Source organism: Rothia koreensis (assembly GCF_004136575.1).
Lineage (GTDB): Bacteria > Actinomycetota > Actinomycetes > Actinomycetales > Micrococcaceae > Rothia > Rothia koreensis.
This window is the reverse complement of the sequence record NZ_NOIQ01000013.1, coordinates 1-57,671: the sequence shown is the minus strand read 5'-3', so window position 1 is coordinate 57,671 and position 57,671 is coordinate 1. Positions and strand designations below refer to the sequence as shown.

44 protein-coding genes (1 of these 44 running past the window's edge) are annotated in these 57,671 nt (G+C 64.7%); 28 read left to right on the top strand and 16 right to left on the bottom strand.

What is annotated here, in order from left to right; all coding sequences use genetic code 11:
- Positions 1–1,313 carry the 3' portion of a long-chain-fatty-acid--CoA ligase gene (locus EWU68_RS09380; protein ID WP_193554043.1) on the top strand. The gene continues 319 nt to the left of window position 1, outside the view, so the window shows 1,313 of its 1,632 coding nt (coding positions 320–1,632); the start codon falls outside the window, past its left edge; the stop codon is at positions 1,311–1,313.
- 859 nt (positions 1,314–2,172) lie between these two features.
- On the opposite strand, the gene EWU68_RS13050 is transcribed toward EWU68_RS09380, so the two are convergent.
- Positions 2,173–2,445 (bottom strand): hypothetical protein, encoded by a 273-nt coding sequence (locus EWU68_RS13050; RefSeq protein ID WP_156265597.1) that lies wholly within the window; start codon positions 2,443–2,445, stop codon positions 2,173–2,175.
- A gap of 272 nt (positions 2,446–2,717) precedes the next feature.
- Between EWU68_RS13050 and EWU68_RS09370 the strand changes: the two genes are divergently transcribed.
- Entirely contained in the window at positions 2,718–3,740 is a 1,023-nt protein-coding gene (locus EWU68_RS09370; protein WP_129315872.1) for a TerC family protein, read from the top strand.
- 229 nt (positions 3,741–3,969) lie between these two features.
- Positions 3,970–5,166 carry a TerC family protein gene (locus EWU68_RS09365; protein WP_129315871.1) on the top strand — a complete coding sequence of 399 codons (1,197 nt, stop codon included), beginning with the start codon at positions 3,970–3,972 and terminating at the stop codon, positions 5,164–5,166.
- Between the two features lie 625 nt (positions 5,167–5,791).
- On the opposite strand, the gene EWU68_RS09360 is transcribed toward EWU68_RS09365, so the two are convergent.
- The 6 genes from EWU68_RS09360 to EWU68_RS09335 form a co-directional block, all read right to left on the bottom strand.
- Positions 5,792–8,044 carry a dipeptide ABC transporter ATP-binding protein gene (locus tag EWU68_RS09360; protein WP_129315870.1) on the bottom strand — a complete coding sequence of 751 codons (2,253 nt, stop codon included), beginning with the start codon at positions 8,042–8,044 and terminating at the stop codon, positions 5,792–5,794.
- Complete coding sequence (locus EWU68_RS09355; RefSeq protein ID WP_129315869.1) at positions 8,041–8,949, bottom strand: ABC transporter permease; 909 nt, start codon at positions 8,947–8,949, stop codon at positions 8,041–8,043. The genes EWU68_RS09360 and EWU68_RS09355 overlap by 4 nt, the downstream gene beginning before the upstream one ends.
- Positions 8,946–9,968 (bottom strand): ABC transporter permease, encoded by a 1,023-nt coding sequence (locus EWU68_RS09350; protein WP_129315868.1) that lies wholly within the window; start codon positions 9,966–9,968, stop codon positions 8,946–8,948. The genes EWU68_RS09355 and EWU68_RS09350 overlap by 4 nt, the downstream gene beginning before the upstream one ends.
- Positions 9,965–11,560, bottom strand: coding sequence for an ABC transporter substrate-binding protein (locus tag EWU68_RS09345; RefSeq protein ID WP_238692410.1), 1,596 nt, complete (start codon positions 11,558–11,560; stop codon positions 9,965–9,967). The genes EWU68_RS09350 and EWU68_RS09345 overlap by 4 nt, the downstream gene beginning before the upstream one ends.
- Positions 11,561–11,628: 68 nt before the next feature.
- Positions 11,629–12,864, bottom strand: a complete 1,236-nt coding sequence (locus EWU68_RS09340; protein ID WP_162421520.1) for an aminotransferase-like domain-containing protein — start codon at positions 12,862–12,864, stop codon at positions 11,629–11,631.
- A 2-nt stretch (positions 12,865–12,866) separates the two neighbouring features.
- On the bottom strand, positions 12,867–14,372 hold the full coding sequence (locus tag EWU68_RS09335; protein ID WP_129315865.1) for an FAD-binding oxidoreductase: 1,506 nt from the start codon (positions 14,370–14,372) through the stop codon (positions 12,867–12,869).
- A 1,394-nt stretch (positions 14,373–15,766) separates the two neighbouring features.
- Between EWU68_RS09335 and EWU68_RS09330 the strand changes: the two genes are divergently transcribed.
- From EWU68_RS09330 to EWU68_RS09305, 6 genes are all read left to right on the top strand, one after another.
- Positions 15,767–16,975, top strand: coding sequence for a M20 family metallopeptidase (locus tag EWU68_RS09330; protein WP_238692409.1), 1,209 nt, complete (start codon positions 15,767–15,769; stop codon positions 16,973–16,975).
- Complete coding sequence (locus EWU68_RS09325) at positions 16,972–17,289, top strand: hypothetical protein (protein WP_129315864.1); 318 nt, start codon at positions 16,972–16,974, stop codon at positions 17,287–17,289. Before EWU68_RS09330 ends, EWU68_RS09325 begins: the two co-directional genes overlap by 4 nt.
- Positions 17,286–18,746, top strand: a complete 1,461-nt coding sequence (locus EWU68_RS09320; protein ID WP_129315863.1) for a sodium:solute symporter family protein — start codon at positions 17,286–17,288, stop codon at positions 18,744–18,746. The genes EWU68_RS09325 and EWU68_RS09320 overlap by 4 nt, the downstream gene beginning before the upstream one ends.
- Before the next feature lie 675 nt (positions 18,747–19,421).
- Positions 19,422–19,736, top strand: coding sequence for a hypothetical protein (locus EWU68_RS09315; RefSeq protein ID WP_129315862.1), 315 nt, complete (start codon positions 19,422–19,424; stop codon positions 19,734–19,736).
- 44 nt (positions 19,737–19,780) lie between these two features.
- The gene (locus EWU68_RS09310; protein ID WP_238692408.1) at positions 19,781–20,719 is read left to right on the top strand and encodes a fumarylacetoacetate hydrolase family protein; all 939 of its coding nucleotides are present in this window, start codon (positions 19,781–19,783) and stop codon (positions 20,717–20,719) included.
- 97 nt (positions 20,720–20,816) lie between these two features.
- Entirely contained in the window at positions 20,817–24,269 is a 3,453-nt protein-coding gene (locus EWU68_RS09305) for a DNA polymerase III subunit alpha (RefSeq protein ID WP_129315860.1), read from the top strand.
- A gap of 42 nt (positions 24,270–24,311) precedes the next feature.
- Here EWU68_RS09305 and EWU68_RS09300 read toward each other — a convergent pair whose 3' ends face one another.
- Complete coding sequence (locus tag EWU68_RS09300) at positions 24,312–24,668, bottom strand: GNAT family N-acetyltransferase (protein ID WP_129315859.1); 357 nt, start codon at positions 24,666–24,668, stop codon at positions 24,312–24,314.
- A 40-nt stretch (positions 24,669–24,708) separates the two neighbouring features.
- Positions 24,709–25,791: a pirin family protein gene (locus EWU68_RS09295; RefSeq protein ID WP_202976709.1), complete on the bottom strand. Its 1,083-nt coding sequence runs from the start codon at positions 25,789–25,791 to the stop codon at positions 24,709–24,711.
- A 273-nt stretch (positions 25,792–26,064) separates the two neighbouring features.
- On the opposite strand from EWU68_RS09295, the gene thrS reads away from it, so the two are divergent.
- From thrS to bioD, 4 genes are all read left to right on the top strand, one after another.
- Positions 26,065–28,107 (top strand): threonine--tRNA ligase, encoded by a 2,043-nt coding sequence (gene thrS, locus EWU68_RS09290; RefSeq protein WP_156265572.1) that lies wholly within the window; start codon positions 26,065–26,067, stop codon positions 28,105–28,107.
- Positions 28,108–28,372: 265 nt separating this feature from the next.
- On the top strand, positions 28,373–29,716 hold the full coding sequence (gene bioA, locus EWU68_RS09285) for an adenosylmethionine--8-amino-7-oxononanoate transaminase (protein WP_238692407.1): 1,344 nt from the start codon (positions 28,373–28,375) through the stop codon (positions 29,714–29,716).
- Entirely contained in the window at positions 29,713–32,010 is a 2,298-nt protein-coding gene (locus EWU68_RS09280; RefSeq protein ID WP_129315856.1) for an aminotransferase class I/II-fold pyridoxal phosphate-dependent enzyme, read from the top strand. The genes bioA and EWU68_RS09280 overlap by 4 nt, the downstream gene beginning before the upstream one ends.
- On the top strand, positions 32,007–32,777 hold the full coding sequence (gene bioD / locus EWU68_RS13045; protein WP_162421508.1) for an ATP-dependent dethiobiotin synthetase BioD: 771 nt from the start codon (positions 32,007–32,009) through the stop codon (positions 32,775–32,777). The genes EWU68_RS09280 and bioD overlap by 4 nt, the downstream gene beginning before the upstream one ends.
- A 3-nt stretch (positions 32,778–32,780) precedes the next feature.
- Here the strand turns inward: bioD and EWU68_RS09270 are convergent, their stop codons facing one another.
- Positions 32,781–33,284 (bottom strand): FBP domain-containing protein, encoded by a 504-nt coding sequence (locus EWU68_RS09270; protein ID WP_129315855.1) that lies wholly within the window; start codon positions 33,282–33,284, stop codon positions 32,781–32,783.
- A 105-nt stretch (positions 33,285–33,389) separates the two neighbouring features.
- Here EWU68_RS09270 and EWU68_RS09265 point away from each other — a divergent pair, with 105 nt between their 5' ends.
- A complete protein-coding gene (locus EWU68_RS09265) occupies positions 33,390–33,965 on the top strand; it encodes an HIT family protein (protein ID WP_129315854.1) in 576 nt (191 codons plus the stop codon).
- 3 nt (positions 33,966–33,968) lie between these two features.
- Here EWU68_RS09265 and EWU68_RS09260 read toward each other — a convergent pair whose 3' ends face one another.
- Positions 33,969–34,592, bottom strand: coding sequence for an LOG family protein (locus tag EWU68_RS09260; RefSeq protein WP_238692406.1), 624 nt, complete (start codon positions 34,590–34,592; stop codon positions 33,969–33,971).
- Positions 34,593–34,696: 104 nt separating this feature from the next.
- Positions 34,697–35,689 (bottom strand): hypothetical protein, encoded by a 993-nt coding sequence (locus tag EWU68_RS09255; protein ID WP_129315853.1) that lies wholly within the window; start codon positions 35,687–35,689, stop codon positions 34,697–34,699.
- Between the two features lie 50 nt (positions 35,690–35,739).
- Between EWU68_RS09255 and EWU68_RS09250 the strand changes: the two genes are divergently transcribed.
- The 10 genes from EWU68_RS09250 to EWU68_RS09205 all read left to right on the top strand — a co-directional run bounded on the left by EWU68_RS09250 (position 35,740) and on the right by EWU68_RS09205 (position 47,919).
- The gene (locus EWU68_RS09250; RefSeq protein WP_129315852.1) at positions 35,740–37,035 is read left to right on the top strand and encodes a Mur ligase family protein; all 1,296 of its coding nucleotides are present in this window, start codon (positions 35,740–35,742) and stop codon (positions 37,033–37,035) included.
- Complete coding sequence (locus tag EWU68_RS09245) at positions 37,032–37,754, top strand: type 1 glutamine amidotransferase (protein ID WP_129315851.1); 723 nt, start codon at positions 37,032–37,034, stop codon at positions 37,752–37,754. The genes EWU68_RS09250 and EWU68_RS09245 overlap by 4 nt, the downstream gene beginning before the upstream one ends.
- 218 nt (positions 37,755–37,972) lie before the next feature.
- Positions 37,973–38,734 (top strand): YebC/PmpR family DNA-binding transcriptional regulator, encoded by a 762-nt coding sequence (locus EWU68_RS09240; RefSeq protein ID WP_129315850.1) that lies wholly within the window; start codon positions 37,973–37,975, stop codon positions 38,732–38,734.
- A gap of 26 nt (positions 38,735–38,760) precedes the next feature.
- A complete protein-coding gene (gene ruvC / locus EWU68_RS09235) occupies positions 38,761–39,423 on the top strand; it encodes a crossover junction endodeoxyribonuclease RuvC (RefSeq protein ID WP_129315849.1) in 663 nt (220 codons plus the stop codon).
- Between the two features lie 113 nt (positions 39,424–39,536).
- Positions 39,537–40,184: a Holliday junction branch migration protein RuvA gene (gene ruvA / locus EWU68_RS09230; protein WP_129315848.1), complete on the top strand. Its 648-nt coding sequence runs from the start codon at positions 39,537–39,539 to the stop codon at positions 40,182–40,184.
- An 18-nt stretch (positions 40,185–40,202) separates the two neighbouring features.
- Complete coding sequence (gene ruvB / locus EWU68_RS09225) at positions 40,203–41,261, top strand: Holliday junction branch migration DNA helicase RuvB (protein ID WP_129315847.1); 1,059 nt, start codon at positions 40,203–40,205, stop codon at positions 41,259–41,261.
- A gap of 113 nt (positions 41,262–41,374) precedes the next feature.
- Positions 41,375–41,965 carry a preprotein translocase subunit YajC gene (yajC, locus tag EWU68_RS09220; protein WP_129315846.1) on the top strand — a complete coding sequence of 197 codons (591 nt, stop codon included), beginning with the start codon at positions 41,375–41,377 and terminating at the stop codon, positions 41,963–41,965.
- Between the two features lie 69 nt (positions 41,966–42,034).
- A complete protein-coding gene (secD, locus tag EWU68_RS09215) occupies positions 42,035–43,795 on the top strand; it encodes a protein translocase subunit SecD (protein WP_129315845.1) in 1,761 nt (586 codons plus the stop codon).
- Positions 43,788–44,972: a protein translocase subunit SecF gene (gene secF, locus EWU68_RS09210; RefSeq protein ID WP_129315844.1), complete on the top strand. Its 1,185-nt coding sequence runs from the start codon at positions 43,788–43,790 to the stop codon at positions 44,970–44,972. The genes secD and secF overlap by 8 nt, the downstream gene beginning before the upstream one ends.
- Before the next feature lie 559 nt (positions 44,973–45,531).
- Complete coding sequence (locus tag EWU68_RS09205; RefSeq protein ID WP_129315843.1) at positions 45,532–47,919, top strand: RelA/SpoT family protein; 2,388 nt, start codon at positions 45,532–45,534, stop codon at positions 47,917–47,919.
- Here EWU68_RS09205 and EWU68_RS09200 read toward each other — a convergent pair.
- Both EWU68_RS09200 and EWU68_RS09195 read right to left on the bottom strand, forming a co-directional pair.
- Positions 47,910–48,584 (bottom strand): hypothetical protein, encoded by a 675-nt coding sequence (locus tag EWU68_RS09200; protein WP_129315842.1) that lies wholly within the window; start codon positions 48,582–48,584, stop codon positions 47,910–47,912. The genes EWU68_RS09205 and EWU68_RS09200 overlap by 10 nt on opposite strands.
- A gap of 156 nt (positions 48,585–48,740) precedes the next feature.
- On the bottom strand, positions 48,741–50,075 hold the full coding sequence (locus EWU68_RS09195; RefSeq protein ID WP_238692405.1) for a DUF349 domain-containing protein: 1,335 nt from the start codon (positions 50,073–50,075) through the stop codon (positions 48,741–48,743).
- 265 nt (positions 50,076–50,340) lie between these two features.
- Between EWU68_RS09195 and hisS the strand changes: the two genes are divergently transcribed.
- Together hisS and aspS are read left to right on the top strand one after the other, a co-directional pair.
- Positions 50,341–51,687, top strand: a complete 1,347-nt coding sequence (gene hisS / locus EWU68_RS09190) for a histidine--tRNA ligase (protein ID WP_129315841.1) — start codon at positions 50,341–50,343, stop codon at positions 51,685–51,687.
- 110 nt (positions 51,688–51,797) lie between these two features.
- The gene (gene aspS / locus EWU68_RS09185) at positions 51,798–53,609 is read left to right on the top strand and encodes an aspartate--tRNA ligase (protein ID WP_129315840.1); all 1,812 of its coding nucleotides are present in this window, start codon (positions 51,798–51,800) and stop codon (positions 53,607–53,609) included.
- 198 nt (positions 53,610–53,807) lie between these two features.
- On the opposite strand, the gene EWU68_RS09180 is transcribed toward aspS, so the two are convergent.
- Entirely contained in the window at positions 53,808–54,362 is a 555-nt protein-coding gene (locus EWU68_RS09180) for a hypothetical protein (protein ID WP_129315839.1), read from the bottom strand.
- 172 nt (positions 54,363–54,534) lie between these two features.
- Here EWU68_RS09180 and EWU68_RS09175 point away from each other — a divergent pair, with 172 nt between their 5' ends.
- Positions 54,535–55,251 carry an ABC transporter ATP-binding protein gene (locus tag EWU68_RS09175; protein ID WP_129315838.1) on the top strand — a complete coding sequence of 239 codons (717 nt, stop codon included), beginning with the start codon at positions 54,535–54,537 and terminating at the stop codon, positions 55,249–55,251.
- Positions 55,248–56,555 (top strand): permease, encoded by a 1,308-nt coding sequence (locus EWU68_RS09170; RefSeq protein WP_129315837.1) that lies wholly within the window; start codon positions 55,248–55,250, stop codon positions 56,553–56,555. The genes EWU68_RS09175 and EWU68_RS09170 overlap by 4 nt, the downstream gene beginning before the upstream one ends.
- Before the next feature lie 5 nt (positions 56,556–56,560).
- On the opposite strand, the gene EWU68_RS09165 is transcribed toward EWU68_RS09170, so the two are convergent.
- Complete coding sequence (locus tag EWU68_RS09165; RefSeq protein ID WP_129315836.1) at positions 56,561–56,878, bottom strand: hypothetical protein; 318 nt, start codon at positions 56,876–56,878, stop codon at positions 56,561–56,563.
- Between the last annotated feature and the right edge of the window lie 793 nt (positions 56,879–57,671).

Below are 57,671 nucleotides of genomic sequence, written 5' to 3'. Positions count from 1 at the left end.
ACTTGGCCTATGTGGTCGAACACTCGGGTGCGCAATGGGTTGTGGTCGACGAATCGCTGCTTCCGCTGGCCGAGGGCATCCAGGACGCGGAGAACATCAAGGGCTGGATCATCGCTTCCGACACCCCCGGAGGCCGGACCGAGACGTCGCTGCCCAACCCCGTGTACCTCGAGGACCTCATGATCGACGAGTCAGACAGCTACGACTGGGAGGAGATCGAGGAATCGTCCGCGGCCTACGCGGGATACACGACCGGGACCACGGGCCGCCCCAAGGGGATCTTCTATTCCCACCGATCCGTGTGCGTTCATTCATGGGCGCTGCACACGGCCCTGTCCTTCACCCACCGGGACTGCCTGATGCCGGTGACACCCATGTTCCACGCCATGACCTGGGGATTCCTCCACGCGGCGGTCCTGGCGGGATCGAAAGTCGTGATGCCGGGGCAGTACGCGGCCTCCGACGTCGGCCCGCTCGCGGAAGCACTCGTGGATGAAGGCGTCACCGTTTCGAACGGATCTCCGGCGATCTGGACTCCGATTCTCGAATACTTCCGGGCGCGCGCCGAACCCGTGGATCTGTCCGGACTGCGCGTCGTCGTGGCCGGGTCGGAACCCGCGCTCGCGCTCATGAAGGGGTTCAAGGAGGCCGCGGGCGCGGACATCGTCCACGGGTACGGCGCCTCGGAGACGTCGCCGATCGTCGCGATCAACTGGTTGCGCAAGCGATCTCTGGATGACATGGCCGAGGCCGACTGGTGGGACCTGAAGCGGTCCCAGGGGCTGCCGAGCGCGGGCACGGACATCAAGATCATGTCCCTGGACGGGATCGAGCAACCCCACGACGGCGTGTCCGCGGGCGAGGTCTACTACAAGGGCCCCTACATCACGCAGGAGTACTTCGACCGCCCCGAGGCGGCCGACGCGTTCGAGGACGGCTGGTGGCGATCCGGCGACGTCGGAGTCATCGACCCCAACGGTTACCTCAAGCTGACGGACAGGTTGAAGGACGTGATCAAGTCGGGAGGCGAATGGATCTCCTCGATCGACATGGAGAACGCGATCCTGGACAACCCGGCCGTGGCCGAGGCGGCCGTGATCGGCGTGCCCGACGAGAAGTGGGACGAACGACCGGTCGCCTACGTGGTTGCGCGCGAAGGAAACACGGTGGACGCCGACACCGTGCGCACCACGCTCTCGACACGATTCGCCAAATGGCAGCTGCCCGACAGGGTCGTGGTGGTCGACGAGCTTCCTCGGACCTCGGTCGGCAAACTCAACAAGAAGAAGCTCCGGTCGGATGACGCCGTGTGAGGGGGCGTGTGCGGGGGTGTCGCGTGCTGGGGGCGCGGCCGTTTCCGGGCCCGGAGGCGGCGAGACCCGTCGTCGTGCGGTGAGCAATGCTCGTTGGGTGGGGGATACCTGATGCGGGGGCGGAAAACCTCGTTATGTGGCGGTTGTGACCCCACCTAACAGGGGTGATCGCCTCCCAATCGGGTAACCGCCACCTAACGCGGGGTGTTGGCGGTGTCGGGAGGGCCTCCGGCGGGTGGTAGCCGCCTCTCAATCGGGTAACTGCCACCTAACGCGGGGTGTTGGCGGCGAGCAGTGCCTGTGGGGTGGGGGATACCTGATTCGGTGGCGGAAAACCTCGTTATGTGGCGGTTGTGACCCCACCTAACAGGGGTGATCGCCTCCCAATTGGGTAACCGCCGCCTAACGCGGGGTGTTGGCGGTGTCGGGAGGGCCTCCGGCGGGTGGTAGCCGCCTCTCTATCGGGTAACTGCCACCTAACGCAGGGTGTTGGCGGTGAGCAATGCTCGTTGGGTGGGGGATACCTGATGCGGTGGCGGAAAACCTCGTTATGTGGCGGTTGCGACCCCACCTAACAGGGGCAATCGCCCCCCAATCGGGTAACCGCCACGTAACGCGGGGTGTTGGCGGCGTCGGAGGTGGCGACAGCGGTGGGCAACCGCCTCTCTATCGGGTAACCGCCACCCAACGTGGGATCCGTGGCCTGTGGGTCAGGCCTCCGGCGGGTGGTAGCCGCCTCTCAATCGGGCAACCGCCACCCGCCACCCGACTGCACCCGCTAACTGGGCCACCTCCGCCCAATGCAGAGGAGGCGAGACGCAGGAGAGCCGAGCCTCGCCGTCGGCCCCTTCCACGCGGACTACTTGGAGAGCTGGGGGCGGTCGGAGTCGTGCGAGCCCTCGATGGCCTCGAGCTGACCGGCTTCCTCTTTCTCGGCGCGGGTCGGCTTGGCCGCCGCGTAGATTCCGGCAATCACGAAGAACACGGCCCAGACGAGGAAGAACCCGATGGTCCAGTCGGCGAAGTGGCCGACGGTCCCGTCGCTGGGGATGGCCCAGACGAAGAATGCCGCTCCCGCGACGAAAATTGCTCCGATGATGTAACGGCGGGCGCGCAACCAGGGGGTGGGCATGATGTCGGACCTTCTCTCAAATTCTGTGGATGACCTCGCCATATAGCTTATCTAATTGATTCCTGTCGTGCGTGGACTGGGCGAGCTTCGGGTCCGGAATCGGCTCAGGGATGCCTGTACAATTGCTCACTGAGCAAGGGAGTACCCCTCCGATCCGTGAACGTCATCACGTCAGGCACCGAAGCCTGGCCGGGCACGGAACCGCCGCACCAGCCGAATGATTGCGACCGTGGGAGAGACTTGTGCCGTTTCCCGCGCCCTGAGGAGGCACCGTGGAAGTTTCGTCCCTGCAATGGATCGTGACCATCGTCGTCATTCTTGCGCTGCTCGCCTACGACTTCGTATTTCACGTCCGCAAGCCCCACGAGCCGACCATCAAGGAAGCCGCGCTGTGGACCTCGTTCTACGTGACGATTGCGCTGCTCTTCGGGCTCTTCGTCTTCTTCTGGGACGGGGCTGACTTCGCCGTTCAGTACTATGCGGGCTTCGTGACGGAACAAGCACTGTCCGTGGACAACCTGTTCGTCTTCCTGATCATCATGGCTTCCTTCAAGGTGCCGCGGGCAGATCAGCAGAAGGTGCTGCTGTTCGGCATCGTCGTCGCCCTGATCGCACGCACGCTGTTCATCTTCATCGGAGCCGCCGCGATCAACCGATGGGCGGCACTGTTCTACGTCTTCGGCCTGTTCTTGATCTACACCGCCGGCAACCTGGTCAAGGACGAGGTCAAGGACAGTGGGGACAACGACGACGAAGCCAACAACGTCATGGTCAGACTCGCCAAGCGGTTCCTCAAGACCACGGACGAGTACGACGGCGACAAGCTGTTCACGATGGAGAACGGCAAGAAGGTCATGACGCCGATGCTGCTGGTCATGGTCGCCATCGGCCTGACCGACATCATGTTCGCCCTCGACTCGATCCCGGCGATCTTCGGACTGACGCAGGAAACCTACATCGTGTTCACGGCCACGGCATTCTCGCTGATGGGACTGCGTCAGCTGTACTTCCTGATCGATGGTCTGCTGGACCGGCTCATTTACCTGTCGTGGGGGCTGGCCGTGATTCTCGGCTTCATCGGCATCAAGCTGATGCTCCATGCGTTGCACGAGAACAACCTCCCGTTCATCAACCACGGCGAACCCGTCCACGTCCTGGAGGTCTCCACGGGCGTTTCGCTGGCCGTCATCGTCGGCGTCCTCGCGATCACGGTGCTCGCCTCGCTGTACAGCCCCAAGGGCAGGGCGTTGCGACGAGGGAGCCAGGAGAAGAAGGAAACCCAGACGGGAGAGTGACTCCCGACCCCAAGGGGATGCGGGGAGGACGCCGGGAGGTATGGACGGAGCCCCGTATCTCCCGTAACCTTGGGACTCGAAGCAAGGGAGTATCCCTCGAATACCGTGCACGTCAATACGTCGGGTGCAGACGCCCGGCCGGGCACGGTCCACGACCAGGAATGGCGCCGTCGGCCCTTTCCCGTGGGGGAGAGACTTGTGCCATTCGTGACATGCACAAGGAGTTCCTGTGGAGATTCCCCTCATCCAATGGGTCGTGACCCTCGCCCTCATCCTGGGCCTGCTCGCCTACGACTTCTTCTTTCACGTGCGCAAAGCGCACGAGCCCACGATCAAGGAAGCCGCGGTGTGGTCGGCGGTCTACGTCGGCCTGGCGCTGCTTTTTGGCCTGGTGATCCTCGTCTTCGACGGTGGCCAGTTCGCCGCCGAATACTACGGCGGGTACATCACCGAGAAAGCCCTCTCGGTCGACAACCTCTTCGTATTCCTGATCATCATGGCTTCCTTCCAGGTCCCGAGGGCCGACCAGCAGAAGGTGCTCCTGTTCGGGATCATCTTCGCCCTGATCGCACGCACCGTGTTCATCTTCGTCGGTGCGGCCGCGATCAACGCCTGGGCTTGGGTCTTCTACCTCTTCGGCCTCGTGCTGCTGCTGACCGCCGGGAACCTGATCAAGGGCGAGGTCGGGGGCGGCGAGAAGGACGAGGCGAACAACGTCGTCGTCCGAATCGCGAAGCGCTTCATGCACACGAGCGAGAATTACGACGGCGACCGGCTGTTCACGACGGAGAACGGCAAGAAGGTCATGACGCCGATGCTGCTGGTCATGGTCGCCATCGGCGGAACGGATATCCTGTTCGCCCTCGATTCGATCCCGGCGATCTTCGGTCTGACGCAGGAAACCTACATCGTGTTCACGGCCACGGCGTTCTCACTGATGGGACTGCGTCAGCTGTACTTCCTGATCGATGGTCTGCTGGACCGGCTCATTTACCTCTCGTGGGGCCTCTCGGTGATCCTGGCCTTCATCGGGGTCAAACTGATTCTTCACGCCCTGCACGAGAACAATCTCCCGTTCATCAATGACGGCCAGCCCGTCCACGTGATCGAAGTCGGGATCGGAATGTCGCTCGGCGTGATTATCGGGATCCTGGTCGTCACGGTCCTCGCGTCGCTGCTCAGCCCCAAGGGGCGCGCGTTGCGGGTCATTGGCGGAACCGAGAAAGCTGCCAACGAGTACCTCGATCTGCCTGAGGATGCCCCCGAGGAGAAAAGAACCGAGCTGCACGACCGACTCACCGACTACCAGCAGAAGCTGGCGGCCCTTCCGGAATCCCGGAAGGACCAGCTCATCGAATCCGAGTCACGCTTCCGCGACGTCCTCAACCGGGCCCACGGCAAGCACCAGGAACACCTGGGGTCCTGAGCGTGGTGCGCCCGGCCGCGGCGCCGGGCTGCGGCGCGGGGCGGTGGCGCTGCCCGGCTGCTGCGCTGCGCGGCCCGGGTCGCGCCGGGTCGCGCCGGGCCGTGAGGTGGCAGATTTGTGCGCTTTTCGCGAGGAAAACCGCACAATATTGCCACCTCGCGCCGGGGTGAGGGGCGTTGTTGGGTCGGCGGGTGCTGTTGGGTGGTGGTTACCCGATTGAGGGGCGTTGTCCTTCATCAGGTGGGGCTTTAGCCCCCTCCTAGCGAAGGTAAACGGCTCGTAATCGGGTAACTGCCACCCAACGTCGTCCGGATCTTCCCCTCCGGTGGCCGAGAAGCAGCACCGAAACGGGTAACCACCACCCAACGTCGTCTGGACCTTGCCCTCCCGGGGCCGGGAACCAGTGCCGAATCGGCCAACCGCCACCTTATGAGGCGGCAGGTCGAATGGAACGCCTGCCCTGGGCACCCCCGGCACCTGGCTGGCAGAGGATGACCTGCTGGCCCTCGATGCGCACGACGAGCGGGTGGCCGCCTACCCGGTTCATGATTCGTGTTGCTCCGTGCCTGCAGCCCAAAGGCCCAGGAGACAGCCCCGGGCCCAATGAGCTACGCCAAAAAGTTGATCACAATTCCTTGTAGAAGCAGACACTGATGCCATCGTCCGGATCGTAGGGTTCGTAGACGTCGGTGCGAATCCATCCCTCTCGCTGATACAAGCTGATCGCCTCTGGTTGACGGTTCCCCGTCTGCAGGTAGATCTTTGTGGCTCCTCGATCACGTGCGGCCTGCTCGACCCGGGCGAGCGTCTGCCGAGCCAGACCGAGTCCCCGGTGCGAAGGGTCCACGAAGAGACGCTTGACCTCCCATCGATCAGGCAAACGGTGAAGTGTCCCGGTCGCTGCGGGCACATCATCGACCAGGGCGAGCACCACTTCGGCGACGTCCTTTCTCTGAGGAACCATCGCTGGTGGGCTTCCGGCCTCACGCAGGGCAGCATAGCGAGGGTCGATTTCTTCCCTCATCGACCGTTGCAGGTCGCTGACGCGTTCATCATCCCAATCCGTGTGGACCCACGTGATCCGTTCGGCGTCGCGCTCTTTGCTCGGGGCCTTCGGCGTGGGGGCTTCCGCTTCGTGTCGCCTCGCCGGGATCGAGGAGATGAGGCGGCGCGTGTAGTCGTCTCCGGGGGACGTGAAAACATTCGTCACGCGGCCTGACTCTACTACTTGGCCACGACGCAGCACCGTCATGGTGTCCGCAAACTGACGCACCACACCAAGATCATGGGAGATGAAAAGGTACGTCAGGCCCAAATCCCGCTGCAATTTCGCCAAGACTTCCAGGATGCTTGCCTGCACGGTGACATCCAGCGCGCTCGTTGGCTCGTCAAGCACCAAAACCTCTGGACGCAGGACCAGCGCACGCGCGATCGCGACACGCTGTCGTTGCCCACCGGAGAGCTCCGAAGCGCGCCGCGAGGCCAGCTCCGCAGAAAGATGGACGGCTTCAAGGGCCCATCGGACCTGTTGCCGGCGTGTGGAAGGGTCACCTGCCCGGTACAAATCCAGTGGTTCGCGCACGATACGTCCGACCGTGAAGCGAGGGTTCAAGGAAGTGTAGGGGTTCTGGTAGACGATTTGCAGGTTCCGGCGCAGTGCGCGCAGTTCGCGGGAATCATTGACCTGGACTGGTCGGTCGTCAATCAGAATGCTCCCGGCATCGGGGACCTCCAGACCCAGGAGAATCCGCGCGGCCGTCGATTTGCCGGATCCCGATTCACCGACCAGCGCGTGGGTGCGGCCTCGTTGGACGCTGAAAGAGACATCCTCAAGCGCGCGCACGGAGCGGTTTTGGGTATGGAACGAGCGCGAAACGCCGCGTAGTTCCACACGCACCGGTGGTTCAACCGGTGCAGCCCCACGGTGGGGGAGGGCGCCTTGAGCCTTCCCCGATTCGTCGTCGGCACCGTCCAAAAGTTTCTTGTCGCGAGCCTCTCGGATCTCGTCGAATCGATGGGGATGCAACCCCGGCGCGTCGGCCTGCAGCTTCCTGGTATAGGTGGTGGCCGGTGTGGCGAAAACCCGTGCCGTTGGCCCACTCTCCTGGATACGCCCGTCACGGAGGACCACGACGTCGTCGGCTTGTTCGGCCGCCACCGCCAGATCGTGGGTGATCAGCAGAATCCCGAGACCCAGCTCTTGTCGCAATGATGCGAGCAGGTCAAGAATCTGTTGCTGGACCGTCGCATCCAAGGCGCTGGTGGGTTCATCAGCGACGATCAGATCAGGACCGGGGATGATCGCCAAGGCTATGAGTACACGCTGCAGCTGCCCGCCGGAGAGCTGGTGGGGGAACGATTCGAAGACTCGCTCCGGATCCGGCAGCCCGACGCGTTCCAGCGCTTCCAGGACCAACCGGCGCCGAAGAGCACCAGTCCGCGCGGTCGTGACCAGAGCGGCCGCCTCGAGAGCTTGCGATCCGATGGTTCTGACCGGGTTCAAGGAATTGCTTGGGTCCTGAGGAACGAAACCAAGGACTCTGCCGCGCAAGCGCAAGAACGCCTGGTCGCTCAGCGCGGTGGTGTCCTCGCCTCCGATATCGATTTGCCCGGTCGCACTGGCTTTCCGCCCGGCAAGCAGTCGCAACACGGCGCGGGCAATCGTTGATTTTCCGGAGCCTGACTCGCCGATGAGGGCTAGGGTGCCTCCGGTGGGTACGGAGAATGAGACATCACGCACCACGGTCTTGTCACCGTATGCAACTGTCAGATTGCGGACATCGAGCAAGGGTTTTTCCTGGTCCGTGGCCTCAGCATCATGGAACGGTGGTGCTGAAGGGGCAGGGGCGGGGGCAATGGCAACAGGTGCGCGACTCATTGGTTCCTTCCTTGGTCAAGCCAGCGGCTGATACGACTGACGGCGAGCACGACGATCGCGATCACCAAACCTGGTGCTATCACCAGCCAGGGCGCGTGCAGGAGGTGTTCTCGGCCGTCGGCGACCAGGAGGCCCCAATCAGAGGCCGGTGGTGGGTCCCCATAGCCGAGGAAAGCCAAGCCTGCGATGGTCAGGATGGCCAGGCCGAATTGCAGCACCGCCAGGGAAAGCACAGGCCGCACGGCGTTGGGCAGGATATGCCGGAACAGGATGTAGATGCCGGAGCCTCCGTTGACGCGGGCGGCCTCGATGAACACGCTGGTCCGTACTTGCAACACTGAGGAGCGCATGAGGCGCGCGAAGACCGCGACGGCGGAGAGGCCGGTAGCGATCGCGGCATTGCGCGTGTCATATCCCAGAGCCGTGACGACGATGACCGCCAGGAGGAAGCTGGGGATCGCCAGCAGAACGTCCACGACACGGCCCAGAACCGCGTCGATCCATCCCCCGAGATATCCACCGACCAAGCCCATCAGCCCGCCGACGACGACGCCGATCGTTACCGCGATCAAGGCGCTGGTCATCGAAGACGCTGAACCGTGGATGATTCGCGCGAGCAAATCCCGTCCGAGGTGGTCTGTGCCCAGCCAGTAGTTCAGGCCAGGAGAAGTGAACTTGCGGTTCGGCACTCCGGCAGCGGGATTGCGAGAGGTGAACAGGTCTGGGAAGAGTGACCACGCCAGTACGATGGCGAGAACCGTGAAGGCGATGCCCACGCTGAGCGGGATACGACCGCGGAGTCTGAGGCCCGAACCGGTCGATATGTCTTGTCCGGCATGGTTGGGTCCGTCGGACTGCTGGTGTCCGCCTGCCGATTCGTCGGTGGTGAGGATTGCCGCGGTCATGCCGCTTTCTCCTTGCTCCGCAAACGCGGGTCGAGCAGCGGGTAGATCAGGTCGATGGCCAGGTTGACGAGCACGAACACGACGGCCGAGAACACTACGGTCGCCTGCAGTACCGGTATGTCCTGGGCGCTGACAGCCTTCTGAACCACGGTGCCGATGCCGTTGCGCCCAAAGATGGTCTCGGTGATCAGAGAGCCTCCCAGCAGCTCACCGACGGCGAGCCCACAGACGGTGACGGTTGGTAGTAGTGAGGGGCGTATCAAGTGCCGCAGAATCACAGCACCTGGCCTGAGGCCGCGGGAAACCGCGACCTCCGTATAGTCCTGGGCTGCTGTTTCGTCCAGGGCGGTGATGAATACCTGGGCGATCTGCGCCGAGACCGGTATGGCCAGGGTGAGCGCCGCGAAAAGGGTGGATCCGAGGCCGTTTGGATCGATCACATTGAACAGTCGCAGTTGTACCGCGAAGACTTGGATGAGAATCAGGCCGATGAGAAAGTTCGGGGTGGAGAGAAAAACTGTAGGCAAGAACCGTACGGAAGTGTTCGCGGCTCCGGTGGGAAGACGTTGGGAGAGATACCCCAGGGCTAGGGAGATCAGGAGCGCCAGGACCAAGGCAGTCCCGGCAAGGACCAGCGTCGACGGAAGCGCGGTGCCGATCAGATCCCCCACCGGCAGACTCATCGACAACGAGATTCCCAGATCACCGCGTAAGAAATTCCCCAGCGCCAGGGCCAGCTGAACCAATATCGGCTGGTCGAGCCCGTAGAAGGAACGAATCTGGGCTTTTTCTTCGTCGTTGTACCCGTTTTGCGGGTTGTCCAGCTGTGAGGAAACTGGGTCTCCGGGGATCGCCGCGAGAACGAGGAACACCAGTACGTAGGCCAGGAGCACTACCAGCACGGACTCAGCGACCCGGCGCAATGCATAGGTGCTGTACCGACGTGCGGGTGACCTGTTGCCGGATCGGACAGGGGTCAGCCGTTCTTTTGACTCGGCGGTGCTCAGCGTTGCACTCATGACTTCTCCTTCGTGGCGGCGTAGTAGGAAGGGACCGCAACGGCGTTGAAGGTGATGCCGCCAAGCCCAGGGGCCTGGACGTAAATGCGCTGGACGTTCTGTTCCAGGGGGATGAAGTACGCTTCTTCCAAGACATGGCGTGAGAGTTCGTCGATCACTGTGGCACGTTGCTCGCGGTTTCCGGCGCCCGCTATCCGGTCCCGCAGTGTGACCAGCTTCTGGTCGGAACTTCCGACACCGAACCAGTCCTCGCCGTCGTCGGTGATCACCTCTGCCACGGTGCCGACGTCGACGAAACTGCGGGTGACTTCCTTGAACGCCTGTTTGGGGTTGTTGTCCACGTGCCCTGCGTAACTGGCGATGTCCACTTTCTGCGTTGCCACCCGAATGCCGAGACGACCGAGCTGCTGGGAGATGAGCTCCGCTTCGGGAATCGAGCCAGTGAGATAGGGCGTTGGATAGATCGTGAACCCCAGCTCACGACCTCCCCGGGTGCGGAAGCCTTCGGCATTGAATTCGGACCAGCCGGCCGCGTCGAGCAACGATGCGGCGTGATCGGGGTCGAAGGCAAAGAGCTCAGAAAGGTCCGTGGTTTCGGGGACGCCGGACTGCAACCAGCTGGTCGCGGGCTCCCATGCGGAGGTGAACACGGTGCGCAGGATTTCTTCCCGGTCAATGCCGCGTTGGATTGCCTGGCGTACGCGTGGGTCATCGAAAGGCTCGATGTCAGCGCGAACCCTGAAGCCATGTACGAATCCGAGGTAGCGGGGCACCTCGATTTCGAACCCGGCTTCGGTGAAGGAGTCGAGGACTTGGGGAGAGACGTTGTAGGAGATATCAGTTTGATGGGCGCGTGCCGCGGAGGCCCGGAGGGTGTCGTCGGGTAGGACTTTGAAAGTGATACCGGACGGGGCTGCCGCCCCGGTACGGCCCGCGGACTGAGGCGCCCAGTCGTAGTCCTCACGGCGTACCAATCGGACGTGGTCGTTCTGGGCCCACGACTCCAGGACAAAGGGCCCGGAGCCGATCTGGTTTGCCAGATCCGACTGCTCGGAGACGGAGGCCGCGATGCTCCCGGGGGACAGGAGCAGGCATCCGTGGTAGCCAAGTGTGGGAAGGAAGGACAACGCGGGGGCGGCGAAACGGACTCGGACAGTACGATCATCGAGGGCCTCGGCACCGTCGTAGGTTGACCCCGGGAACAGGCCGACCCTCGCAATGCCCTCGTCCGGGCGCCCCCGGGCCCAACTATCGAGGTTGGCGATCACCGCATCGGCATCGAGTGGGCTTCCGTCGGAGAACGTGACTCCCTCGCGCAGGTGCAAGACGAATTCAGTGTTGTCGTCATTCTGCTCCCACGATTGCGCAATCCACGGCGAAACCTGTCCTTGAGGATCGGTGTAGACCAGTTTGTCCGTCAGCTGCTGCCAGACATTCGCTTCGTAGCTGGAAATTGCGCTCTTTGAGGGGACCCACCCACCGTCGAGGTTGTTGATGAGGAACGTCAGCCCCTCCCCGTCTGAATCCGCGTTGGCCACCGCGCGGGCGGAGTCGAAGGCCCAACCAGCGAGGGAAAGTCCGGCGAGAGTCAAGGCTCCTGCCCCTGTAGCCTTCAACACCGTGCGACGAGATGGAGCGGCCCTCGTCTGATCCGCGGCGTTCATCGTCGTGCCTTCGGGTCGGCCAGGGCGTTGGCGAGACGCTCAGCACCCACACGCAGTCGGGAGGTCTCGAGGTGGCTGATGCCGATACGCAGGCTGGAGCGATCATCGTGGGGACGGTCACGGAAGAAATAGCGGCCCAGTACGGCATCGGTACCGTAGGTTCTTCGCGCGAGTTGCTGGGCAGTTTCAAGATCAATCTGTTGGTCCCGCAGACGAGCCCACAAGAAAATGCCGCCAGTGCGATGATCAATCTCGATGCCACCGGGAACCGTGTCGTCGAGGATACCGGCGACGAGGTCAAACCGCTCGGCATAGGCAGATCGGGCCGTGGATGCGATGGCGTCGAATCCAGACGCATCCGTCGCGGAACCGACCGCATCGAAGTCACCCGCACCCACGACGCGCTCGACGACGGCCTGCGTGAGTACTGATGAATGCTGGTCCTGGTTGGCACGCAGACGCGCCACGGGACCGACTAACCATTCCGGGAGGACCAGCCACCCGAGTCGCAGGCCCGGGCCAAGCACCTTGGAAAATGTGCGCACGTGAGCCACTCGATCCGAATCGAGAGGGTAATCTGCCGGCGCCGCCCCACCGAAGCCGAGGCCGTGGTAGGCATTGTCGGAGACGACCACGAAACCGTAGTGCTCGGCCAACTGGAGCAGGTGCTGGCGTTGCTCGGGTGGCGTCACAAAACCGGTGGGATTGTGAAAGTCCGGCACCGTGTAGAGCAACTTGGGGCGGACGCCGGTGGCGAGACGAGCACGAAGCGCCTCAATGTCGAATCCGTCTGGACCCAGGCGCAGCGGAATGATCTCGGGTTCCTTGTGCTGAAGGTTGCGGAAGACCAGCGGATACGTCGGGTCCTCGGCGATCAATGCATCACCGGGGTCCAGGAGTGCCTCGAAGAGCAGGGAAAGTCCATGGAAGGCACCATTGGTGATCAGCACGCGATCCTCGCAGACGCCCTCCCTTGCGGCAGCCCATGCACGCAGTGCGGAGCGGCCGGTGGGGACCGAATACTGGAGGGCGTCTGCCAGGGCTTGCGGGTCCGCGGTGAGTTCGGCGCTGGCGCGGCGGATTTGCTCAAGGGGCAGAAGGTCGGGACTCGGTGCTCCGCCCAGAAGCGGGATTGAGCCGCTGGCCTGCGTGGACGTCTTGCCGAAACCGCGCGATCGGTCCTCGCGGGCGCCTGCGGCGGAGAGCAGCGTCGTTGGGGTCTCAATGGTCATGGTCATAGGGCCTTCCCGGGATTGAGCAGATGCTGAGGGTCGAAGACGTCCTTGAGGCGACGTTGAACGTCACGAGAGGTTCCGGAGAGTTCAAGATCCAGCCACCCGCGTTTGGCAGTACCGATCCCGTGCTCACCGCTGATGGTGCCGCCCAGGTCGATCGCGGAACGAACCACGTCGTCTGCGGCGCGATGGATGGATTCAGGGAGCGGGCCGTGGTTGTCCTCTGAGCGGGGGAGGGAGAGCGAGGGGTGCAGATTCCCGTCCCCGGCGTGCGCAACGGCTGAGGTGCGGACACCGTAATGTGCCCCAATTCGGTGAAGTTCAGCGAAGATCTCACCGAGCTGGGACTTGGGGACGGCGACGTCCTCACCGAGTCGGAACTGGCCTGCCCCTGAGCCGCGCCCGGATCGGCGTAGTTCCCACAGGCGCTTGGCCTCTGCGTCGTCGTCGATGACGTTCACCGCGGCGTCGGCACGGTTGAGCGCCGCCGTGAGGTCGCGTGTCTGTTCGTCGATCCCGTACCCGTCGAGCTCGATGAGAAGCAGTGCACTGGGGCCATCGGACAGGCCGGAAGCGGTGTTCTCGTCGATGTCTTCGAGGGATCCTGAATCCAGCAACTCAGTAGCAGCAGGGCGTACGGAGCTCAGAGATATGGCGTTGACTCCTGAAGCGGCTGCCGCCGTGGTCGCGAAGCGGGCGGTGACGGTGCGACTGGCTACCGGCAACGGTCGGATGCGTACTGTCGCTGCGACGACCACAGCAAGTGTTCCTTCGGAGCCGATAAGCAATTGGGTGAGGTCAAGGCCGGTGACTCCCTTGATCGAGCGGTGGCCCGTCCGAAGCAAGGACCCGTCTGCCAGGACCACCTCGAGGCCAAGTACCGACTCCCTGGTCACTCCGTACTTGGCACACCGCAGACCACCCGCGTTGGTCGAGACATTGCCGCCGATGCTGGAGAAAGAAGCACTTGCAGGATCGGGGGCGTAGAAAAAGCCGTGGGGGCGCAGCGCCTCGGAGAGGTCTCCGGTGACGACGCCGGCTTCGACGACCGCAACCTCGTCGAGTGGATCAATCTCTCGGATGCGAGTCAGTCGCTCAAGGCCAAGCACGATCGAATCTTCCACAGGAGTTGCCCCGCCGGAAAGCCCGGATCCAGCACCTCGCGGAACCACGGGGGTGCCGGTGCGGTGTGCAAGACGCAACGTGGCCTGGACTCCTTCAACGTCTCGAGGGAGCGCGACGACGAATCGGGTCCTCGGGTCGCTCGGGACCGCGCGGTCGCCGGCGTAGTCCGCCACCAGCGCTTCTGCCTGAGCGTATTCGTCGTGGTCCGCGGTCAGCGCATCGACTGCCGGGGAAGCCAGCACCGAGTCCTCACCGAGTTTCTGCCGCAGCTGGGCAACAACAAATGTGAGGTCAGCTGGGGCCGGATCCTCAGCAGTTTCACAGTGTCCGTCCACTTTTTTGATCGAGGGCAGACTCCATAATTCGTTTAACTCACTCATTGATTTCCTCACGGCACAACAAAACTAGCTGATGGGAGACATTATCGACCCGTCCAAGACGAAGGAAGGGGCGCGTCAGAATGCGACACAAATCTGAATAAATGTCCCGTTAAGATTTCTGACGCGACACTCGCAGTGGCCGGAATCGATCATTACGCTGTCTGTTGACTGCGAAGGCAAGGAGTATAAGAGGGCGGGTTCTCTGGCGCCGCGCATCTCGAACAGGGCGGGGGTGGTCGTCTGGACGCCGGGCAATACCTGGCAAGGAGGGCAAGGCCAGAAAAAGGAGGGCGAGGCCAGAAATGCGCCATGATTCCATAGTGTCGATTTAAGGCACCCACCCTCCGGAGTCTCAGATCGATGACGCGAGCTTGACTTCTAATGTCTGTTAAATACCGGGACTACACCCCATGAATCATGGGCGAAATCCGGTTATTTACATCACATTCTTTAATAGCCGAAGAAGTTTTGTGTCACCCGTATCTGCCCGCGCGGCGCGGGCCTGGTAGCCGACCTTTGGCCTGAGCTTCATTCTCGTGGTGGTTGGATGTGGTGCTCCGGGACCTCCAAGTGAGCGATGACGTCGCAGCCCCTGTCTCCGGCGGCACTCTGCGGCCGGCCTACCACGACGACTCGAAATGCGCGGTCGGCCAATAGGTTGGCCGGCATGTCGAGCTGAACGTGGGCCAGTAGGGCATCGGCTTCTTCACCTGCCGGGATCCCGGGAGCGGTGGACTGGCGCGTTTGGTGGGTGGGTCGGTCGGCGCTGTTGGGTTTGGTGGGTCGGTCGGCCCCGTTGGGCCGCTGGGCCGGTCGGCCCCCGTTGGGTGGTGGTTACCCGATTGAGGGGCGTTGTCCTTCATCAGGTGGGGCTTTAGCCCCCTCCTAGCGAAGGTAAACGGCTCGTAATCGGGTAACTGCCACCCAACGTGGTCCGGATCTTGCCCTCTGGTGGCCGGGAAGCAGCGCCGAAACGGGTAATCACCACCCAACGTCGTCCGGATCTTGCCCTCTGATGGCCGGGAAGCAGCGCCGAAACGGGTAATCACCACCCAACGTCGTCCGGATCTTGTCCTCTGGTGGCCGGGAAGCAGCACCGAAACGGGTAACTGCCACCCAACTGGCCGTGTTGCCGTGTGGCCAGGCGGATCCGACCGTCGGCCAGGCGGCCGATCGAGCCTGTCGGCCCTGACACCGCCCCAACCCAAAAATGACGTCGCACCCGGGGTCCTCTCCTCGCGCTGACCCCGCGGTGGGCCGCTCCTCCTCGCCCCGGTGCCGATACAGTTCCTCCCTCGACGCACTGCATCGGCACATGCTGAGACGCGTTTTCGGCAGCTCGCCCCGTGAGCTTAGGGTTACTATGTTCTAAATCACGAGGCGGAGGAGGCGCAGTGGCAGCGCAGAAGACGGACGCAATCGGTGAACTCAAGGCAACGGCCGAGGCGGCTGCACGTCGGGCGGCGGAAGAGGTCTTGGCCCTGAGCCACAGCATCCACGCCGAACCGGAAACCGCTTTCGAGGAGATCGAGACCTCCAGGAAAGCGACCGACGTCCTGAGAAGACACGGGTTCGAGGTCGAGACCGGCGTGGCCGATATGCAGACGGCCTTCGTCGCCTCCTACGGATCGGGCGATCTGGTGATCGGTGTCTGCGCCGAGCTCGATGCGCTCCCCGGAGTCGGGCACGCCTGCGGTCACAACATCATCGCCGCCTCGGGAGTGCTTGCGGGGCTGGCCCTTGCCTCGGTCGCCGATCGAGCAGGCATCACGGCCAAGGTCTTCGGAACCCCTGCCGAAGAATTCGGTGGCGGAAAGATCTTCATGCTGCGCGCTGGGGTGTTCGACGGCGTCCATGCCGCGATGATGGTCCACCCCGGCGACCAAGAGCACGACTCCCATTTCACCCGTTCGGTGGTCGACCTGGAGGTTCGCTACACGGGGCGCCCCGCGCACTCAGCCATGGCGCCTTTCGAAGGGATCAACGCGGGCGACGCGGCAACGATCGCTCAAGTCTCCATCGGCCTCCTGCGTCAGCACTTGCGGCCGGGGGAACTCGTGCACGGCATTGTCACCGAGGCCGGGCACGCGCCGAATGTGGTGCCCCATAGCTCGTCACTGCTCTACGACGCCCGCGCCGATACCATCGCCGACCTCGAGGGCCCGGGCGGAGTCAAGGAAAGACTCATCCGCTGCTTCGAGGCGGGCGCCGTGGCGACGGGGTGCGACGTCGAGATCAAGGACGACTGGCCAGCTTTCTCGGAATTCCGCAACGACGAGCCCATGGTCGCTGCCTATCGACGCAACGCCGAGGCGCTGGGCAGAACCTTCTCCGACGTGCCTGCCGAACAACGTCAACGGCAGGCGGGATCGACCGACATGGCGAACGTATCCTTGGAAATTCCCGCGATCCATCCAAGCATCTTCGTGGACGGGCAGGGGTCGACCCCGCACCAGCCCGAGTTCGCCCAGTACTGCGTGGGGCCGGACGCCGATCGCGCTGTAACGGATGGGGGCATCGCCCTCTGCTGGACGGCGATCGATATGGCCACCGACGCCGACCAGCGGGAACGCCTGATGGCATCGAGAAAGGCGGAATCATGAGCACCGCCGCGCCGAGCACACCGCACGGTCGGAGAAAAGCATCCACGGCACGCAGGACCCTGTGGTGGGTCGTGTGCCTGGCTCCTCTCGTCTGCGCCTTCGTTCTCCAGTGGCTTCCGATCTTCAACGGGCCACACCTTTTCCTGGGCATTCCGACGATCATGTGGTGGACCTGTGTCCCGGGAAGCCTGATGGTCAGCCTCGTCCTGGCCATCGTCGAATTCACCCGCACCGACGCCGACCACGAGGAACGCCTCGACCGCGAGGCGATTGCCCTCGGCGAGGAACGGAAGAATCAGGGGAATGCGTCATGAGCGTCATTGCATGGGTCGCCTTGGGCGGCATCGTCGTCATCGGTCTGCTCGGGTTCCTCGGCAGGCGCAAACCGGACCTGGACCTGGCCGAATGGACCGTGGGTGGTCACAAATTCGGCGTCGCGACCACGTGGCTCCTCCAGGCCGGGGAGGTCTTCACGACTTTCACGTTCCTCGGAACCGCGGGGTTGGTCGTTTCCGGTGGGGCGGCGTCGTTCTACTCGATGCCCTACGTTCCCCTCGGCTACCTGGCTCTCTACTTCCTGGCGCCCAGGATCTGGCGGATGGCGCGCGCTCGCGGCCATCTGACGCAAGCGGATTTCCTGGAGGACGCGTATTCGTCTCGCGCGGTGGGGATCCTGGTTGCGCTGGCCGGCGTCGTCTTCCTGCTGCCCTATCTGCAGCTCCAGATCACGGGGCTGGGGCTGATCGTGCAGGTGGTCACGGGAAACCACTCGATGGGGGCGTGGTCGATGGTGATCGCGTTCGTCCTCGTGGTCGCCTTCGTGCTCTGGGCGGGGCTTCGGGGAGTCGCGACGACGGCTTACTTCAAGGATGTGCTGATGATCGTGATGCTGTTCGTCATCTGCATCTCGGTGCCCATTCACTACACGGGCGGATTCACCAGCGCCTTCGAGGTGATTCGGGAGAAGATGCCCGAGATGCTCTCGGTCCGTGGCACATCGGAGTACGGGATCCCGTGGTACCTGTCCAACATGGCGATCAGCGCCATCGGGGTCGCCTTCGCGACGATGCCCCACAACTGGCCGCCGATCATGTCCGCCCGCAACTCCACGGTTCTTCGACGCAACTACCTGTGGTTGCCGTTCTACAACACCTTGATCGTGATGCCGCTGGTCGTGGGCTATGTGGCTCTGGTGGTGTTGGGGAGCGGCGCCGACCCGGACAGTGCTCTCCTGGACCTCGCCTCCGGTGTTCTGCCCGACTGGCTCATGGGGGTTGCCGCGGTGGCCGGTATCGCGACGGCGATGGTGCCTTCGGCGTCGTTGCTCATCGCCATCAGTACCCTGGTCTCCCGAAATCTGGCGCGTGCCCGATCCGAGAAGGCCCAGTTCACGGTCACTCAGGTCACCGTGGTGGTGGCGACCGGGCTGGCACTGTTCCTGTCGATCGCCATGCCGGACCTGCTGGCGAACCTCCTGCTGCTGACCTTCTCCGGCCTGGACCAGCTGGCCCCGGCGATCGCCGCGGCCCTGTTGTTCCGCAGGCAGGTCGGTGCGTCGTCGATTCTCGCCGGGGCCCTCGTCGGAATGGCGATCGTGATCGGGTACACCTTCTGGTGGACGCTCCCGTGGGCGATCAGCGAAGGGATCATCGGACTGGCCGCGAACGTCGTGGTGGTCGTGATCGTGGAGATCGTTCGTCGGTCGATGTCCGGTCGACCTGCGGCGGAGTGGCCTGTCGCGGAGGGTTCCATGGCGGGCTCGGGCCGGTAGCGCGGGGCCGGTCGCGCTACCGGTCGTGCTACCGGTCGAGCTACCGGTCGAGGTGGCAGTTTCGTGCGGCTTCTTCGGCGAGGTGGCAATCTCGTGCGGTTTTTTCCGTGAGGTGGCAACTTTGTGCGAAAAATGGGCCCAATTTCGCACGTGAGTGCCACCTCGTCGCGGGTTCTGCTCGAGGTTGCCACTTCGCGGCGGGGTCTGCACGAAACTGCCACTTCGAGCCGGGCGGCCTGCACGGAACTGCCGCCTCGAGCCGGGGGCCTGCAGAAAACTGCCGCCTCGGGGTGGGTCCTGCACAAATTCGCCACTTCGTGGGTTTTCTTCGGCGAGGTGGCAACTTTGTGCGAAAAATGGGCCCAATTTCGCACGTGAGTGCCACCTCGTCACGGCTTCTGCACGAGGTTGCCACTTCGCGGCGGGGTCTGCACGGAACTGCCACTTCGAGCCGGGGGGCCTGCACGAAACTGCCACCTCGCCCCACCCCCGCAGCCACCTCGCGATGGGGGAGCGCACGGAACTGCCACCTCGAGCGACGTCGTCGTCGGGGCCTGCCTCGACGGGCCCGGCGTCCTTCCACTCCGCGAGCTGGCCCTCCCCAAAATCCGCTTAAGTTGTCAGTCGCCCTTCCTACGATTCGAATATATATTCGAAGAAGAGCTAGGAGGCGCTATGCCCAATACTCAGGTGATGACGACGATGGCCGGGCAACCCCTGCGCGTGGAGGTGGACGGTCACCACTACAGGGTCGCGGCTGACCCGGTCCGCTGGTACGAGCGGCGTGCCTGGTGGACCGAGGTCGACCGTGCCCCGAAGGATCAGTGCCCGTACCTGGTGGACCGGGAGGTGTGGCAGGTTCAGGTGACGGTTGATCTTCCGGCGGGGGCCAGGCGACGTCGGGGCGCTGTGCGGGATCGGGAACTGCGGACGCTTCATCTGGAGCGAGACCGCGCAACAGGGGGATGGGACGTGGTGGAGAACCTGTAGCCTGAAACGAAGTTTCCGTCACGTGAGGTGGTTGAGCAATGAAAATGGGGCGCGCATACGTCGAGAGCCTGTTCGAGCAGCAGACCGGTCTGTACACCTGGGTCGAAGTCTCGGGCAATCGCTATTATCTGCCGGAGGTCGGGCCGGCGAGCGTGGTGGACAGCAGCCTCTTCCGGGAGGGGGACGACGCCGCGAGGGCGAAGTTCTACTCGAATCTCGGAACCAGCAATTTGCCGCACGTGCGCTCCTCGACGGACGTCCTGCCGTTGGAGCCCGGAAAGATCCTCTGTGTGGGGCTGAATTACCACGATCACGCGGAAGAGGTCGGTGCCGAGCTTCCCCAGTACCCCACGATCTTCACCAAGTACTCGAACTCGCTCGTGGGGCCGGACGATCCCATCGCCATGCCGGCGGAATCGACCAAGATCGACTATGAGGCCGAGCTCTGCGTGGTGATCGGCAAGCCCGTGCGGCGCGCCAACGAGGAAGAAGCCCTGGAGGCCATCGCCGGATACACCGTGTTCAACGACATCTCGGTCCGCGACTGGCAAGGGCGCACGAGCGAGTGGTTCCAGGGAAAGAACTGGGACCACAGCACGCCCCTCGGTCCGCACATCGTCGCCAAGGACCAGGTGGACCCCGTGAAGGGGCTCGCCATCGAATGCCTCGTGGACGGCGAGGTCATGCAGTCCGGGACCACGGCCAACATGATCTTCACCCCGGCCCAGATCGTCTCCTACCTCAGCACTTTCATGACCCTGGAACCCGGCGACGTGATCGCCTGCGGAACGCCCGCCGGCGTGGGAATGTCCAAGAAGCCCCGCCGCTTCTGGCTCAAGGCCGGCCACAAGGTCACCGTCCGCATCGAGGGCATCGGAGAGATCACCAACGAGTGCGTCCCCGAAGCGGAAACCGTGGAGCACTTCGAGGGCAAGTCCTGGTGGGGTCCCGGGGTCGCGTCCGCGGCACGGGACGCCCACTAGGCAAACTCTTCGCGCGCATCCACCCGGCTGGGCCTCGCCCGGTTGCCTCTCGCCCGCCCGCGTTGACTTATTATTCGAATATATGTTCGATTAAGGCGTGAAGTTTCCGCACCTGGTCACCTACAGCGCCTACAGTGCGCACTACGGCGTCTCCGCACCCTCCGAGCTCGCCGACGTCGCCGTGGCGCACGGGGCAACCCACCTCGGGGTGACCGACCGGGACGGCTTCTACGGCGCCGTCAAACACGTCCGGGCCTGCATGGAACGCTCCATCGCCCCCGTTCTCGGTGTGGATCTCGCGCTCGCGGACCCCTCCGACCGGAAAATCATCGGGCGGGTCGTCCTGCTCGCCGACGGCCATGACGCCGGCGCCGGATACGGGGACCTCTGCCAGCTCATCACCCGGGCGCACCGGAGCAGAGAACGCGCCGAGCCCGCACGACTGGGGGACAGGCCCCGCATCACGGCCGCCGATCTCGGCCGAGCCGTCGCGATGGGCGAAGGCCACTTCACGGTCCTGCTCGGCCCGGAATCCGACTACGGAAGACTGGCGGCGGCCCACAAATACCGCTCGGCCCGGGCCAGCCTGAAGGCATGGCGCAAACTCGTGGGGGAGAACCGTCTGCGGGTCAACCTCGTCAACCACCTGACCAAGCCGGGAGAGCGCCGGAGCATAGCCCACGCCGCACGCATGCTCGGCATCGCGGCAGATTGCGGGGTGGGCGCCGTCGTCAGCAACGCCGTCCGTTACGCCGCGGAGGACCAGGCCGTGACCGCGGACATCCTCGACGCCGCTCGCGGCCTCACCGCACTCGGGGAAGGCCCCCACCAGGTCAATGGGCAAGGATGGCTCAAATCCCCTCAGGACATGGGATCCATCGCAACAGAGATCGCACGGGCCGCGGACGCCGGCGTCACGGCGTCGGAACTCATCACCCTCACCGCGGAGCTCGCCCACAGGTGCTCCATCGACCCCGCCACGGACATGGGGTACGGGACACCCACCGTGCCCGAGGCACACTTGACCGGAGTCACGCGCGCCCCAGCGGCCGAACTCAGAGCCCGCTGCGAAGCCGCCCTCGAACGCGTATACGGCACGGAGGCAGACCGGACGGTTCACGGACCCGGCCTGGCCCGCCGCGACTGGGAGACACCTCGAGAGCGTCTCGACCGGGAACTGAACACCATCGAGAACCTCGGGTTCTGCGCCTACTTCCTGACCGTGGGTCACGTCTCCGGGCTCATCGAATCCCTGGGAATCCGCCACGCGGCACGCGGGTCCGGGGTGTCCTCCCTGGTCAACTACCTCTTGAACATCTCGGTGGTCGACCCCCTCGAATACGGGCTGGTCTTCGAGCGGTTCCTCTCGGACCAGCGATCCACCCTCCCGGACATCGACATCGACGTCGAATCTGCGCGACGCCACGAAATCTACCGGCTCGTCTTCGACCACTACGGCGACCACCGGGTCAGCCTCATGTCCATGCACAACGGCTACCGCGCCCGCGGAGCGGTCAGGGACGCCGCCCGGGCCATCGGCCTCACCCCGGAGCAGACGGACCGTATCGCCAAGACCATCTGGCGCGTCCCCGCCGGAGAGCTGCGCGAACTCCTCGAGATCAAACCCGAACTCGCCGAACTGCGTCGGGAAGCCCAGGAAGACCCCAAGGTCAACCTGCTCATCGACCTCACCGAAAGGCTCGACCGCCTACCGCGTCACCTGTCGATGCACCCGTGCGGCGTGATCCTCTCCAACGCCTCGCTGCTGCGGCGCACCCCGGTGCAGCCTTCCGGCATGGGGCTGCCCATGAGCCAGTTCGACAAGCACGACATGGATCCCATGGGCCTGCTCAAACTCGACATCCTCGGGGTCCGCATGCAGTCCTCGATGGCATACACGCTCCAGGAAATCGAACGCACCGAAGGCCACAAACCCGACCTCGAGAGCATCGACACCCGCGACAAGAAAACCTTCGACCTCATCCAGTCCACCCAGACCCTCGGATGCTTCCAGATCGAGTCCCCGGGACAGCGCGAACTCATCGGAAAAATGCAACCCTCCAGCGTGGGGGACCTCATCATCGATATTTCGCTCTTCCGGCCGGGCCCCATGCAATCCGACATGGTCCGGCCGTACCTCGAATCCCGCCACGGCTTCGCAACCCCCAACTACATTGCAGAAGACCTCGTGCCCTACCTGGAGGAAACCTCCGGGGTCATGGTCTTCCACGAGCAGATCCTCAACGTCTTCAGCACCATGACAGGATGCGGCCTCGCGTCCTCGGACGAATTCCGCAGGAAACTAGGGGGCCCGGGCCAAGACGACGTCGAAGAATACTTTCGCCGCCACGCCACGCACAAAGGGTACTCACGAGAGATCATCGACAAGACCTGGACGGCGCTCGCGGCCTTCGGATCCTTCGGTTTCTGCAAGGCGCACGGCGCCGCCTTCGCGATCCCGACCTACCAGTCGGCCTGGCTCAAGACCCACTACCCGGCGCACTTCATGACGGGACTGCTCGAGCACGACCCCGGGATGTACCCACAGCGACTGATCCTGGCCGAGGCCAGGCGCCTGGGCATCGAGCTGCTGCCCCTGGACGTCAACAGATCCGGCCGGCACTACCGGGTGGAACGCATCGGGGGATCCGAACGTGTGACCGAGCGCGGCAGCGGTCGTGTCCGGGGCGACCGAACGGGGGATGGCGCCCCGGTGGAGAAGTGGGGAATCCGGTTGCCACTCACCCAACTGTCCGGAATCAGCCGGGCCGAGATCGACAGGATCACGGCCCGGGCGCCCTATGTTTCGGTGGCCGACCTGAAGGCGCGCGCCCGACCCCACGCACCGACGCTCGACCGGCTCGCGGCGGTCGGTGCCCTCGATACTGACGTCTTCCGCGGCGTCAGCCAGCAAGGGGGTGGGGCCGGCGTCGTCGTGGATTCCGAGGGCGGTTCACGTGACGACGTCGTTCCCGGGGCGCCCGACGCCGCCGACCGGCCCGGGGCGGTCGAGGCCGTGCCCGTGCAGCTCTCCCTGCCCCTGGGCGCCCACCTCGAAACCCCGTACGAAGCCAGGGACACCGACGACGTGACATCGACCGTGCGCACCGAGCTGGACCTGCTGGCCCTGGACGTCTCCGCGCACCTGATGGTCGGATATCGCGAGAGGACCAGGACCTGGCCACTGACGCGAGCGGCCGACCTGATCAGAATGCGGAACAAATCCGACGTGTGGGTCGCGGGCGTGCGGGTTTCGACCATGACCCCGCCCATGAAGAACGGCAAACGCGTGGTCTTCATCTCCCTCGACGACGGCACCGGGTGCGTGGACACCGCGTTCTTCGACGAAGCGCAGAAGCTCACGGGTCCGGACCTGTTCGGAACCCCGATGATGCTGATCCACGGAACCACTCGACGCACGGGCCCGCGCGGAATCTCGCTGACGGCGATTCAGGCGTGGGATCTGACCGCGTTGGTCGAAGGGGAGACGCCGCTGCCCTTCCCGCCGTCGGCCCTCAAGGAACCGCGGGATTGGCCCAGGGCCGGCTGATCCGGAACCTCGGCACGCCGGGCCCGGCCAATCGCTGACCGGTCAGTCCAGCGCCTGCAGATGCTCCGACGTGGGCGCCGTCGAGAATTCCTCGTACGCGGGGTGCCTGCGAATCCAGGTCCTGACGTAGGGGCAGACCGCAACGATCGTGAGTCCCTCGTCGATGCTCTCGTCCAGGGCCCGGCGGACCAGGGCCGAGGCGAGCCCCTGTCCCGAGAACTTCTCGTCGACGAAGGTGTGCGGGAAGATCCGGGCCCGTTCTCCATCCCGCCCCGTATGATCCACGAACTGGGTGAACCCGGCGGCCCGACCGGAATCGTCCACGTGGATCTCGAAGGCATCCCGACCCTCCTGTCGGCCGCGGACCACCTGGGGATCATCCGATGTCGGCTGTGTCATGACTACTCCTTCTGTGTGTCCCTCGGCGACCGATCGCCGGTCAGCCGCGCTGTTTCAACCGTGTCTTCGGAATGGCGGGCGCGGGCAAAGGTGCGGGGGTGTTCGGCGGAAAATGTCCGAATTGCAACCGGGCCGACTCCACAGAGGCATCGGCGGCATCGGGGGAGTCGGACGAGACCCGCCCCTCTTCGGAACCGAAACCCATTTCGCGCATGTACCGGTTGCGCCACTCGACGATCTCCTCGTGGCTGCGTCCCACGAAGTTCCACCACATCACGATCTGCTCGTTGAGCGGCTCGCCCCCGAGAAGCAGGGCGACCGCGGGATCGGCCCCCGCGCTGATCCTGATCGACCGGTGACCGGTCGGGACGAACCCGATGGCGTCCTCCGGCACGGGCACGCCATGGACGGATACAGCCCCGCCGACCTGGACCAGGCCGTGCTCATGCTCTTCGGGCACGGCAAGGTCGATGGTGGCGTGAGGATCGAGCCGGAGCTCGGCGCCCGTGAGGGCGATGGCCGTGCGGACGGGAGAGGTCTGCCCGAGCAAGGACCCCAGGAAAACCTCGGCCTCGTACCCTTCTCCCCGGATCGTTTCCGGACGATAGGACTCGAGCCCCGGTTCCGAGAAGCGGGCCGCGTCAGGGAGCGCGTACCAGAGCTGGAGCCCGTGCAAGGTCGTGGTCTCGGCGGAAGAGAATTCCGAGTGGGTGATGCCCCGTCCCGCGTTCATCAGGTTCACCTCGCCGGGCCTGACCGTGGCCCAGTGACCTGCGGAATCGAGATGATCAATGGCGCCGTCGAACAACCACGAGACCGTGGCCAGCCCGGTGTGAGGATGGCGGGCCACCGACATGCCGCCGGTGCGGGCGACGTCGTCCGGCCCGAAGGAGTCCACGAAGCACCAGGCACCAATCAGCGAACGGGCCCGTTGGGGCAGGGCTCGTCGAACAGTCATCGCCCGGGGTCCACCCAGGGGGACCTCCCGGGGCTCGAGGAGTTCGACGACGCCGGCCTCGCAACGTTCGACCGTCACTCCGTCGCGCAGACCGGAGGAGAACCGACCGCGGTCCGGGTTCGAGGCGCACACGGCCTCCTGGGGGTTCGCCTCGACATTGCTCACCGCTGTCTCACTCCCTCTCACGTCCCATCATGCCCTCGCCAGGGGATTCGGCGAAGCGACCGATATGGACGATCGTGCACATCACAACCGTATCGGCAACCGGTTCATTCCGGCCGCTTGCGGGACCACGACTCCGGCCGGTGCACAGGTGCTTCTGGCGGCGTCGTCCGATCGCGGTAGAATCACCACGTTCCTCCCCACCGGCGAAGAACATCCCCGCATGGCACGCCCCAGGTACCGGCGTGCACCCAACGACTCGAGGAGTGAGTGTCCATGGCCGAGAACCCGGCCGAAAACCTGCAGATCACCGTCCACGGCGAGCCCCAGCAGGTGACCACGGGCACCACTGCCGCGGACCTGTTCGCCGACGATTCGACGATCGTGGTCGCCAGGATCAACGACGTCCTCAAGGACCTGAGCACCGAGGTGGCCGAGGGCGACGTCGTCGTGCCGGTCACCATCGACCAGCCGGAGGGGCTCGAGGTGCTGCGCCACTCGGCCGCTCACGTCATGGCCCAGGCGGTGCAGGCCATGCGTCCCGACGCGAAGCTCGGCATCGGTCCCTACATCACTGACGGTTTCTACTTCGACTTCGACGTCGAGGAGCCCTTCACGCCGGAGGATCTGAAGAAGCTCGAGAAGTCGATGATGAAGATCATCAAGTCGGGCCAAACCTTCCGGCGGCGCTCCGTGACCCAGGAGGAAGCCGTCGAGGAAATGAAGGACGAGCCGTACAAGCTCGAACTTCTCGGCCTCTCACAGGGCCCGGGCTCCGGTTCCGACGCCGCCGAAGGCGCATCCGTCGAGGTCGGCGAGGGCGAGATCACGATCTACGACAACGTGGACCGCAAGGGCGAGACGGTCTGGAAGGACCTCTGCCGCGGGCCGCACCTGCCGAACACGAAGCTCATCGCCAACGGGTACGCCCTGACCCGTTCGGGCGGGGCCTACTGGCGTGGCTCCGAGAAGAACCCCATGCTGCAGCGCATCTACGGGACCGCCTGGCCGACCAAGGAAGAGCTCACGGCGTACAAGGAGCGCATCGCCGAGGCCGAGCGGCGCGACCACCGGCGGCTGGGGGAGGAACTGGACCTGTTCTCCTTCCCGAAGACGATCGGTCCGGGTCTTCCCGTGTTCCACCCCAAGGGCGGGGTGATCAAGCGCGAGATGGAGAACTACGTCCGCGACCGTCACCTCGAGGAGGGCTTCCAGTACGTGGGGACGCCCCACATCACGAAGGAGGACCTGTTCTACACCTCCGGGCACCTTCCGTACTACGCCGAGGGCATGTTCCCCGCGATGGAGCTGGACAACGGCAACTATCGCCTCAAGGCCATGAACTGCCCGATGCACAACGAGATCTTCAAGGCCCGCGGGCGGTCCTACCGCGAACTGCCCCTGCGGTTCTTCGAGTTCGGAACGGTCTATCGCGATGAGAAGTCCGGTGTGCTCCAGGGGCTGACCCGTGTCCGGATGATCACCCAGGACGATTCCCACAGTTACGTGACCAAGGAGCAGGCCCCGGGCGAGGTCCGGCACCTGCTGAACTTCATGCTTTCCCTGCTCACCGACTTCGGCCTCACCGATTTCTACCTCGAGCTCTCGACCCGCGAGACCGAGGGGGACAAGAAGGACAAGTTCATCGGCACGGACGAGCAGTGGGACGAGGCCACGGCCGTCCTGGAGGACGTCGCCCGGGAGACCGGGCTCGAACTGGTCCCCGATCCGGGTGGAGCCGCTTTCTACGGCCCGAAGATCTCGGTCCAGGCCAAGGACGCGATCGGCCGCACCTGGCAGATGTCGACGGTCCAGTACGACTTCAACCAGCCCGCACGGTTCGGCCTCGAATACCAGGCCGCGGACGGCAGCCGCCAGGAACCGGTCATGATCCACTCGGCCAAGTTCGGTTCGATCGAGCGTTTCATGGGCGTTCTGACCGAGCATTACGCCGGTGCCTTCCCCGCGTGGCTCTCCCCGGTCCAGGTCATTGGGATCCCCGTCGCGGAGGCTTTCAACGACTACATGGCCGAGATCGCCGACAAGCTGCGGGCCCAGGGCATTCGGGTCGAGGTCGACTACGGAACGGACCGGTTCCCCAAGAAGATCCGCAACGCCTCGAAGGAGAAGGTTCCCTTCGTGCTCATCGCCGGCGGGGAGGACGCCGAGAACGGTGCCGTGTCCTTCCGATTCCGGGACGGCTCCCAGGACAACGGGGTCACGGTCGACGACGCCGTCGCACGCATCGTCGACCACGTTCGGAACCGGGTCAACACCGATCCGACCTCCCAGGCGGAGCCGGAGGCCGACGACGCCTAGACCGACGCGCTGAATTCGCCGCGCCCCATCTCCGAGGGCCGGGCGGGAACCCCACTGCGGGTCTCGCCCGGCCCTCGTCGTATCCAAGGCCCCGAGCGAGGGTTCTGCCCCGCAACGGAGGGCAGCCCCACGTGATTTGAACACCGTTCAAAATCTGGCTACGGTACTTGCATGCTCCTTCCGCACCACCGCCTCTCGCGCCCACGAACCACCCTCCGGACATGGGGCACCGAACCAGCCCGCTATGTCGCCAAGGAGCGAGGCCGTGCGTGAGGTCCAGGGCCTGATTGCCCGGGATGCCCGCCACGTGTGGCATCCGTACGCACCCGCCGGCGAGGAACAGCTCTACGCGGTCCGTTCCGCCGAGGGAGCACTGCTGAGGCTCGAAGACGCCGAGGGGCACGAACATACGGCGATCGACGCGATGGGCTCGTGGTGGGCCATGGTGCACGGGCATTCGCATCCGAAGCTGACCGGCGCCCTGCAACGACAGTCCGAGGTCATGCCCCATGTCATGTTCGGGGGCCTGACCCATGAACCGGCCGTCCGGCTGGCCGAGAACCTCGTCGCCAATTCTCCCGAAGGCCTGCAGCACGTCTTCTTCTCGGATTCCGGGTCGATCTCGGTGGAAATCGCGCTCAAAATGGTCATCCAGTACCAGGCGGCTTCGGGCCGGCCGGAACGGAACCGGATGCTGACGGTCCGCGGCGGGTACCACGGGGACACCTTCGCGACCATGAGCCTGTGCGACCCGGTCGACGGCATGCACCACGCCTTCAGCCCACTGGCCACACATCATTTCTTCGTCCCACGCCCGCCCAGCGGCCATTACGACGTCGACCACGCCACCTGGACCTGGGACGACCAAGCCCTGGAGGCGTGGGCCACCGAATTCGAGGCGATCCTCGCCGAGAACACGGAAAGAATCGGTGGCGTCATCCTCGAACCGGTCCTCCAAGGGGCCGGCGGCATGCGCGTGTACGATCCGCGAGCCCTCGACGTCGCCCGGCGAGTCTGCGACGCCCACGACTGCCTGCTCGTTCTCGACGAGATCGCCACGGGATTCGGTCGAACCGGACGATGGACCGCCTCGGAATGGGCCGGGATCGCCCCGGACATCATGTGCCTCGGCAAGGCCCTCACCGGCGGGACCATGACCGGCGCCGCGACCCTCACGACCTCACGTGTCGCGCGTCGAGTATCCGCGGGAACGAACGGCATGCCTGCCGCCCTGCTGCACGGCCCGACCTTCATGGGCAACCCGTTGTTCTGCGCCGTCTCCCTGGCTTCCCTCGAACTGTTGACGGATCACGAAACAGGGTGGGCCAGCACCGTGCCCCGCCTGGAAAGAGCACTCGCCCACGGACTGGCACCGGCCGCGGACCTGGACTCGGTTTCCGACGTGAGAGTCCTCGGCGCCGTAGGAGTCATCGAGCTGAACCGAGACGTCGACGTCACCGCCGTGACACGGGCAGCGGTGCGACGCGGAGTCTGGATCAGACCCTTCCGGCGACTCGTCTACGTGATGCCGCCCTACATCACCACCGACGACCAAGCCCGGCAGATCTGTCACGGGCTCATCGAAGCGATCGGTGAGGTCCACGGATGAGCGCCGACTGGACCGCGTGGGCGGAAAATCGTCACCGCGTGCGAAACCGCCGTGCCCTCGTCCGAACGGCCGAACCTCCGCCTCCACCACGGGCGACGGCGTTGGCCATCGACTTCAGGACCAACGACTACCTGGGATTGGGGGCACGCGGTCTGCCGAGCCGTCGCACCTCGGCCCCCGCGGGTGCCGGATCCTCCCGCGTCGTCGCCGGAACGCACCCTGAGCACCGGACGGTCGAGGCAGAGCTTGCCCAGCTGGCCGGAGCGCAGGATGCCCTCGTGTTCTCCTCGGGATACCTCGCCAACCTGGGGATCATCGGGGCCCTCGATGCCCCGGGCACCACGCTGCTCATGGACGACCACGTGCACGCGAGCCTCCGCGACGCGGCGCGAGCGGCGGCATCCCACCACGAATTCTTCCCCCACCAGGACCTCGCCAAGCTGGAACACCGGCTCGAGCACACCGGCCGGGCACGCCCCGGGGGACGCATCGCCGTCATCGTCGAATCCGTGTACTCCGTGGTCGGAGACGCGACCGACCTGGATGCCCTCGCGCGACTCTGCGCGACCCACCACGCCCTGCTCGTGGTCGACGAGGCCCACAGTTTCGCGACCGTGCCACAAGGAACGCTCGCTCGCACGCACGACCTGTGGAACCACGAACGGGACGCGAGGGCACCGATAATCGTCACGGCCTCCCTGTCCAAAGCGCTCGCGGCACAGGGCGGCGTCATCCTCTTCGGTGGCCCGGCCCACCAAGCGGCGCTGTGGCGGGACCACGTGGTCAACACGGCCAGGCCCTTCATCTACGACACCGGGTTGTCCCCGCTGGTCGCCGAGGCGGCCCTCGAAGCCTGTACCGCCGCGCGCGGCGAGAACCTGGCCGCCGCGCTCGAAGAACGACGTCGCCGCGCCCTGTCGATTATTGGCCGGCGGCCCGCCGTGGAACGCGTCCTCGAGGGCGGAGCCGGCCCCATTCTGTCCTTGCGCATGCCGTCCCCGGGCTCGGCGCTCGCGGCGGCACGAGAACTGGACGAGGCCGGTATCCGGGTGGCGGTGTTCCGGCCTCCGAGCGTTCCGGACAATATCTCCCGGTTGCGACTCTCCGTCCACGCCGACCACCGACCCGACCAGCTCGTCCTCGCGCTCGAACAGGTTGCCTCCGCCGTCGAACGGGCCTGGGGCGCCACGGCCAAGTGCCCTTTCGCCCACGGGGACGCGCGTCCTGACGACCACCGCCACCGCCAGATCCTGGTCGAGGACCCGGCCGCGGTACGGCAGGTCATGGGCGATCCCGAGTCGTACGTCCCCGACAACGCACTGACGACCAACGTCCCCCTGGTCCCCGCAGCCCGGCGAATCCTGGCCACGGTCGGATTCCAACTGCCACCGGTTCTCGCATCCGCCACGGGAGAATTGCACCGGAAGGTACGGAGGATCACGACCCCGTACTTTTCCGCCACAACGGTCCGACGCCGCCTCCCCGACATTCGTGGCATCTGCCGCGACAGCATCCGAGAACTCGAGGCAGAGCTCGAGTCAGGCCCCGTGGACCTGTCACGCACGATCGCCTTTTCCGTGCCCGCCCGAAGCCTGCAGCTCCTGTCCGGCATGCCAGCCCCCGAACCCTCCGTCCTGCAACGCTGGAGCGCGGATTCGCTCGAACTGTTCTGGGGATGGCCGGAGCGCTCCCGCCAAGTGGGGCTCGCGCGCTCGGCCGCCGACTTCTACGCCTGGCTCAGCAACGAGGTCAAGGAATCGCGCGGCGAAGAGAACCTCTTCGCGGACCTGCTCGCCGCAGGAATCGATCTCGAAAGGGTGGTCTCCCTGGGATACTTCCTGGTCATTGCGGGCCAGGAGACCACCAGAATGCTCATCAGCACAGCCCTGTATCGAGCCCTCGAAGATCGTTCCCTGTGGTCGGCCCTCGGGAACCCCCAGTCCGGTCCGGGTACAGCCAACGAACTCATTCGCCAGACCCTTCGAGCCAACTCATCGGTGCCCACCTGGAGGCGGCAATCGGCTGTCTCGGTCGACAACCCCGGCCTGCGTGCCGACCCCGGAGATCACCTGCTCCTCCGACTCTCCGGGGAAGCCTTGCCGGATCACCGACTGGCGTTCGGCCACGGAATCCACCGGTGCCTCGGAGCGGCACTGGCCGAGCAGGAAGCATCGCTCGTGGTCCACGACGTCGCCCGGAGCATGCCCGGACTGCGGCCCAGCGGAGCCCTGCCGTCGTGGCTCACCCTCCTGTCCTTCCAAGCACCACAACACGTCATCGTGGAGAACCCATGACCACACACTCCGACACCTGCGCCTCGACCTCCCTGCCACCGGGCCAGACCTGGGTGGTCACGGGCACCGACACGGACATCGGCAAGACATGGACCACGGCGGCGCTCGCGGGGGAAATCCTGCGGCGAACGGGGCGGGTCCACATCGACAAGCCCGTCCAAACGGGGTTGAAACCGGGGGAGCCGGGAGACGCCGACGAGTGCCTGGAATTGTTGGGGTATCCGGGCGGGGTGACCGGCTCGGAAGGCGTGCGGCTCGGTCCGGCCATGGCGCCACGAGACGCCCTGCGATACTCCGATGCACCGGCCACCGAGCTGCCGACACTCGGAACGCACGTGTCACGTTGGTCCGCGCACCTGACGACGTCGCGCTCGCTGGTCATCGAAGGATCCGGGGGAGTGACAGTGGCCCTGACCTCGGACGGCGAAACGACCGTCGACGCCGTCCGAGCACTGCGCGGACGCTCCGGCGGCGGGGTCTCGGTCGATCCTGGGGCGCATCTGGTGCTGGTGTGCCGCCCCGGGCTGGGAACTCAGAACCACACCGAATTGGCCCTGGAGCATCTGAGTCGTCGAGGCGTGCTCCCCACGTGCCTGGTGGTATCCGGCACTTCGGAGCGGCCGGACGACGTCGAGCGGGCCAACCTGGACTACCTGGCGAGCCGCGCCGCAGAGTACCGGTCGAGACTGTTCACGATCCGGCGCGATTGCCTGTGTCTCCAGGAATTTCCACGCGAGGCTCGCCCGACCGGCACAGTCGGTGGCTGAGGCTCACGAACGGGAACGTTCCTTGAGCCGGAGGATGAAGCGTTCGACGTTGTCGGACGTCCGTTCCTTGCGGTCCTCGATCGTGATGGTTTCCTCCATCTGACGGATGCCTTCGGGGCGTTTGCGGCTTACGGCGTAGTCCGCGCAGCCCAGATCCGAGCAGAGGTACGTGCCCAAGGAGGAATAGCGTTCCTTCTTCGTGGCGGGACGTTGGGCCGAGTACATCGAAACACCGGTGCCGCCGTGCAGTGTCAGGCAGAACTGGCACATTTGTGCCATCGGTTTGCCGCGGTGGGGCGTGCGGTGGAGGACCACGCCCTCGGGACCGTTCGCGGTCTCGGCGACCACATACCCCCGATGGGGACTCTTCGGGTCGATCCACCCCAGGAAGGCCTGCGATCCCCAGTCGGTCCGCGCAAGCTGTCCCGGGAGATGAATCCGCTGGGCCTCGCCCTGACTGCAATTGATGAAGCTGTGTCTGATCTCTGTTTCTGAGAGGGGGCGCATGGTTCCCAACCTATACCCCGGGCGGCGACGGTGAATGCGTCGATGTCATGAAGGCTCACTACGACCCGCCCACAGCCAGGGGAATCGACGGCCTAAGCTGGATGCATGACGGAGGAACCTGACTACTCGACCGACGACTTCGTGCTGCCCGGAGTCCCGGATGCTTTTCAACGCATGTGGACCCCGCACCGCAAGGCGTACGTCAGCGGGGGACAGCAGGACTACACGGAGAACTCCTGTCCCTTCTGCGCAGCCCCCGGTCGCTCGGACCAGGACTCGCTGATCGTCTACCGGGGCGAGCACGTCTTCGTGGTCCTGAACCTGTACCCGTACAACCCCGGTCACCTGCTGGTCTGCCCGTATCGGCACGTGTCCAATTTCGACGAGATCGACTCGGAGGAAACGGCCGAAATGTCCGCGTGCGTCCAGACCGCGATGCGGGTCCTCCGTCAGACGTCGAACGCCGCCGGTTTCAACATGGGGATGAACCAAGGGAAGGTCGGTGGCGCGGGTATCGCTGCCCACCTGCACGAACACGTGATCCCGCGGTGGAACGGGGACACCAACTTCCTGCCGATCGTCGCCGGGACCAAAACCGTCACGCAGACACTCGATGAGATCCGCCATCTCGTAGCGGAGGCCTGGCCGTCCGACTTGGCGAATCCCAATGACGACCAATGATGCCTATTTCGCCCATTTGGGCTCGGGCGGCTGCCAGCGAGTCAATGCTTCAAGAAGAGGTTCAGGTTCAGATTCGATGACCAGAGAGTGGCGCAATTTCTCGCTGAGGAATCCCTCCTCGACCATGTGATCGAGAAGGTCCAGCAGGGGGTTCCAGAATCCGTTGACGTTGTAGAGCGCTACGGGTTTCGAGTGCAACCCCAGCTGTTGCCAGGTCCACGTCTCGAAGAGCTCCTCGAGCGTTCCGGCCCCTCCCGGAAGGGCCACGAAGGCGTCTCCGTCTTCGGCCATCGCATTCTTGCGCTGGTGCATGTCGTCGACGACGTCGAGCGAGCTGAGCCCGGGGTGGCCAATCTCGCCTTCAACTAAAGATTGAGGGATGACGCCACGCACGGTACCTCCGGCGTGCAGCGCGGAATCAGCGAGGACGCCCATGAGCCCGACCTTGCCGCCACCGTAGACGATGTCGATCCCGCGTTGGGCTATCGCTACGGCGAGCCGCCGGACAGCTTCCGAGTAGACGGCATCGCTTCCGACCGCCGAACCAGTGTAGGCCGTGATCGTGCGAACCTGACGCGGTGGCATGGGAGGCAAGGAGGGCAAGGGGGCTGGGTCATCGACGGTCATGGAACCCACCATAGTCCCGGATCGCTTCTTCGGACCTGCTGCGACACCCGCACCCTCGTCGCGTGGGCGGGTTACGTCCGGACGTGGTGACTCTTTCGAACGGGTCAGAACAGTGATGTCTGGACGGTGGTCGACCCATCGTCCTGGACGGCCATGCTTGCCCGGTTCTTCAGGCTCGCCGTATTGAGCAGGTAGTCGCCGGCTCCGGGATCCTGGACGAGGGCTGCGGTGAGGAATGGCCCGGTGCCGGAAGCGACACGGAACAGCTCCGGGCCTTCCCACGAGGCGTGCGGATGCAACGGTCGGTCGGAGGATCGTTCCAAGTGTTCGTAGGCATCGAGCATTGATTCCGCGGGAGACCAATCGTCGTGCGCCACCCGGAACCCGGGCTCTTCCAGCCGTTCCAGGTATCGTCTGGCGCCCTCGGCGGCTGCCGCGTGGAGATCGTCGATCTCCCGCGGGTCCTCAGGGCCGGACCAGGCCCTGACCTTGCTGGCCACCCGTTTGACCTGCGTCAGCCCCAGAGCCCGGGTGAGGTGGTCCTCGAGGTGACGCACGATCAGGCCGTTGTCGGCGAGGGCAACGTACGATGCCCGAGCGACCGCCTGCTGGTCCACCCTGGTGGTCTTCGACCTTTCGTGGGCCGTGCCCACCTTGGAGGTGCCGTCCGGAAAGGTCGCGACGTACAACCAGTGCGGGAGCTCGATGTAGGCCCGGGCCGCCTCGGTCAACTCGGCACCCTGGTGCGCCCGGTGAATGGGGCGGAACCGGTCCAGGTGCATGCACAGAGGGCATTGCTGACCTCGTGCCAGGCGGTTTGTGCGGGGGCACGGCACGGTGCGGAAGGAAGGGCGGCCGGCGTCGTCGAGCTCGGCGTGGGCGAAGCCGCTGCACCAGAGACCGCTCTCGTCGAAGGTTTCGTCAAGCAGGACGACTCCCAGGGCCATATTCGGAGTCACCCGGACGCGGACGACCTCCCCCGTCGGAGCGCCCCCGGCCATTGGCTCGACTTTGGCCACAGGTTGGCGTTCGGGCCACGTGAGGTCCCGCCATACGAAAGGAGAGTCGGGGAAGGTGTCGGCGGGTGACGAATTCATGAGCCCATCATGGCAAATATCGGTCGCGGCCTAGGGTTAGGATTGGTCCCATGCCAAGACCAGTCATCTTCGGACATGCCACCCGCCTGATCGGCCAAGGCATCCGGTACGCATCCAAATTCCGCGGGGGCGGGTCCGCTTTCCCCGGACTCTTCATGGAGAAGCTCGACCCCGGATTCGTGGAGCGTGAACTCTCGGCTCTGCCCCGCGGCGTCGTCGTGGTCTCCGGGACCAATGGGAAGACGACGACCACCAAAATGGCCGTTCAGCTCCTCGAATCCCAGGGTCTCAAGGTCTTCACCAACCGCACCGGATCGAATTTCGTGCGTGGTGTCGCGGCGGCCCTGCTGGGCGAGATGAACCTCAAGGGTGAGCTCGACGCGGACATCGCCGTGTTGGAGCTGGACGAGGCCCACGCCGTGCATTTCGTCAAAATGGTGCAGCCCAAGTACTCGCTCTTGCTGAACGTGATGCGCGACCAGCTGGACCGTTTCGGCGAAATCGACACGACACGCAAGATGCTCACCCAGCTGGCTCGCGCGACCACGGGAACGGTGGTTCTCAACCGGGAGGATCCGAGAATCCGCCGAATCTCCCAGGACGTCGAGGAAGGCACGGAGGTCGCCTACTACGGTCTGTCCGAGGGTCTTCGATCGCGATTCCCCTCGGACGACGAAATGCGTGACAACCGGACCCCCCAGCAGGCGGAAAACCTGCCGGAGGCTTCGGTCGCGCTGACTTCCTTCGAGGGAACCCGGACTCACCTGATGATCGGTGACCGGGAGGTTACGACCGATATCAACCTCTACGGCATCTACAACATCTACAACGCCGCGGGAGCCCTGGCGCTGACCCTCGAAATCATGGGGGAGGACGCCGACGAGGCCGCGTTGCTGGCCGAACTGTCCAAGGTCACCCCCGCCTTCGGGCGAGGGGAATCCGTCCGGATCGGGGACCGCAGCCTGCAACTGTTGCTCGTGAAGAACCCGGCGGGTTTTCGCCTGTCCCTGGCCTCGGCCACGGGTGAGGACTACGCGACCATGATCACGATCAACGACGAATACGCCGACGGACGGGATGTCTCCTGGCTGTGGGACGTCGACTTCGAATCGTTGCAGCACGGCGGTGTGGACGTGGTCTCCGGGACGCGCGCCTACGACATGGCCCTGCGCCTCGAGCACGACGATGTTTCCGTGCGTGCGGTCAACACGGACCTACCGAGCGCCTTGGACGAATTCGTCCGCGGATCGGGGGACAAACCCATGCGGGTATTCTGCACGTACACGTCCATGCTCGCCCTGCGCCGGGAGCTGGCCAAGACCACCGAGGTGGCTGATATCGGATGACCGAGAAGACCCTGAAGATCCTGCAGCTGTACCCGCGGGACATGAACATCTACGGAGACTGGGGCAACGTCCTGTCCCTCTCCAGGAGAGCACACGCCCACGGGCTGGCCACAGAGATCGTCGACTACAACCCGGGAGACATCTTCCCCGAGGACTTCGACATTCTCGTGGGCGGAGGGGGCCAGGATTCCGGGCAGACCGTGATCCAGGACGATCTCCACCGCATCGCACCCGTGCTGCGGTCCGCGGCCGAGTCCGGGGCACCGATGCTGGTCATCTGCGGTCTCTACCAGCTGTTCGGGAACCAGTTCACCACCGTCGGGGGTGAGGTGCTCCAAGGGATCGGGCTCTTCGATGCCCACACCGTGGGCAGTGAGGAGCGCTTGATCGGGAACATCGTGATCGAGTCCGAGGAGTTCGGGACGGTCGTCGGTTACGAGAACCACTCGGGCCTGACCTACTTGGGCGACGGCGTCGAGCGCCTGGGCACTGCGACCAAGGGCGAAGGCAACAACCTCGACGACGACGGCGAGGGGGCCCGCGTGCACCACGTGATCGGCAGTTATCTGCACGGATCCCTGCTCCCCAAGAATCCCCGGATCTCCGACTATCTCGTGCGCCACGCCGCCGAGCGGAAGTTCGGCTCTTTCGAGCCGGCGAAGATCGACGATTCCTTGGCGGATCGTGCCCGTGAGGTCGCGGCGTCCCGACCTCGCTGAAACCGTTCCGGCCCCGGTATGCCGGTGACGCCTCCGTGGATCGACACGGCGGCAACTGGTCGTTTGCTGGCGTCGTTACAATGGTTTGAGGCTTGTGCGTGGTCGGCACGCCCTGTCGCCGCCCGACACACGCGTCGAGGGGATCCGCGTGAGGAACCGGGCCGGGGCGAACAGGCACGGCCGCGCAAGGACATTGTCTATATTCGAGGAGCACATCTATGTCGGGTCACTCCAAGTGGGCCACCACCAAACACAAGAAGGCCGCGATCGATGCGAAGCGGGCCAAGGCCTTCGCCAAGTACATCAAGGGCATTGAGGTGGCCGCCCGCATGGGCGGTGCCGATGTCTCCGGCAATCCCGCGCTGGACCTGGCCATTTCCAAGGCCAAGAAGAACTCAGTGCCCAATGACAACATCGACCGCGCGGTCAAGCGCGGTGCCGGCCTGACCGGCGAGGTCGTCGAGTACTCCGAGATCCTCTACGAAGCCCGCGGACCCCAGGGCTCTGCCCTGTACATCGAGTGCCTCACGGACAACAAGAACCGTGCCGCATCTGACGTTCGGGTTGCGGTCACGCGCAATGGCGGAACCATGGCCGACCCCGGGTCGGTTTCGTTCCTGTTCGAGCGCAAGGGCGTGGTCGAGGTCGCCAAGACGGACGGCCTCACGGAGGACGACGTCCTGATGGCCGTTCTGGACGCGGGCGCCGACGAGGTCAAGGAAGAAGAAGAGATGTTCGAGGTCATCTCCGAGGCGACCGACCTTCCGGAGATCCGCAAGGCACTCGACGAGGCGGAACTCGACTACAACAACGACGACCCCCAGTGGCGACCCACCATGACGGTGGACCTGGATGCCGAGGGTGCACGCAAGTTCCTGCGCCTGGCCGACGCGGTCGAGGCCCTCGACGACGTCCAGAACGTCTATTCGAATGCGGACATCTCGCCCGCCGTGATGGAAGAGCTCGAAGCCGACGACTAGTCGCTGAGCATATTCGGGAGAGTGCTATGAACAAGGGACCGGTCGGAGCCGTTGCATCACCAGCCTCCGCCGGTCCCTTGCGCATCCTCGGGGTCGATCCGGGGCTCACACGGTGCGGGTTCGGCGTGGTCGACATGTCCGGGAACCGCACAGCGCATTTCGTCGACGCGGGGGCCGCAGGAACCCAGGCCAGTGAGTCACTGGATGCCCGAGTCCTGCACATCCAGCGTGCGATGCAGGGTTGGGTCGAGACCTACCGCCCCGACGTGATGGCCATCGAACGCATTTTTGCCCAGGAATCCGTCAACACCGTGATCGGAACCGCGCACGCCTCCGGCGTGGTCATTGCGGCAGCTGCCGCCGCCGGCATCCCCGTGGCATGGCACACCCCATCCGAGGTCAAAGCGGCCGTGACCGGCAGCGGGAGGGCGGACAAGAAATCTGTGGGGCGCATGGTGGCCCGCATCCTCGAACTGGACGCCGCGCCGAAGCCGGCCGACGCCGCCGACGCCGTCGCCTTGGCCATCTGCCACGGATGGCGCTCCGGAATCATCGGCACGGGGATCAACATGGGTACCGGTGTCCAGACGCACCAGGGGTCGATCCCTTCTCGCGCCAAGGGAGGATCCATGACGCCCGCTCAGCGGGCGTGGAAGGCGGCGGAGGAACGGTCCCGTCGCGGAAAATAACGGGAGCCTCGAGGGCACGCCACAGGTCGAGTCGGTGGAGCCGCGGGCACGACCTCCGTCCACAGGCGCGCCGCTGAATGTTTTTCGTAACTTTGTTCGATTAAGATGGACGCATGATTTCTTCTCTGACGGGCACCGTGACCCATGTTGGCCTCCACGAGGCAGTCATCGAGGTCGGTGGTGTCGGGATGCTGGTCCAGGCAACCCCCGGCACATTGGCGACCCTGCGTCTCGGTGAGCGTGCTCGGCTCGAGACCTCGCTGATCGTCAAGGAGGATTCGCTGACCCTGTTCGGATTCCGGGACGACAGCGAGAGAGAAGTGTTCACCACGATGCTCTCGGTCTCCGGCATCGGTCCTCGCATCGCCCTGGCGGTTCTGTCCGTCCACACCCCCGCAGAGGTGGCCCAGGCCGTCGCGGAGGGTGATGACAAAGCATTCAGCAAGGTTCCCGGAATCGGCCCCAAGGGTGCCCGCCGGATCGTCCTTGAACTCGCGGGCAAGCTCGTCCTGCCCGAGCCGGAGGGCGCGGAGGCCTCGTCCACGGACGGCGGAGGCAAGGCAGGGGCCGGCCCATCGTGGCGGTCGCAAGTCATGGATGCCCTGGTGGGCCTAGGCTGGCAGGAGAAGGATGCCGCCGGCGCGGTGGACTCCTACGTCGAGGCCGAACCCGATGCCGAATCCATGACGGTCCCCGATGCCCTGAGGGGCGTCCTGGCCAGTCTCGGCCGAGCCAGCGGCATGGGCCATCGGTCCAAATAGCGGGGCGGAAAGGAACGAATGACGCAGCAATTCCCGGAGAACGACACGCAGAATCTGCCGGGCCAGCAGCGCTCGGGGCAGGAGCGGCTGGTCGACGCCGAGGTCGAGCCCGAGGACAAGGCGATCGAGGCAGCGTTGCGGCCGAAGGCCCTGGACGATTTCGTGGGGCAGAAGCGCGTGCGCCAACAATTGTCACTGGTTCTGGAGGCCTCGAAACTGCGGGGGAAGAGCGCGGACCACGTCCTCCTCTCAGGTCCTCCGGGACTCGGAAAGACCACTTTGGCGATGATCATCGCGGAGGAGATGGGCTCGCCCTTGCGCATCAGCTCGGGGCCGGCCATCCAGCACTCGGGTGATCTGGCCGCCATCCTTTCCTCGCTCACGCCCGGCGAGGTGCTGTTCCTCGACGAGATCCACCGCATGTCACGCCCCGCGGAAGAGATGCTCTACATGGCCATGGAGGATTTCCGCGTCGATATCGTGGTCGGCAAGGGCGCGGGGGCCACCTCGATTCCACTGGAACTGCCCAGCTTCACGCTCGTCGGCGCAACCACGCGTGCAGGCCTCCTGCCCGGGCCCCTGCGGGACCGTTTCGGATTCACGGGTCACCTGGAGTTCTACGACGTCGATGAGCTCGAGCTCGTTCTCCGCCGTTCGGCCGGCCTCCTGGACCTGAAGATCACCACCGAAGGCTTCCACGAGATCGCCTCGCGATCACGCGGCACGCCCCGTATCGCCAACCGCCTCCTGCGCCGGGTCCGGGACTGGGCTCTGGTCCACTCGGTGGACGATATCGATGCACGGGCCGCGGCCACCGCGCTGGACATGTATGAAGTCGATTCGAAGGGGCTCGATCGGCTGGACCGATCCGTTCTCGAATCCCTGATCCACAAATTCGGCGGGGGACCTGTTGGCCTGTCGACCTTGGCCATCGCGGTCGGCGAGGAGACGGAGACCGTGGAAACGGTGGCAGAGCCTTATCTGGTGCGTGAAGGGCTGATGGGCCGGACGCCGCGGGGACGCGTGGCGCTGCCCTCCGCGTGGGTGCACCTGGACCTGGAACCGCCGGAATCCTGAGTCACGGTTTCTGACCGGATACCCAGAATCTTCCTCTAGACTTTAAAAAGTTTTTCCCCTTATCCCGGTGGGATGCTGACCGGGAACAACGCAGATACCGACGTAAGGAACTCATGCTACTTTCCACCATCAATTCGACCGGAAGCCTGCAGGCAGCCGACCAGGGCGGGGGCGGTGGATCCAACTTCCTGCTCCTCGGCCTCATGCTGGTGGTTGTCATCGTGTTCCTCGTTCTTCCGATGCGCCGCCAGAAGAAGGCCAGGCAGCAGATGCAGGAGCGCCAGAACGCGATGACCCCGGGAACGCGCGTCATGACGCAGTTCGGCGTCTTCGGAACCATCGTGTCGATCGACCGCGAGGCCAATCGTGCGGTCATCGAGGTCGCACCCAAGACGGAGATCACCGTCCACCTCGGCGCCGTGACCACGGTTCTGGACGACAACGGGCAGGTCCCCGGAACTCCCGAGGCGGCGCGGGCCGCTGCGGCCCAAGGCGTTGCCGAGGAGCCCCAGAGCGGATCCGGTGCCTTCGGGAACGAGTCAGCAGCCGAGAGCGGTCTCGGATCGACGTCGACCTCTGCTGAGAACGGACCGCGGCTCAACGGTGAGCCGAGCGACGAAACGACTCGAGGCCTGGGCGAGCAGGACGGTACGGGTTACCGGGACGATCCCCGCGGCGACGATCCCACCGGCTCGAACCGCTAAAACATACGCAATTTTCGAGGTGCTTGCCCACGGGGTGAGCACCTCGACCTATGATCCTCAGGAATCCTCATGGCTCGGAAAAAGCGCACGTCCAGTGCCCGAAAGGCCCTGCTCCTGTTGACCGCCATTGTGGTGGTCCTCGGCGGTGTCATCGGCCTGTCTGCGACCAAACTGGGTGGCTCCGCGTCACCCCAGCTCGCCCTGGACCTGTCCGGCGGCACGGAGATGATCCTCTCCCCGAAGGTCACCAATGGCGACGGCGACATCAGCAAGGACCAGCTCGACCAAGCGGTCGACATCATCCGACAGCGCGTCGACGGCGCCGGCGTTTCCGAGGCCGAGGTCAGCACCCAGTCCGGCCGGAACGTCGTCGTGTCGATGCCGGGAACTCCGAGCCAGGAAACCCGTGATCTGATCCAGGCATCGGCACAGATGTCCTTCCGATCTGTCCTGATGCAAGGCGATGGGGGTGCTGTTCCCGAGGACCAACGCACCGCGGACGCGGATCTGCCGCATCCGAATGGCGAGCCCCAGAACGGATCGGATTCCAACTGGATCACCGGGGATCTCCAGAAGCAGTACGAACAACGCGACTGCAAGGCCAACCCGGGCAAGGACGATCAGTTGGATCCCGACAAGGCTGTGGTCGCGTGTTCCGAGGATGGCCAACAGAAGTACATTCTGGGACCCGTCGAACTGAACGGTTCGGACATCAAAACGGCCGATTACTCACAGGCCGAGTCCGGGGGAGGCGTCAGCACGGGCCAATGGGGCGTGAACATCACGTTCAACGATCACGCCAAGAACGTGTTCAAGGACGTGACGCAGCGCCTGTACGGGTTCTACGGAAAGAACCAGGAAGACCCGAAGGCGTCCTTCGCCATCATGCTCGACGGCGGGGTGCTCCAGGCACCACGCGCGCAGAACGTGATCGCGGACGGCAAGGCACAGATCACCGGTGACTTCTCCGAGGACGATGCCAAGGGACTGTCGGAACAGCTCAAGTATGGTGCGCTGCCCATCAGCTTCGATATCCAGTCCGAGCAACAGATTTCCGCGACGCTGGGCACGGACCAACTGCAGATGGGCATCATTGCCGGCATCATCGGTCTGCTGCTGGTCTGCGTGTACTCACTGTTCCAGTACAGACTCCTCGGATTCGTGACGATCGCATCCCTGCTTGTCGCGGGGGTGGTCACCTACGAGGCCATTACCCTGCTCGGGTGGGGCGTCAATTACAGGCTGTCGCTTGCGGGCGTGGCCGGACTGATCGTGGCTATTGGACAGACGGCTGACTCGTTCATCGTCTACTTCGAACGCATCAGGGATGGCCTGCGCGATGGGCGCAGTGTGCCTTCGGCCGTCGACCACGGGTGGATGCGCGCCCGGCGCACCATTTGGGCATCGAAGGGCGTCAACCTCCTGGCGGCCGTCGTCCTGTACTTCGTGGCGGTCGGCAACGTTCGAGGTTTCGCCTTCACCCTGGGACTCACGGCCATCGCCGACCTCATGGTCATCTTCTGGTTCACCCATCCGGTCATGGTGATGCTCTCGCGGACCAAGTTCTTCGGTGAAGGGCACAAATTGTCCGGACTGGATGCTCGCGCGCTCGGTTACGTCCCGTTGTATCGAGGGGCCGGACGTCTGCGGGACCCCGAGGACTCGCCTCGAGCGAGGAAGCGCCGGTCCGACGATGACGAAGATTCCGAGGACCGGCCGATGACCATCGCCGAACGGCGCAGGGCCGAGGCGCTCGAATCCCGGAACAAACCGCCACAGGACCCGGAAGAGCAGTCAGGACAAAACCCCGAAGGAGCCGACAATGCCTAAGTTCGCAGAGTTCGGTAGCAACCTCTACACGGGCAAGACCTCACTGCCCTTCATCCCGAAGAAGAAACTGTGGCTCGGAATTTCCGCGGTGCTCGTGATCATCGCGGTGCTCATCCCGGTGGTCACGGGTGGCTTCAAAATGGGCATCGATTTCCGTGGAGGTTCGGAGTTCACGGTCTCCGATTCCCAGAGCACCGACGTCCAGACGGGCAAGGACGCCGTCTCGAAGCACGCGAGTGCCTCCGAGACCGAAGTGACCAAGATTGCCTCGGATACGGTACGCGTCCAAACCGAGCAATTGAGTGACGACGACACGCTCGCCGTCAAACAGGCCCTACAGAAGGCCTACGACGTCAAGGCCGACGACGTCACCTCCTCCTACGTGGGACCAACCTGGGGCGAAGGGGTGACTCGCCAGGCGACGTGGGGTCTGATCGCGTTCGTGGTCCTGGCGACGGTCGGGATGGCCCTGTACTTCAGAACCGTGAAGATGTCCCTGTCGGCCATCGCCGGCCTGCTGTTCACCGTCATCACGACGGCCGGGATCTACGCCCTGGTCGGGTTCGAAGTCACACCGTCGGCGATCATCGGTTTCCTGACGATTCTGTCCTATTCGCTGTACGACTCTGTGGTGGTCTTCGACAAAATTCGCGAGAACACCAAGGGCTACCGGGAAAACACGAAGACGACCTTCGCCGAAGAGGTCAATCTGGCGGTCAACCAGACCTTGGTCAGGTCAATCAACACCTCGGTCGTCGGGATCCTGCCGGTCGGCTCGATTCTGTTCATCGGGGCATTCCTGTTGGGTGCCGGAACCTTGCAGGATCTTTCCCTGGCACTGTTCATCGGGATCATCATGGGCACGCTGGGCACCTTGTTCGTCTCGGCGCCCCTCTACGCACTGCTGCGTCAGGGCGAGAAGCCCATCAAGGAACAGGCCGAAAGAGTCCGGCAAGGTGTCGCGGACACCGACGCCGCCGACTCCGGAGCGGAGATCAGCGAAGGAACGACGTCGGGGTCGACGAGAGCATTCGGCGACGGTTCGGCGTCGGCCGGAGCGGAGTCGGCACAAGAAGGCCGGCGTTCCGACCGTGGCGGCCGGAGGTCGGCGGACAGCCCCACACCGCGCTATGACCCGAGTGGCAGGGACAAGCCGGACAATGGCGCGGTGATCTAGCGGAGCCTGCCAAGAGGCCCTCGCGCCCCTCGCCGAGGGGCGGCTGCAGACTCATGTCACACGCCAACTACCTGACTTCCGAGCAACTCTGCCGCGCCCTGAGACGCCGGGACCTCACCGATGTCGCCCAAGGGCCGCACGCCGTCCGAACCCTGCTCGACGCCGCCGTCACGGGGCTCCGGTCGGAGTCGCGAAGGACCGATTCGAATACGGGTCTGATTTGGGCATTCATTAATCGTCAGAAACTTTCGCGGCGCCGTCGTGCGGTCGGGGTCGAATACTTCGCCTTCCGAATAAGTCGGAGTGTGACGAGGGCCGCCTCGATGCCCAGCAGGGTCCGCCCACACCGGATCGAACCTTGCTGCGAGAGCCGTGCGACGAGATCACAGCGACCGCACATCACGACGTCGAGAGAGCAGATCGGGACCTGCCGCTGGTCATTTTGGTTCCGGGGTTGCCACTTCGGCAGGGTGGAGTGCACCAACCTGCCACCTCGAGGGGACGGAGGATTGACGGCGGGGGACTAAACTGGGTCCATCACACGGTCAGGAGGTTCATCATGGCATCGTCAGATGATCGGCAGAGTCACGGGACCCATCGGGTCATTTCAGCGTCAACGAGGACGCCGGAACGCCGTGCCTTCCCGAAGACGGCCGCCGTGCCGGCCGCAGAAAGAGCGGAACCAACCGTGAACGCCGGAGATTCCTCAGCCGCGAGCAAGACCAAACCGGTGTCGCCGGTCCTCGTTCCCTTGTTGAGGACCGTCAAGGCCAACAACCCCCAAGAGGATTTCGCCGCGATCGAGCGGGCTTTCGCCGTCGCGGACAAGTACCACACCGGACAGAAGCGCAAGAGCGGCGATCCGTACATCACGCACCCCGTCGCCGTCACCACGATTCTCGCCGAACTCGGGGCCTCCGGTGCCACGCTCATTGCGGGCCTGTTGCACGACACCGTCGAGGACACCGAGTACACGCTCGAAGAGCTGACCGAAGACTTCGGGGAAGAGGTCGCGGAGCTCGTCGACGGCGTGACCAAGCTGGACAAGGTCAAATACGGGGAACACGCTCAGGCCGAAACGGTCCGCAAGATGGTCATAGCGATGGCCAAGGACATTCGGGTGCTCGTGATCAAGCTGGCCGACCGGCTGCACAACGCGCGGACCTGGCGCTTCGTCTCTCCGCAGTCCAGCGCACGCAAGGCGAAGGAGACCCTCGAGATCTTCGCGCCGCTGGCCCACCGCCTGGGCATCAATACGATCAAATGGGAACTCGAGGACCTGTCCTTCGCGGCCCTGGAGCCTCGTATCTACGACGAAATCGTGCGCATGGTCGGGGACAGGACCCCGGAGCGGGAACGGCAATTGCAAGAGATCCGCACCGGCGTGAAGGACGAACTTCAGGAGTCCAACATCTCGTGCGAGGTGACTGGTCGACCGAAGCACTATTACTCGATCTACCAGAAGATGATTCTGCGCGACAAGGAATTCGACGAGATCTACGATCTCCTCGCGATCCGGATTCTTGTCGACTCGGTGCGGGACTGCTACGCGGCGCTCGGCGCCATTCACGAAGTCTGGAAGCCGATCCCGGGACGGTTCAAGGACTACATCGCCGTTCCCAAGTTCAACACCTACCAGTCCCTGCATACCGCGGTGATCGGGCCGGCCGGCCGGCCTGTCGAGGTCCAGATCCGGACGCACGACATGCACCGCAAGGCCGAATACGGTATTGCCGCGCACTGGAAGTACAAGGCTGCGGCCCGTGGCGAGGCATCGGCCGCCGGACAGCATACCGAGGATTCGGCCGAGGCGATGAAGTGGCTCCAGTCGCTCATGTCCTGGCAGTCGGAGACCCGCGATTCCTCCGAATTCCTGGACTCGCTGCGCTATGAGGTCAACGCCCAAGAGGTCTTCGTCTTCACCCCGGCCGGCGATGTGCTGTCCTTGCCGGCGGGATCGACCCCGGTGGACTTCGCCTACGCGATTCACACGCAAGTCGGGGAACATACCATCGGTGCTCGGGTCAACGGAAAACTGGTTCCGTTGTCCTCGAAACTCAACCATGGTGACCGCATCGAGATCCTGACGACCAAGGCGGAGGACGCCGGCCCGAGCGAGGACTGGCTCAAATTCGTGGCCAGCCCTCGGGCCCGCACCAAGATCCGGCACTACCTGACCAAGGAACGTCGAGAAGAGGCCATCGAGAAGGGCAAGGACAACCTGACCCGCTCGATGCGGCGCCACAGCCTGCCTCTTCAGCGTCTTCTGACCAGCAAACTCCTTCTGTCCGTCGCTGAGGAACAGCACAAGGACGACGTCGCCGCGCTGTACGAAGCCGTGGGCGAAGGCCAGATCAAGGCCCAGGACGTCATCGACCGTCTGGTCGATCTGCTCGGAGGCGAATCCGAGGCGGAGGACGACCTCGAAGAAGAAACCTCGATCACAACCCATGCGCGGCCCAAGCACGCGGACTCGGGCGTGGTGGTCGACGGTGCCGACGGCGTCTACACCAAATTGGCACGGTGCTGCACTCCGGTTCCCCCGGACGAGATCATGGGCATCGTGACTCGCGGCAACGGCATCTCCGTGCACCGCGTGGATTGTCCCAATATGAGGCAGGCCCAGGACGATCCTCGCCGGATCAAGGTCCAGTGGGCTCCGACCAAATCTTCCGTGTTCTTGGTCGAGATCCAGGTCGAGGCCCTCGACAGGAAATCCTTGCTGTCCGACGTGACTCGGATCCTCTCGGAGAGCCACGTCAATATCCTGTCGGCCAACGTGCATACCAATGTCTCCCGGCTCGCCATCTCGCGCTTCTCCTTCGAGATGGGCGATCCGAGGTACCTCGACCACGTCCTCAACACTGTGCGCGGCATCGACGGCGTGTACGACGTCTACCGCATCACCGGGTCCCGACCGACCCCGTCGACCCACGGTCAGGAGTGAGACGTATCTCCCGGTAGCCCCCGGCGAAGCGCTTCCGACAGCGCATGAATCCGCCGGAGGGCCCGTTGTCGGAACGCCAGACGTGGAACCGCTTCCAGGGCGGCACAGACCGTCTCAGGAGCGCAACCCAGACCTGGCGCGCGGAGCATTGTCGCCAGGGCGGCGTCGCCGCGTTTGCCCTGGTCGAAGGCTGCAACGTCCACGCATGTGCGGAGGGGCGTGGTGACCCTCAAGGGTCCGATTCGCAGGGCCTCGTACTTGGTGTAGGTCGTGTACCGGTGGTGGACGACGGCGGATTCCACCGGATCCAAGGTGAGGCCAAACGGGCCGAAAGCCGTGCACTCCAGGAGCGTGGGCGGGGGAGCGCAGCCGTAGATCCAGGCCGCGGTCAGGCGGTGGAGTATCGCTCGTTGTCGGCTCAGTGGCCGCAGGTGCAGTGCCGCCGCCGTGGCACGGGATTCGGGGCACGGCGGCGTGTTGCCGTACACAGAGTTCACATGCGGGACCAGCAGACCGCGAGCGGCGAGAAGCAGAGCCTCTGCCTGTGTGAGGTGGAGGCCCGCAATCACCAGCCACGGCGGGGCCCCGAGGTCACGATAATGAGCGGCCGTCCGTGACACCGGGTCGAGGCGGCAAACCCGATCCGGGGAATGATGTTCGTGCATGGGTCCATGAGACCTCATGCTTGGGCCGAAAGGTACGGATTCAGCGAATCTGTGGACAGTCTCTTCGAATCCGTACCCTTCGGACGGGACGACGATCGGGCGGTGACCGTCGGGAGCCGCGGCCATCGGGTCGGTGCCCGGGGTCAGGACCGGATATCAGGCACCGGCGTCAAGCTGGTCCAACCAGGCCCGACGAGCATCGAGCGCTTCCCGGGCCTTGGCGGCAGCTGTGGCGTCCCCCGCGGACTCGGCCTTGCGAAGGTCCGCTTCCAGCTCCGAAATGGCGTCCCTGAGCTGGCTGACCATGGAATCGGCTCTGGCCTGGGTTTCGGGATTGGTCCGTTCCCACTCGGCCTGTTCCGCCTCGGAGATGGCGTCCTGGACCTTCTTGAGCTCATTCTCGATCCGTCGCAGGTCATTGCGGGGAACCATGCCGGCCGCATCCCACTCGTCCAGGATCGGCGCGAGCTGGGCCTTCGCCGCACCCGGGTCCTTGACCGGAAGGATCGCCCGGGCCCTCTCGAGCAACGCTTCCTTGACCTTGAGGTTTTCCGCGAACTCGCGGTCAGTCTCGGCATTGGCGGCCGCCCGTGCATTGAAGAAGACGTCCTGGGCGGCCCGGAAGCGAGCCCAGAGCGCGTCGTCCTCCTTGCGCGAGGCCCGGGGCGCCTGCTTCCAGCGATCCATCAGGTCCCGGTACTTGGCGGACGTTTCGCTCCAGTCCGTGGACCCTGACAACGACTCCGCCTCGGCAATAAGCGCTTCCTTGGCCTTCTTCGCCTTGGCGTTGTTCTGGTCCAGTTGGGAGAAGTAGGAGCGGCGGTGCTTGTCGAACGTGGACCGTGCCGTGCGGAATCGCTTCCAGAGCGCGTCCTCCACGGATTTCGGCAGGCGATGCTCCTTCTGGGCGACCTTCCACGCATCGAAGAGGTCGTTCATGCGGGCGCTCGAGTTCTTCCAATGCGTGTCGGACGGATCCTGGTCCGCGACATCTTCGGCGGCTTTGACGATGGCTTCACGTTCCTGATGCGCGCGCTGCTTGGCTTCCTCGGCCTCGTGCTTCTGCTCCTCGGTCAGGCGGGTCGCGGCGGCGTCGAGGGCATCGAGACGCTTCTCGAGGTTCTCGATATCGCCGACCATGCCGCGTGCCTCGACCTGTTCCCTGAGGGAACGGACGGACCGCGTCACAGATGCCGCATCGGCGCCTTGGGAGACGCGGTTCTCGAGGAGCGCGATCTGAGTCTCCGTCTCGGAGAATTTCCGCGCGAAGTAGGTCAGGGCGTCGTCGTCGCTGGCTTCGGGAAATGCACCCACGGGAATGTCCTCGCCGCGCACCGTGACGTAGACGTGGCCGTCTGCTCCTACCGAGCCGAACTTCTTGGCCTCGTCCAGCGACCTCGGGGCTGCTGGGGGTGCGGCGGGTTTGGGAACGATGGGGGAACCCGGCAGGTTGGCCGGGGTGGGCTTGTCGTCGGGCTTCTTCTCAGTCACCGCTGAAACTCTTTCCGTGGAAGGGCCTGTCGGCCTTATGTATCGATGGTCGACGTCGCCCGGAACGGACCGGGCACTGGACTCCAATATATATGGGGTGTGCGTCACGTGAACCGGCTATTTCATGGAAAGATGAACGGTTTTCCCTGGAAGGGGCCGGGATCACGGTCCCCACGGTTCGCCTGGGGACTGGCCACGGTTTAGGCTTGAAGGTGTTTGCGCGCCTCCCGGCGCGCCCAAGAACCAAGACTTTGAGGAGTGGCTCATGGCCCGCAAGGCGTCCTTGTCAGGTTTTCCGGAATTGCTGCCCGAGGAACGGGTGGTAGAGAACCATGTCCTGGATGTTCTGCGCCATACCTTCGAGCTGCACGGGTTCTCCTCGATCGAGACCCGCTCGGTGGAAACCGTCGAGCAACTCCTGCAGAAGGGCGAGATCGACAAAGAGGTCTACGCGGTCTCGCGGCTCCAGGAGGACGGTGACAGCAAGAAGGCCGAGAAGCTCGCTCTCCACTTCGACCTGACCGTTCCGTTCGCCCGGTACGTCGTCGAGAACGCCGGCTACCTGAACTTTCCGTTCATGCGGTACCAGATTCAGAAGTCGTGGCGCGGCGAGCGGCCGCAGGAGGGCCGTGCCCGAGAATTCACGCAGGCCGATATCGACGTCGTCGGGGAAGGCACGCTGCCGTTCCGGTACGACGTCGAGCTCGCCCTGATCGTGGTGGACGCGCTCTCGCGGTTGCCGCTCCCAGAATTCAGGCTCAGGGTCAACAACAGGAAGCTCTCCGAAGGGTTCTACCGGGGCATCGGACTGACCGATACCGCGGGGGTCCTTCGCTCGATCGACAAGTTGGAGAAGATCGGTCCCGATGCCGTGGCCCAGCTGCTCAAGGACGAGCTCGGCGCCACGGACGAGCAGGCACAAGCCGCCTTGGACCTTGCCTCGATCACAGCAGAGGACACCTCGTTCGCGGACCGGGTACGTTCTTTCGGCGTCCAGGACGACCTGCTCGAGGAGGGGCTGACGGAGCTGACCGAAGTGATCGAGCAGGCGTCGAAGCGCGCGCCCGGCAAGGTCATCGCCGACCTGTCGATCGCTCGGGGCCTGGACTACTACACCGGGACCGTCTACGAGACAGTCCTGCTCGGCCACGAACAGCTCGGTTCCATCTGCTCCGGTGGCAGGTACGAGTCCCTGGCCTCGAACGGCAAGAAAACGTACCCGGGGGTCGGACTGTCCATCGGCGTGACCCGGCTCGTTGCCCGGATGCTCTCTCAGGGTCTGGCGCGACCGACACGTTCGGTTCCCTCCGCGGTTCTGGTGGCCCTCACGAACGACGAGGCCTGGTCGGAGGCCCAAGACGTCGCGGATCAGCTGAGGGACCGCGGCATCGCTTGCGAGGTCTCTGCGAGTGCCGCGAAATTCGGCAAGCAGATCAAGTACGCGGATCGGCGCGGGATACCCTTCGTCTGGTTCCTGGGCACCGACGAGTCCGGCACGACCACGCACGAGGTCAAGGACATCCGCTCGGGAGAGCAGGTTGCCGCGGATCCCTCGACCTGGACTCCCGCCGAGGAGGATCTCCGCCCTCGCGTGTACGGCACCGAGGAATAGACCGTCTCTGCCGCGGCTGTGGACAACGATCCTGGCCAGCCGCCGGGGCAGGTAGACTCTGCACAGAATCAGCTCGGCGGGACCCCGCCGCCACATCGAAAGGACCGTGAGTGCTACGCACGCATACGCTCGGTGAATTGACCGCCGAGAACATCGGAGAAACCGTCACCCTGGCCGGCTGGGTCGCCCGCCGGCGCGATCACGGAGGGGTGGCCTTCGTCGATCTGCGCGACCGGGAGGGCGTGACCCAGTGCGTGTTCCACGATGAGGCAGATTTCGATGCGTTGCGCAACGAATACGTGCTCAAGGTCGAGGGAGTGGTCTCCCGCCGCCCCGAGGGCAACGACAACCCCAACCTGGTGACCGGTGAGGTCGAGGTCGAGGTCACCTCGGTGGAGGTGCTGAACACCTCCGCGCCGCTGCCGTTCCAGGTGGACGAGCACGTCGAGGTCGGGGAAGAGGCCCGGTTGCGGCACCGCTACCTCGACCTGCGCCGCCCGGCACCGGCGGCCGCCATGAAGCTGCGCTCTGAAGCCAGCCGCGTGGTGCGGGAGCTGCTCCACCAGGATGGGTACCTCGAGGTGGAAACACCGACGATGACTCGTTCGACTCCCGAAGGTGCACGTGACTTCGTGGTGCCCGCGCGCCTGGCACCGGGCTCCTGGTACGCCCTCCCGCAGTCGCCCCAGTTGTTCAAGCAGCTTCTCCAGGTGGGCGGGATCGAACGGTACTTCCAGATCGCTCGTTGCTACAGGGACGAGGACTTCCGCGCCGACCGTCAGCCGGAATTCACCCAGCTGGACATCGAAGCCTCCTTCGTGGAGGAGGACGACGTCATCGATCTGGGCGAGCAGATCGTGGCGGCTCTGTGGAAACTGATCGATGTGGAGATTCCGCGCCCGATTCGCCGCATGACCTATCGCGAATCCATGGAGAAATACGGTTCGGACAAGCCGGATCTTCGTTTCGGCCTGGAACTGACGGAGCTGACGGACTACTTCCGCGACACGACCTTCCGTGTCTTCAAGGCACCGTACGTCGGTTCCGTGGTGATGCCGGGTGGTGCTTCGCAGCCGCGCCGGACCCTGGACGCATGGCAGGAGTGGGCCAAACAGCGCGGAGCCAAGGGCCTCGCCTACGTTCTGGTCCAGGAGGACGGCAGCCTGACCGGCCCCGTGGCCAAGAACATCACCGAGACCGAACGCGAAGGCCTCGCGGAAGCCGCGGGGGCCAAGCCCGGCGACTGCATCTTCTTCGCGGCCGGTGACGCCAAGTCCTCCCGTGCTCTCTTGGGCTCTGCTCGAGTCGAGATCGGACACCGGACCGGACTCATCAAGGATGGCGACTGGGCCTTCGTGTGGATCGTCGACGCACCGATGTTCGAACCCGCCGCCGACGCCGAGGACTCGGGCGACGTCGCCCTCGGTAACTCCGCATGGACGGCCGTGCACCACGCGTTCACATCGCCGAAGCCCGAATTCATGGACACGTTCGACGAAGATCCCGGATCCGCGTTGGCCTACGCCTACGACATTGTGTGCAACGGCAACGAGATCGGTGGCGGTTCAATCCGTATCCACCGTCGCGACGTGCAGGAACGTGTTTTCAACGTCATGGGCATTTCGCAGGAGGAAGCCGACGAGAAATTCGGCTTCCTTCTCGAGGCCTTCAAATACGGTGCACCCCCGCACGGCGGAATCGCCTTCGGCTGGGACCGCGTCGTCGCCCTGCTGGCAGGATCGGACTCCATCCGTGACGTGATCGCGTTCCCGAAGACCGGCAACGGCTACGATCCGCTCACGGCTGCTCCGGCGCCGATCACGGCCCAACAGCGCAAGGAAACCGGGGTGGACGCCAAGCCGGCCAAGAACACGGAGAAGAAGCAGGCGCCGGACCAGGGGCAGAGCGCCGGGACCAAGTAGTCCGCTTCAGGAGGCGTGGAAGTCCACGGCTTCGGGGCCATCCCGGTGGCCCTGGAGCCCGGTGGATCAGGAGCTTCCCGCGCCATTGCGCTGCCACCCCCGTTGCGCTGCCACCCAGTGCGCTGTCCCCATTGCGCTTCACCAGGCCCCGCAGGCTGCCGCCGGCGGGGCCTGGTGCCTGTAGGGGGCGAGGCCGAGTTACGCCCTGTCCGTGGACGTGCTTTGGGCCGCGATCCGGGCCATGACCTCGGCGAGTTGGCGGACGGAGATCCCGAGACCCGTTGGCATCTCCACGTAACCCTGGTCGGTGGTGACCCCGACTTCGGGGCGCGTTCCCGGATGCAGCGTGACGCGTGCGCGCGTCGTCGTCGACTCACCATTGGACGAGCTGTGCGCCTCGACGCTCCAGACGTTGTCCCACCTGACCCGCAATTCGTCGTGCCACGCGCCGCGTCGGCGTGACTCCACGAAGAATCCGGGCACCTCCAGCACGAGTCGCCGTTGCCGGACCAACGGGTGGATGGTCGCGATCATACCGACGACCAGCAGAGCGGCGACGAGGCAGCACCCCCAGAACTGGAAGGACGCCACACCGTTCTTCGCGAAATCGCTGTATGCCATGCCGGCCGCGAGGATCACGAGCAGCCCCAGCCCCACGGCAGCGAGAACAGCCTTTGTCGGACTGGTCCGGATGACGGACCTCCCGGTCCTCCTGAACTCGTCCCACGTCCGCTCAGCCTGTGCTCTTCCCATGCCCTTCGTCCTTCCACGGTCCTCGGGCAGGCGCTCGTGCCTCGCCGGGTACTTCGTGGTACCGAGCTTATAGGCATACCTGGCTCTACCGAAGGCCCGGGTGCCCGCTGGACCCTCGGTTTCATCGTTGGCACTGATCCCCGACGCTTCGGCGACGCATAGCGTTTTCAGTATGAAAACGACAACGACTCACCTCGTCAGAGCCCACGGGCTCAGCAAAGCCTTCGGTACGACCAGTGCCCTCACCGATGTGTCAGTCACCATCGGACATGGGGAGTCCGTGGCCATCATGGGACCTTCCGGTTCCGGCAAGTCCACGCTGATGCACATCCTGTCCGGCATTTCCGGCGCGGACCGCGGATCGGTGATTCTCGACGACGCAGCCTCGGGCTCCGGAATCGATATCACCGGATTGTCGTCGAACCAGAGGACTCGGTTGCGCCGGGACCGCATCGGGTTCGTGTTCCAGGAGGGACTGCTCCTGCCGGAACTCACCGCGCTGGAGAACGTCGCGGTGGCCCTGATGACCTCCGGAACGTCCCGCAGACAGGCGGAGGCCGAAGCCGGTCGTTGGCTGTCGGCCCTGGGTCTTCACGGTATGGAAGACCGCCGTCCCGGGCAGCTTTCCGGCGGGCAGGCCCAACGTGTCGCGATCGCCCGCGCCCAGGTTACTCGTCCGGATCTCGTGTTCGCCGACGAACCGACGGGCGCGTTGGACACGGAGACCTCGCAACGAGTCCTGGACGCGCTGCTCGAAGCCACCGTGTCCCGGGGAGCTTCCCTGGTGGTGGTGACTCACGATCCGGCGGTGGCCGCCGGATGCGCCCGAACCATTCGGCTTCAGGACGGTCGTATTGTCGACGACGGACTGGGAGGTGGTCCGCGGTGAATCTGCTCTTCCTCCGCAAAACTTTCTCCGACCCCGCCACGTGGGCACTTCCGGTTGTCGCCTTCATGCTCACGAGCGCCATGGCCTACACGGTCGTGGGCGGTGTCTCGTTCCTGCTGCACGACGAGAGCAGCAACCAGCTGTTCTACATGCTCTGCGCGGCCCTGGCGGCCATACTGCTGGCCGTCCCGATGAGCTCCCTCATGTCTTCGGCGGCCCGGCTCATGGCACGCCAGCGCGAACGACGCCTGTCCACCCTCCGCCTGCTCGGTGCCTCGGGGTTGAAGCTCAGGGCGTTGTCACTGATCGAATCGGGCACGCTGGCCGTGACTGGCATCGTTCTTGGTGCCGTGCTCTACGGTCTGCTGACCCCTCTGGTCGGTTTGGTGCACCTGACCGGGCACGCGATCGGGGCTTCGGGTCTGTGGCTGGGGTTCGAGGGGCTGCTCGGCGTCGGCGTCCTGCTTCTGGCGTTGGCCCTTGTCAGCGCGTTGAGCGGGCTCAGCCGCCTCGAGATCACCCCGCTGAGCGTCCGATCACGGGAACTTCCCCGCAGGGTGCGCTGGATCCGGCTCGTCGCGGGCGGCCTGTTGATCTTCGTCGCGCTGGTCTGCTCCGTGGCCGTGTCCTCGGGACTCGGGGGTGCCATGGTTTTCGCGTTCATCGTGATTTCACTGTCGATCCCTCTGATCGCCGTGAACCTCTTGGGGCCCTTGGTCCTGAAATGGATCGGCACCGCCGACGCGAAGACCGCCCGCAGCGCCGAACGCCTGATCGCGGCGCGAAACCTCCTCGAGTCGCCCCAGGAGATGTGGCGCCAGATCGGCAGCATCGCGTTCAGTGTGTACATGGCCGTGATGCTGGGATCGGGCGTTGCGATGTCGATGGCTGGCAGCACCGCCGACGCCGACCGCCAGGATCTGATCCTGGTTCACGACGTCCGGACCGGAGTGCTCGTGACGCTGGTGATGTCTTTCCTCATGGTCGCTTTCTCGGTCGGCATCAACCAGACGGCGCAGGTTCTCGACCGCCAGGAGATGTACCGGGCGCTCTCCCGCATGGGAATGTCGATCGACCGTCTCGGACGGGTCCGCCGGCTCTCGGTGATGCGGCCCCTGGTGCTCGTGGTCATCATCTCGGGCCTGGTCGCAGTGGTGACGTTGTTCCCGCTGGTCGGCGCGGGTCTGGTCGCGCAACCGGTCACGATGGCGGTCATTGCTGCGGCCATCGTCTTCGGAATCTGCACCGTCTGGGCAGCGTGCGCGTCGACCACACCCGTGCTCAGGCGCACCCTCGAGGACTAGGCGGCCTACTGCGGCGTCGAGATCTCCAAGAGCCTTGAGACGGCGGCCTCTGCCTCATCCGGTATGCGCGTCCATGCGATTCCGGCTTGGGCTCCGCCGTCCTCCCTGGGAACGATCCAGCCGAGGACCACCAGGGTCTGCGTCAGGGACTGCAGGGAACCGGCCAGGAGCCGACCGTCTCCGTCGAAGATCTCGCCCGTGGAGGTGCTGAGTCTCCACCGGTGACGGACGCAGATCTGGCGGGCCCACTGCGACTCGTTCTGCACGTACCGAGGGGGAATGGTCAGCATCGTTTCGGTAATGGGCTGGGTTTCGTACGACATTTTCATCAACTCCTTACCCGCCCTGGACGAGGGCCGGTGACCCGGGCCTCACTGTCCATGGAACGCCGATTCTTACGAATTTTCAAGAGTTGTGGGAATCCCCTGACCAGGGGAAACGCCGGCGGCCGCGTGCCGAAGTGGCAGTTTTGAGCGTTTTTCGCACCGAAAATTGCACAAACCTGCCACCTCGCGGGAACGCGGGGGAGGCGGCGAGTGGAAGCGGGAGTGGCGCAGATGCACGGAATTGCCACCTCGAACAGCCGGCACCGAGGCTGGAACGACGCCGGGTCGCCGTCGGCCGCATGCCTGGTCGCTACGGGCCGACGTCGTGTGCATGACGGGCCGCTACGGGCCGACGTCGTGCGCATGCCTGGTCGCTACGGGCCGACGTCGTGCGCATGCCTGGTCGCCCCGAGCGTTGTTGGGTGGGGGTTGCCCGATAGAGAGGCAATGGCCCACGCTAGGTGGTGCTTCAACCCCCACCAAACGACGGCCAGAGCCACCGAATCGGGTAAACCCCACCTCACGCGGGACGATGCCGCCTTTCGTAAACCCCACCCAACGGAGCCCACGGCCACCAAATCGGGTAAACCCCACCTCACGCGGGACGACGCCGCCTTTCGTAGCCCCCACCCAACAGCGGTAAACGCCACCGAATCGGGTAAACCGCGCCTCACGGGGGACGGAGCCACCATTCGCAACCCCCACCCAACAGCGGTAAAAGCCGCCGAATCGGCTAACCACCACCCAACGCCCGGACGAACGCGCCCGGACGAACCCACCCGGACGTACC

Bases quoted from the DNA above. Each gene is read 5' to 3' on its own strand.
- EWU68_RS09310 (WP_238692408.1), top strand. From the start codon at position 19,781: ATGGGGCGCGCATACGTCGAGAGCCTGTTCGAGCAGCAGACCGGTCTG.
- secD (WP_129315845.1), top strand. From the start codon at position 42,035: ATGGCTCGGAAAAAGCGCACGTCCAGTGCCCGAAAGGCCCTGCTCCTG.
- EWU68_RS09360 (WP_129315870.1), bottom strand. From the start codon at position 8,044: ATGAGTCGCGCACCTGTTGCCATTGCCCCCGCCCCTGCCCCTTCAGCA.
- EWU68_RS09245 (WP_129315851.1), top strand. From the start codon at position 37,032: ATGACCGAGAAGACCCTGAAGATCCTGCAGCTGTACCCGCGGGACATG.
- EWU68_RS09180 (WP_129315839.1), bottom strand. From the start codon at position 54,362: ATGGGAAGAGCACAGGCTGAGCGGACGTGGGACGAGTTCAGGAGGACC.
- EWU68_RS09280 (WP_129315856.1), top strand. From the start codon at position 29,713: ATGAGCGCCGACTGGACCGCGTGGGCGGAAAATCGTCACCGCGTGCGA.
- secF (WP_129315844.1), top strand. From the start codon at position 43,788: ATGCCTAAGTTCGCAGAGTTCGGTAGCAACCTCTACACGGGCAAGACC.
- yajC (WP_129315846.1), top strand. From the start codon at position 41,375: ATGCTACTTTCCACCATCAATTCGACCGGAAGCCTGCAGGCAGCCGAC.
- EWU68_RS09350 (WP_129315868.1), bottom strand. From the start codon at position 9,968: ATGAGTGCAACGCTGAGCACCGCCGAGTCAAAAGAACGGCTGACCCCT.
- EWU68_RS09240 (WP_129315850.1), top strand. From the start codon at position 37,973: ATGTCGGGTCACTCCAAGTGGGCCACCACCAAACACAAGAAGGCCGCG.
- ruvB (WP_129315847.1), top strand. From the start codon at position 40,203: ATGACGCAGCAATTCCCGGAGAACGACACGCAGAATCTGCCGGGCCAG.
- ruvA (WP_129315848.1), top strand. From the start codon at position 39,537: ATGATTTCTTCTCTGACGGGCACCGTGACCCATGTTGGCCTCCACGAG.
- EWU68_RS09325 (WP_129315864.1), top strand. From the start codon at position 16,972: ATGAGCACCGCCGCGCCGAGCACACCGCACGGTCGGAGAAAAGCATCC.
- bioD (WP_162421508.1), top strand. From the start codon at position 32,007: ATGACCACACACTCCGACACCTGCGCCTCGACCTCCCTGCCACCGGGC.
- EWU68_RS09175 (WP_129315838.1), top strand. From the start codon at position 54,535: ATGAAAACGACAACGACTCACCTCGTCAGAGCCCACGGGCTCAGCAAA.
- ruvC (WP_129315849.1), top strand. From the start codon at position 38,761: ATGAACAAGGGACCGGTCGGAGCCGTTGCATCACCAGCCTCCGCCGGT.
- EWU68_RS09205 (WP_129315843.1), top strand. From the start codon at position 45,532: ATGGCATCGTCAGATGATCGGCAGAGTCACGGGACCCATCGGGTCATT.
- EWU68_RS09340 (WP_162421520.1), bottom strand. From the start codon at position 12,864: ATGACCATTGAGACCCCAACGACGCTGCTCTCCGCCGCAGGCGCCCGC.
- EWU68_RS13050 (WP_156265597.1), bottom strand. From the start codon at position 2,445: ATGCCCACCCCCTGGTTGCGCGCCCGCCGTTACATCATCGGAGCAATT.
- EWU68_RS09270 (WP_129315855.1), bottom strand. From the start codon at position 33,284: ATGCGCCCCCTCTCAGAAACAGAGATCAGACACAGCTTCATCAATTGC.
- EWU68_RS09320 (WP_129315863.1), top strand. From the start codon at position 17,286: ATGAGCGTCATTGCATGGGTCGCCTTGGGCGGCATCGTCGTCATCGGT.
- EWU68_RS09260 (WP_238692406.1), bottom strand. From the start codon at position 34,592: ATGACCGTCGATGACCCAGCCCCCTTGCCCTCCTTGCCTCCCATGCCA.
- EWU68_RS09255 (WP_129315853.1), bottom strand. From the start codon at position 35,689: ATGAATTCGTCACCCGCCGACACCTTCCCCGACTCTCCTTTCGTATGG.
- EWU68_RS09200 (WP_129315842.1), bottom strand. From the start codon at position 48,584: ATGCACGAACATCATTCCCCGGATCGGGTTTGCCGCCTCGACCCGGTG.
- EWU68_RS09165 (WP_129315836.1), bottom strand. From the start codon at position 56,878: ATGTCGTACGAAACCCAGCCCATTACCGAAACGATGCTGACCATTCCC.
- EWU68_RS09300 (WP_129315859.1), bottom strand. From the start codon at position 24,668: ATGACACAGCCGACATCGGATGATCCCCAGGTGGTCCGCGGCCGACAG.
- EWU68_RS09265 (WP_129315854.1), top strand. From the start codon at position 33,390: ATGACGGAGGAACCTGACTACTCGACCGACGACTTCGTGCTGCCCGGA.
- EWU68_RS09355 (WP_129315869.1), bottom strand. From the start codon at position 8,949: ATGACCGCGGCAATCCTCACCACCGACGAATCGGCAGGCGGACACCAG.
- EWU68_RS09250 (WP_129315852.1), top strand. From the start codon at position 35,740: ATGCCAAGACCAGTCATCTTCGGACATGCCACCCGCCTGATCGGCCAA.
- EWU68_RS09315 (WP_129315862.1), top strand. From the start codon at position 19,422: ATGCCCAATACTCAGGTGATGACGACGATGGCCGGGCAACCCCTGCGC.
- thrS (WP_156265572.1), top strand. From the start codon at position 26,065: ATGGCCGAGAACCCGGCCGAAAACCTGCAGATCACCGTCCACGGCGAG.
- EWU68_RS09335 (WP_129315865.1), bottom strand. From the start codon at position 14,372: ATGAGTGAGTTAAACGAATTATGGAGTCTGCCCTCGATCAAAAAAGTG.
- hisS (WP_129315841.1), top strand. From the start codon at position 50,341: ATGGCCCGCAAGGCGTCCTTGTCAGGTTTTCCGGAATTGCTGCCCGAG.